Here is a 55,666-nt window from a genome sequence, read left to right on the forward strand (position 1 = left end):
CGGTTGTAGCTCAGTTGGTTAGAGTACCGGCCTGTCACGCCGGGGGTCGCGGGTTCGAGCCCCGTCAACCGCGCCATCGCTGCACTCCTTGGTCCAGGTTAAAGGCCGTGAAAATAGATGCGCGGTTGTAGCTCAGTTGGTTAGAGTACCGGCCTGTCACGCCGGGGGTCGCGGGTTCGAGCCCCGTCAACCGCGCCATTTATTTCTCAAATCTCAGTCAGAACTTTGAACATTCAGCACATTGCGCGCCGACGCACATGTTTTGTCAGGAGTGATCGGCAATAATCTGTAAGTTCACACTTTGTTCTAATTTTTCTGTTGGAGACTCAGTGCTGCTCGCCTATTTCTAGGTCACTTGCGTGTAGGGGGCCAAGAATGGCTGAGCTGAAGAATATCGAGGTGCGCGGCGCGCGCGAACATAACCTCAAAAGCATCGACGTGGATATTCCGCGCGATCAGCTGGTGGTGATCACCGGATTGTCGGGTTCGGGCAAGTCTTCGCTGGCCTTCGATACGATCTATGCCGAGGGGCAGCGCCGTTATGTCGAAAGCCTATCGGCCTATGCGCGGCAGTTTCTGGACATGATGGAAAAGCCCGATGTGGATCACATCAGTGGGCTGTCTCCGGCGATCTCGATTGAACAGAAGACGACGTCGAAAAACCCGCGCTCGACCGTGGGGACCGTGACAGAGATCTACGACTATCTACGCCTTTTGTTTGCCCGCGCAGGTACGCCCTTTAGCCCCGCCACCGGCCAGCCGATTGAGGCGCAACAGGTGCAGGACATGGTCGACCGGATCATGACGATGGAGGAGGGCACGCGCGGCTACTTGCTAGCCCCCATCGTGCGCGACCGGAAGGGGGAATATAAGAAAGAGTTCCTTGAACTGCGCAAACAAGGTTTTCAGCGTGTCAAAGTGGATGGCGAGTTCTATGAGCTCGATACCCCGCCCACTTTGGACAAGAAATTCCGCCATGACATCGACGTGGTCGTAGACCGCCTTGTTGTGCGTGAAGGGATGGAGACTCGGCTGGCCGACAGCCTGCGCACCGCTTTGGATCTGGCGGATGGCATCGCGATTCTGGAAACCGCCCCGAAGGAGGGCGACCCGGAACGTATCACCTTCAGCGAAAACTTTGCCTGTCCGGTCAGTGGTTTCACCATTCCCGAGATCGAACCGCGCCTGTTTTCCTTCAACGCGCCCTTTGGGGCGTGTCCGGATTGCGACGGGTTAGGGGTCGAGCTGTTCTTTGACGAACGCCTCGTGGTGCCGGATCAGACGCTGAAACTCTACGATGGGGCGCTGGCCCCTTGGCGCAAGGGCAAGTCCCCGTATTTCCTGCAAACCATCGAAGCCATTGCGCGGCACTTTGAGTTCGACAAGAACACACCGTGGAAAGACCTTCCTGCCAAGGTGCAACAGGTGTTCCTTCGCGGCTCAGGCGATGAGGAAATCCAGTTCCGTTATGACGAGGGCGGCCGTGTCTATCAGGTGACGCGCAGCTTTGAGGGCGTGATTCCGAATATGGAGCGCCGCTATCGCGAAACTGACAGCGCCTGGATTAGGGAAGAATTCGAGCGTTATCAGAACAACCGTCCATGCGGGGCCTGCGAAGGCTACCGTTTGCGACCCGAAGCTTTGGCCGTCAAGATCGCGGGCCTACATGTGGGGCAGGTGGTTCAGATGTCGATCCGTGAGGCCTTGGCCTGGGTTGAGGACGCCCCGAACCATCTGAGCGTGCAGAAGAATGAGATTGCTCGGGCGATTCTGAAAGAGATTCGCGAGCGCCTCGGATTCCTGAATAATGTGGGTTTGGAATATCTTACGCTGTCTCGTTCTAGCGGCACGTTGTCCGGTGGCGAAAGCCAGCGTATCCGGTTGGCCAGCCAGATTGGGTCGGGCCTGACGGGCGTGTTATATGTGTTGGACGAGCCTTCGATCGGGTTGCATCAGCGGGATAATGACCGGTTGCTGGGGACGCTCAAGAATCTGCGCGATCAGGGCAATACGGTGATCGTGGTCGAACATGACGAAGAAGCGATCCGCGAGGCTGATTACGTGTTCGATATTGGCCCCGGTGCCGGTGTGCATGGCGGGCAGGTGGTCAGCCATGGAACGCCAGAGCATATCGCGGCGGATGCGGCCTCGATGACCGGGCAATACCTGTCGGGCACGCGAGAGATTGCTGTGCCGACTGACCGGCGCAAAGGGAACAAGAAAAAGCTCAAGGTCGTCAAAGCCACTGGGAATAACCTGAAAAACGTCACGGCAGAATTTCCGCTGGGTAAGTTCGTTTGTGTGACCGGTGTATCGGGTGGCGGCAAGTCGACTCTGACGATTGAGACACTGTTCAAAACCGCCTCGATGCGATTGAACGGCGCGCGGCAGACGCCTGCTCCCTGTGAGACGATCAAGGGGCTGGAGCATCTCGACAAGGTCATCGACATCGACCAGCGCCCTATCGGGCGGACTCCGCGCTCGAATCCAGCCACTTACACCGGGGCCTTCACCCCAATCCGCGACTGGTTCGCCGGTCTACCGGAAGCCAAGGCGCGAGGGTACAAGCCGGGACGGTTCAGCTTTAACGTCAAAGGTGGCCGGTGCGAGGCGTGTCAGGGTGACGGCGTTATCAAGATCGAGATGCACTTTCTGCCTGACGTCTATGTTACCTGCGAAACCTGCAAGGGTGCGCGCTACAATCGCGAAACGCTGGAGATCAAGTTCAAGGGCAAGTCCATCGCCGATGTCCTTGATATGACTGTAGAAGACGCGCAGGAGTTCTTTAAGGCCGTGCCTTCGATTCGCGATAAGATGGATGCGCTGGCGCGTGTTGGGCTGGGCTATATCAAAGTGGGCCAGCAGGCGACAACCCTGTCCGGGGGCGAGGCGCAGCGGGTGAAATTGTCCAAGGAATTGTCCAAACGCTCGACTGGGCGGACGCTGTATATTCTGGATGAACCAACGACGGGTCTGCATTTCGAAGACGTGCGCAAGCTGTTGGAAGTGCTCCATGAATTGGTCGATCAGGGCAATACGGTCGTTGTGATCGAGCACAATCTGGATGTGGTAAAAACCGCTGACCATATCATCGACATCGGCCCCGAAGGTGGCGATGGCGGTGGTGAGATCGTCGCCACCGGCACGCCCGAAGACGTGGCCGCCGTCGAGCGCAGCCATACTGGACGTTACCTGAAGCAGATGTTGAACCCTGAACAGGTTGCGGCGGAATAGCCTTAATACTGCGCGTATCGCAGCATATGCCAGTGGCGCAATAATGGTGGGAAGAAAAGAAACACAAAGCCGAAATTCACATAGGCAAACACCATCATCGGCAGCCACATGGCGACGCCAATCAGTCCGACAAATCCGGCAATGCGGGTCGCTGTTACGGGTTTCACCATGCGGTTCAGCATTACGTGGAACAGCCGTCCACCATCCAGCGGCATCAATGGCAGCATGTTGAAAATCGCCAGCCACAGGTTCAATTGTGCGGTCACGACCAAAACCCAACCCAGCGCGGGAGAGGAAACGAAGGGCTCGACCAGTGAACACACCGCCCAAAGGGTCAGGTTCACTATTGGCCCCATGGCCACGATCAACTCATCCTCGTACGACGAGGTCGAGCGGCGATGTTCGCAAAATCCACCACCGCAATACAGGACGACGCGGTTGACGGGGACGCCCTGGATCAAACAACCCCAAGCGTGCCCGAGTTCGTGCAGCAGGATCGAGCCCAGCAAAATACCCACGAATCCAAGCGCATAGGGCAGGGTCCCGGGGTCGAAGCTGAATCCGACGATGATCAGAACCAGTAAAATCAGGCTCTGGTTCAATTGAATGGGTACGTTCCACGGGCCGCGGAACTCAAAAATCGCACCGTCACTATACATATTCAATCCTCGCAATAACGATAATCGTGATGACGTAGAATTGCGTCAAAAATTGGGTGCTATCGTTGAGGTTGTGTGACCTAGTTCAGAATGTCGACGACCGCGCCGATCAGGTTCAGCACTTTGCGCGTTTCGGGGTCGACCCGGTAAACGTAATCGCCAGCTCGGATATACGAACCGCGATCTAGACCATAACGGTAAGGGTCATTGATCCAGCGGTAGTCGTTATTGATGAACTCGCCGTTGCGATACAGTTTTTTGGCCTGGCCAGGAGGAACGCAAGGTACGTTTTTCTTGGCCAGACCCGGTGGGCAATGGCCACCCTTGTTTTTGACCTGAATCACAGGTTGCGAAGGGAGGCGAAAAACGTTGTCCGTAGTCTTGCCGTTGCCTTTACCATTGCCTGCCATCACCGCCGCAGGAGCGGCCACCAGAGTGGAAACTGTTAACAAAACTGCCAAAACGCGTGACATCGTGATCTCCGACACAAAACTGCTCTGACTCGATAGATGGCGGTCCGAAGGTCGGCGGTCAACCCCGCGGGCAGATACCCGCCCACGGGATAATATCATCCGCGTCCGCGTTTTTCGAACCGGGGCAGCATGGCAGAAAAGTCCTTGCCCAGCCCGTTCTCGGCCTCGACAAACTGCTCATAAAGCGCAGTGGCCGCCTGTCCCATCGGAGTATCAGCATCCGAGCTTTCGGCCGCTTGCTGGCTGAGGCGCAGGTCCTTGAGCATCAGTTCCGCCGCAAAGCCCGGTTGGTAATCGTTGTCCGCCGGGCTGGCAGGTCCTACACCGGGCGCGGGGCAATAAGCGTTCATCGTCCAGCTATAGCCCGAGGACGTGCTGACCACGTCGAACATCTTTTGCCGGTCCAGACCCAGCTTGTCAGCCAGCGCAAACGCCTCGCAGGTGGCGATCATAGTGACGCCGAGGATCATGTTGTTGCAGATCTTGGCGGCCTGACCGGCACCAGAGCCACCGCAATGCACGGCCTTTTGCCCCATGATGTCGAACAGTGGGGCGGCCTTGGCGAAGGCCTCCTCAATGCCACCTGCCATAAAGGTCAGGGTTCCGGCGGCGGCACCGCCAATCCCTCCGGACACGGGTGCATCCACGGCCAAGACGCCAACTTGAGCGGCTTGGTCTGCGACTGCGCGGGCACTGTCCACATCTACGGTCGAGCAATCCACCCAGACCGCGCCCGAATCCATTGCGGGCAAGATCTGATCAGCGACAGCACGCAGTATCTGGCCGTTGGGCAGCATGGTGATGACGATCTCGGCACCGACGGCGGCCTCAGCCCCCGAAGCAGCCATCACGACGCCCGGAACGTCTACGTCTGCCATGTCAAAGCCTGTAACTTCGTGCCCGGCTTTGGCCAGATTGGCAGCCATCGGATTGCCCATATTCCCAAGGCCGATAAACCCGATCTTCATTCCTCAATCCTCCTCGAATGTCAGCGAATTGCTGCCCAGTGGTTGTAGCATCCGCGACACTTCGACAATGGGGACAGTCCGGTCTTGGTGCTTCCAGCGGGGTGTGCGGTCCTTGTCGATAATCTGTGCACGGATACCTTCCAGAAAATCTCCGTGCGCGCTCGCGCGGTAGGTAAAGCGGTATTCATGTTCCAGCGCTTTTCGAATGGTCAGGTTAGGCCCGCGCAGCCGGTGCAGCATTTCGATACAGCAGGCCATGGAAAGGGGCGAGCCTCGGTTCACCATTTTCAATGCGCTCGCCGCTAAATCCGTGTCTGACGCGGCTAGGGTGTTGAGTATGTCCTGCAACCCTTCACCATCAAAAAGCATGTTGATCTGGTCCTGTTGTGCGGCCAATTTGCCGTCAGGGGCGTCTTGGGCATGGGCGGCCAGCAGGCTTGCGTTGCCCGAGGCTTCGAGCATGTCGATCAGGTCAGCCCATTGCGCTGTCGGGATGTAGTGATCGGCGAATCCGGCGAAAATCGCGTCGGCGGGGCCCATACGGTGGCCGGTTATGCCCAGATATTCGCCCACCCGACCGGGCACCAGCGCAAGCATCAGCGAACTGCCCACATCCGGCACCAGACCGATGCCGCATTCGGGCAGGGCGATCTGGCTGCTTTCGCCCACGACGCGATGACTGCCGTGACATCCGATCCCAACGCCGCCGCCCATGGTAAATCCTTGCAGGAAACTGACGACCGGTTTGGGGTATTCGAAGATCAGCGCATTCAGGCGGTATTCATCCCGCCAGAACGTCTGACCATATGCGAAATCGCCCTTGGTGCCGGTCTCGTAAAGCTCGGCAATGTCGCCCCCGGCGCAAAAGGCTTTGTCGCCCTCGGCGTCAAAGATGATCAGATCCACCGCATCATCCTCGCGCCAGTTGCGGAGCGCCGCGTCGATGGCCATGCACATGTCATAGCTGAGCGCGTTCAGGGCCTTGGGCCTGGTCAGAGTGATCCGTCCGGCGCGGCCCGCTGTTCGAATGTCGATATCAGCCATAGCGTCCTCAGCGATTGGCCAGCATCTGGCGCGACACGATCACGCGCATAATTTCATTCGTTCCTTCTAGGATTTGATGCACGCGCAAGTCGCGGACCAGTTTCTCGATACCGTAGTCTGCAAGGTAGCCATAGCCGCCATGCAGTTGCAGGCACTGATCCACCACTTTCGATCCGGTCTCGGTCACGAATTTCTTGGCCATGGCGCAGAACTTGGTCGCATCGGGCGCGCCGTGATCCAGTTTCCACGCAGCTTGGCGCAAAAATGTGCGCGCGGCCTGCAACTCGATCTCCATATCGGCCAGACGGAATTGCAGCGCCTGAAACTGGTCGATGGACTGACCGAAGGCTTGCCGCTCGGACATATATTGCAGCGTCATATTCAGCCCCGCTTGCGCGGCCCCTAACGAGCATGAGGCGATGTTAAGCCGTCCGCCATCTAGGCCCATCATCGCGTATTTGAACCCGTCGCCTTCGACACCAACAAGGTTTTCGGCCGGGATTTTGCAATCGTCGAACTGCACCTGCGCCGTGGGTTGGCTTTTCCATCCCATCTTCTGCTCCAAAGCGCCGAAGGACAGGCCGGGGGCGCCGTCCTCGACATAGACCGTTGAAATCCCCTTGGGACCGTCCTGTCCCGTGCGCACCATGCAGACATAGGCGTCGGAATAACCACCTCCTGAGATGAACGCCTTGGTCCCGTTCAGCATGTATCCTTCATTGCTGCGGTCCGCGCGGGTTTTCAGCGCAGCAGCATCCGAGCCCGAGCCCGGTTCGGTCAGGCAATAGCTGAGAACGGTATTCAGGCTGAGAACATCGGGCATGATACGTGCTTTAAGCGCATCCCCGGCGAAACTGTCCAACATCTTCGCGCACATGTTGTGAATCGAAAGAAACGCCGCGACGGACGGGCAGGCCATCGACAACGCCTCGAACACCATTGTGGCATCCAGACGCGACAGGCCCGAACCTCCACTGTCTTCAGAGACGTAGAGGCCGCCGAATCCAAGCTCTCCGACACGTGGCCACAGGTCTTTGGGGATGGTCCCTTCAGCCTCCCACTGTCGAGCATAGGGGGCTATGTTCTTCTGCCCGAACTCATAGGCCATGTCGAAGATCGCAGTCTGCTCTTCGGTCAAAGCGAAATCCATGGCTTCCCTCCCACGCCGACGGATGAATTGAACGAGTGTTTATTTCCCAATCCTTACAGAAATTTTTCACGGCCAGCAATTCCCAGCATCTGTCTATTGGGGATTAAAGGTCGTGGTGAAATTCCTCGATCAGGTGTTGGACAACCGCTTTTCCCGGATCTTCGCCACGGGCGGATGCCTCGGCATAAACGCGTCGCTGACGTGTGGCCGATGTTCCGTTCTGCGCGATTTGTTGCAACCGCGCCAGTTCGGTCATTGTACCAAGTGCCTCGGTGTCTTCGGCCAGTAGTCCCATCAGTTCGCCCATCAGTTCGGGCATGGGCTTGATCGAGCGGTCGCCAAAGTCGATCATGCCCTCGCCGACGCCATAGCGCTGTGCGCGCCAACGGTTTTCTCCGATCAGGAACTGGTCATAGTTGCGCCAACGCAGGTTTCGCGCTTTCAGGCGGCACAGCATTCGGGTCAGGGCCTGTACCATCGCCGCAAGAGACAGCGCGTGTTCAAGCCTCGGTTGCACATCCATGATCCGCGTCTCAAGCGTGGGGAAGCGGTGCGACGGCCTAAGGTCCCACCAGATTTTCGACGTATCCTCGATCACGCCAAGCTCTACCAGAATACCGGTGGTGCGCTCATATTCGTCCCAACTGGCCAAGGCTGGGGGCAACCCGGTGCGTGGAAGGTTGTCAAAGACCGTCAAACGGTACGAGGACAGCCCCGTATCCTCACCGTTCCAATAGGGGGATGAGGTGGACAAGGCCAGCAGATGAGGCAGGAAGTAGGCCAGTTGCGGCATCAGATCAGCACGCAGGGCAGGGTCTTGAACCCCGATATGGACATGCATCCCACAGATCAGCATTCGCCTCGCTACGCCGCCCAAGGCATGTTGTAGCGCGTCATAGCGTTCTTTGCGCGTGTGGTGCTGCTTCTTCCAGTCGGCAAACGGATGGCACGACACCGCAATTGGTGCGAGGTTGTAGTCTGCCGCGCGTTTGGCCACGCAGGACCGTAGGCGTTTCAGGTCCTCTCGTGCGGCGGCGATAGTGGCATGGGGGCGGGTGCCGACCTCGATCTGACATTGCAGGAATTCGGGGCTGACCTGGCCTTGAAAGTCGGTCTGGCAAGCTTCCATCAACGCCTCGGGCGCTTCGGCAAGTTCGCATGTGTCGCGGTTGACCAGAAGATACTCTTCCTCGATACCCAGCGTGTATTCTTGCTGCATGGTCGCCCTCGTCGGTTATTCCAAACAGTGAATACGGAAATGATCGCCTTGCCAAGTGTTTGGCTTGCGAAGCCCCCGGCGCCGGCGATAAGAACCCTTCAGTCAACAGTCCAAACCCCGGAGCGTTCGCGTGAAACCTAGGAAATTCCAAAAAATCAACGACGCCCTTGAGGAACTTGGGGTTAAACTGATCGACAAAGCCCCGGAAAATGACGAACGCGCCCGCCTTCAAGCGTTTGAGCGGGCAGGCGGCCTGACCCGACCCGCCTATGCCTTGTCGCCGGGGATGGAGGAGTTCGATATCGCGCCGCTGGTGGCTGAATATGCCGAACATGCAGATGCGCTAGCCGCGTTGAAAGACCCGGCGCGTAATCAGACCGGCTATCGGATTGGCAATGGCTATTATGATAGCCCCGATGCCGATGCCTTGTACCTGATCATCCGTCGGTTCAAACCCCGGCATGTGATCGAGGTCGGCTGCGGCAACTCAACGCGCGTAACCCGGCAAGCGATCATCGACGGCGGGCTCAAGACGCAGATCACTGCGATTGACCCCTATCCACGTGCAGATATCGCCCATGTGGTGGATCATTTCGAACAGAAACGGCTGGAAGAGGTCGACCCCGCGCTGTTCGATCAGTTAGAGGCGGGCGACATCCTGTTCATCGATTCCAGCCACGTCGTACGCATAAGCAATGACGTCGCACACCTGTTCTGTCGCATCATTCCTGCACTGAAACCCGGTGTCGTGATCCATGTGCACGATGTTTTTTTGCCCTACGAATATCCCAAGCGATTCTTCTATGACTGCCCCGGTTGGGGCGAGCAGTACATGCTGCACGCTTTGCTGCAATCTGGCGCGTTTTCAATGCTTTGGCCGGGGTATTACCTGCAACAGGATCGTCCTGATGCGGTCGAGACTTTGCCGTTCCTGGGCGATGGTCGTGCGCAAAGTATCTGGGTGCAGATCAAAGAAAATTGAACTCAAAGTGATCCGCTGCGGCTGAGGCCCCGTACCCCTTTCCATAACACGCTGGAGAGGAGATACAGCCATGTTCCGCCAAACACTGATGGGTGCCGCAGCCGCACTTGCCCTGACACTGCCGGTCAAGGCGCAAGCCGCCGACATCGTGGACACCGCCGTTTCGGCCGGGTCGTTCGAAACGCTTGTTGCCGCTGTTCAGGCTGCTGGTCTGGTCGACACGTTGAAAGGTGACGGCCCGTTCACCGTATTCGCCCCCACAGATGAGGCATTTGCCGCCTTGCCCGAAGGCACAGTAGAAACGCTTCTGCTGCCCGAGAATAAGGATCAACTGGTCGAAATTCTGACCTATCACGTGGTCCCGGCCAAGGTCATGTCCGGTGACATTGCTGGTAAGCGTGCAAAGGTTCTGACGGTCCAAGGTGATCGACTGAGCGTCAACGCCAAGCGCGGGGTTAAAGTCAACGACGCCGAAGTCATTCAGGCGGACATTGAAACCAGCAACGGTGTGATCCACGTTGTCGACGCAGTCATTCTGCCGGAATAACGCTCTTCAAAGTCATGAAAAAAACCCCGGTCCTTGCGGCCGGGGTTTTGTGTTTTAAACCAGTCGAACTTGGGTTCCAACCTGGACGAGGGGATAGAGCTCCTCGACATGCTGATTGTAGAGCCCGATACAGCCGGACGAGCTTTGACGTCCAATCTTGCGGGTATCATGGGTACCGTGGACCAGATAGGCAGGCCAGCCAAGATACATAGCCCGCGTGCCCAGCGGATTGCCCGGCTCACCGCCTTCCATGCGGATCGGCAGATCAGGATCGCGCTCGCGCATCGACGCGGTCGGTGTCCAGCTTGGGTTCTCGCGCTTGCGCACCACCTCGGTATAGCCGCGCTTTGTCAGCTCTTCACTCATGGGGACTGAGCTGGGATACAGTTTGTAGGTCCCGTCCGGACCCCAGTAATGCACCGCGCGGCTGGTGATGTCGGCCAACAGGGCACCCACACCCAGCTCATCAAAATGGTCCTGCCAGTTCTGCTGCGAGAAGGACGAAACGTTACGGCGCACCGGAAGCTGCGTGCTGATCGCGTCTTCGTTCTGCGGGAATGCGTCAGAGCTTTGGGCGCGCACAAGGGCAGGGGTGGCCAACAGGGACGCTGCCCCCAACAAGGCAGAGCGACGGGTCAAGCGGGAATTGGACAATTTGGCCTCCGGTTCAGGAACTGCTCGGTCTGTATTTTGTCGATAAAATATTGGCGATCGATGCACATTTCCAGACATCTTGGCCTGAATTTATCGTGAAATCGGCGCTTCGGCCTGAATTCGGCAGACCGTTGCCGAAAAAAACCGGCCCCCGAAGGGGCCGATTCAAAAACTACGTGGCATTTAGTCCATGGCTTTGAAGTTAAATTCGCCGCCTTCTTTGATGCCCGATGGCCAGCGCGCCGTGACCGTTTTTGTCCGGGTGTAGAATTTGAAACTGTCCGGGCCGTGCTGGTTCAGATCGCCAAACATGGATTTCTTCCAACCGCCAAAGGTGTGATAGGCCAGCGGAACCGGGATCGGAACGTTAACGCCGACCATACCGATGTTCACACGGCTGGCGAAGTCACGCGCGGTGTCACCGTCACGGGTGAAGATCGCGGTGCCGTTGCCATATTCATGGTCCATCGCCAGTTTCAGCGCTTCTTCATAAGATCCCGCGCGGACAGTCGACAGGACCGGACCAAAGATCTCTTGCTTGTAGATGTCCATATCCGGGGTCACGCGGTCGAACAGGTGTGGGCCGACAAAGAAGCCGTCCTCATAGCCCTGTAGGCTGAAGTCGCGGTTGTCGACGACCAGTTCTGCGCCTTGTTCGATGCCCGAGTTGATCAGGCCAAGGATACGCTCTTTCGCGGCTCCGGTGACGACGGGGCCCATGTCCACGTCATCGCCTGCGGTATAAGGGCCGACCTTCAACTTTTCGATGCGCGGCACCAGCTTTTCGATCAGCGCATCGGCGGTTTCCTCACCCACAGGAACGGCGACCGAAACTGCCATGCAGCGTTCGCCAGCCGCGCCAAACCCGGCACCCACCAGTGCGTCGGCGGCCTGATCCAAATCCGCGTCGGGCATGACGATCATGTGGTTCTTGGCGCCGCCAAAGCACTGTGCACGTTTGCCATTCGCCGTGGCGCGGGAATAGATGTACTGTGCAATCGGGGTCGAACCCACGAAAGAAACGCCCTGAATGATCTCGCTGTCCAGCAAGGTATCCACAGCCTCTTTGTCGCCATTGACCACTTGGAACACGCCCTTGGGCAGACCAGCCTCGACAAACAGTTCCGCCAGCATCAGCGGGACCGAGGGGTCACGTTCGGACGGTTTCAGAACCACGGCATTGCCGCAGGCCAGCGCCGGGCCCACGTGCCACAGCGGCATCATGGCGGGGAAATTGAACGGCATGATCGACGCCACAACACCCAGCGGTTGGCGCATGGAATACATGTCGATGCCGGGGCCTGCGCTGTCGGTGTATTCGCCCTTCAGCATCTGCGGTGCGCCGATGCAATATTCGATCACTTCCAAACCACGCTGAAGGTCGCCTTTGGCGTCAGGGATGGTCTTACCGTGCTCGCGGCTGAGCGCCTCGGCCAGCTTGTCCATGTCGCGGTTCATCAGGCCAACCATGGCCATCATCACCCGCGCGCGTTTCTGCGGGTTGGTGGCTCCCCACGCGGGTTGCGCAGCGGCGGCGCTTTCGATGGCAGCCGTGGTCTCGGCCGCGCTGGCCATCGGGCATATGTATTGAACTTCACCCGTAGCAGGGTTGAAGACGTCGTCAAAGCGACCAGACGTGCCGGACACGTTCTCGCCGTTGATGAAATGGGACAGTTCGGACATTGCGAATTCCTCCGTTATCTTTGCGCGCACAATAGGCTTGCAAAAATCGCGTGAACAGAGGCAATGTCTCAAATATGTTTTGCAAAAATGCAAAGAGTATGCGGTGACGCCGAATTGGGATGATATGCGGGTGTTTCTGGCGGTTGCGCGCGAAGAAAGCCTGTCCGCCGCGGGTCGGCAACTTAAGATCGACCCCGCGACAGTGGGCAGACGGATTGCTCGGCTTGAGGCTTCGCTGAACGCGCCTTTATTCACCAAATCTCAGCAAGGCTATGTTCTGACCTCAGCCGGAGAACGCCTGATGGATCACGGGTTAAAAGCGGAAGAGGCGATGCGCGCTGCAGCCGGGGCTATGGCGGGGTCGTCCAAAACGTTAAGTGGACAGATCAGGATCGGGGCCCCCGATGGTTGCGCCAACTATCTGCTGCCACAGGTTTGCGCGCAAATCTGCGATGCCAATCCCGATCTGGATATCCAGATCCTCGCCTTGCCCCGTGTCATCAACCTGTCCCGACGCGAGGCGGATATGGCTGTGACCGTCAGCGCGCCGACGGCAGGCCGGGTGCTGGTTCAGAAAATCACCGACTACCGGTTGCATCTGGTTGCCAGTGACGAATATCTTTCCGCGCGGCCCGCGATCCCAACGCCCGAAGCACTGAAAGGGCATCGGATGATCGGTTATATCCCGGACATGATCTTCGATCGGGAACTCGACTATCTGGTCGATCTTGGGGTTGACCGTGTCGCACTTGCATCGAATTCCGTATCGGTCCAGTTGCGCCAGGTTGCCTTGGGCTCTGGAGTTTGTGTGGCCCACGATTTCACGCTGCCATTCCATCCAAACCTGCGGAAAATCCTGACGGATCATGTCAGTCTGACCCGGAGTTTTCATCTGGTCCGACATCAAGGGGATCAGCGAAACGAGCGCCTGAACCGGTTTGCAACTGCGCTGACCGCAGGAATTCGTGACGAAGTGGCGCGGCTGGAAGCGGCAGCTTCATCTTGACACATTCAAACATTCCGGCAACGCTTTGGAAAACAGCAAGTTATTTCGGAGGTTTCGCCTATGCTTGTTCAGGCCATTCTGAAATCCAAGGCCACCGAAGGGGTCATGACGGTTGCCCCGGACGTGACCGTGTCCGATGCGTCCAAAATTCTGGCAGAAAAGCGGATCGGTACGGTTGTGGTGTCCGAGGATGGCGGGAAATCCGCCGCAGGCATTCTGTCGGAACGCGATATCGTCCGTGAACTTGCGGCCAGCGGCAGCGGATGCCTCAGCAAGCCGGTCAGCGCCTACATGACCAGCGATCTGGTAACGGCGACGCGTCAGGATTCGGTCCAAGACGTCCTGAGCCGCATGACCGAGGGGCGGTTCCGTCACATGCCTGTTGTCGAAGAAGGCAAATTGATCGGCATCGTTACACTTGGGGATGTGGTCAAAGCGCAATTGTCCGAACTGGCGATGGAGAAAGAGGCGCTGGAAACCATGATAATGGGGCACTAATCGCCTCGATATCCACGCCAACCTATTGCACCTGCGGCAGAGTTGTGTTTGCTTGCGCAGAAATTTTGTTGCGCAGGAGGCGGCGATGAGGGTTGGATTATATCCCGGAACTTTTGATCCGATCACCTTGGGTCATATCGATATCATTCGCCGCGCATCCGCACTTGTGGACAAGCTGGTGATTGGGGTTGCGATCAACCGCGACAAGGGACCTTTGTTCACTTTGGAAGAACGCGTCGCCATGATCGAGGCTGAATGCGCGCATCTGACCGAGCAGACCGGCACGGAAATCGTTGCGCATCCCTTTGAAAACCTGCTGATTGATTGTGCCCGCGATGTTGGGGCTCAGATCATCGTGCGCGGCCTTCGGGCCGTGGCGGATTTCGAGTATGAATTCCAGATGGTCGGGATGAACCGCGCACTGGACAATTCGATTGAGACGGTCTTTCTGATGGCCGAGGCGCGCCATCAGGCGATCGCCTCGAAACTGGTGAAAGAGATTGCCCGTCTGGATGGGGACGTGTCGAAATTCGTCACGCCCCGTGTCGATGCGGCGTTGAAAGAGCGTTTAGGTTAACGCGCCCATAGCCGCTGCTGTATCCAGCATCCGGTTCGAGAAGCCCCATTCGTTATCATACCAGGCGAGCACCCGGACCAGAGTGCCGTCGGTTACCTTCGTCTCGGGCAGGGACACGGTCGAGCTGTGGGAATCGTGGTTAAAATCGACCGAGATCAGTGGGCGCTGTTCCGCCGCAAGTACGCCGGGGATCTTGGCTGCCGCTTCTACGAACAGGGCGTTGACCTCTTCCTCGGTCGTAGGGCGTGAGACTTCGACGACCAGATCGACAACCGACACGTTGGGCGTCGGCACTCGAATGGCCTGTCCGGTCAGTTTGCCTTGCAGTTGCGGCAGTACAAGACCCACGGCAGAGGCCGCTCCGGTTGTTGTCGGAATCATCGACAGAGCCGCGGCGCGGGACAGGTAGGGGTCTTTGCCAGCGGAATCGTGCACCGGTTGGCTGGCCGTATAGGCATGCACCGTCGTCATGTTGCCATGAACAATGCCAAGGCCTGCATCAAGGGCGGCAGCAACGGGTGATAGGCAGTTCGTGGTGCAAGACGCGTTCGACACAATGGTATCCTGAGCGGTCAACTCGTGATCGTTGACGCCGAATACGATCGTTTTCACGCCACCATCCCCACGGGCAGGGGCCGAGATCAGAACCTTCTTAGACCCATTTTCCAGATGACGGGCAGCAGCCTCGCGCGTGCGGAACACGCCGGTGCATTCCAGTACGACGTCCACATCGGACCAGTTCAGGTTTTCCGGGTCACGCTCGCTGGTCAAACGTATGGGACCGGCGCCAACATCCATTCCGGCTTCAGACAGCGTTACTGGCTTGGAGTACCTGCCATGGACACTGTCAAACTCGAACAGATGCGCGTTCATCTCGGGCATGGCCAGGTCGTTGATGGCGACGATTTCAACATCGGTTCGGCCAGTCTCCATAACAGCGCGCAATACGTTGCGTCCGATGCGTCCAAATCCGTTGATTGCCAGTTTGAGTGTCATGGTCTGCTCCGTCCGTCTTTCGGCTTGTGTTCGAGTTAGCGCTAACAAAGCCAGAACGAAGAAAAAGTCAAGCAAAACCTCTGTCAGCGCCAGACGGCGACCCAATCCAGGAAGGTAAAAAGTTTCTTGCCAAGGAACACGAAATGCTCGGGCCCGAACAGGGCATAGTCTAGGCAGGCGGCCCCCAGAATCAAAAGACCCAGCCAGATAGCTATTTGATTGGTCATCGAGGCCCCGAACGAAAATGCCCGCCCAGATAACCTGAGCGGGCAAATATGTTCAAGAATTCAATGGCGTCTTAGTTAAGACGGCCCATCGCAACTGCGACATCCGCCATGCGGACCGAGAAGGCCCATTCATTGTCATACCATGCCAACACGCGCACCATGCGGTCACCGACCACGCGGGTTTGATCCGGTGCGAAGATCGAGCTTTCTTCGGTGTGGTTGAAATCGGTCGAAACCAGCGGCGCGGACTCATAGCCCAGAACGCGCTGCATATGACCCTGCGAAGCTTCACGCACGATAGCGTTGACCTCGTCAACAGTCACTGCGCGGCCAGCGCGGAAGGTCAGGTCCACCGCCGAGACATTCGGGGTCGGAACCCGGATTGCGGAGCCATCCAGACGACCTTTGAGGTTCGGCAGAACCTCACCCAGCGCCTTGGCAGCACCTGTCGAGGTTGGGATCATCGACATAGCGGCAGCGCGAGCGCGGTACAGGTCGCTGTGGCGGCGGTCCAGCGTGGGCTGGTCGCCGGTATAGGCGTGGATCGTGGTCATGATGCCATGCTCAATCCCGATGCCTTCGTCCAGAACCTTGGCAAGCGGAGCAAGGCAGTTTGTGGTGCAGGAGCCGTTTGAGACCATTTTGTCATCAGCAGCCAGGCTGTTGTGGTTCACGCCATAGACGATGGTTTTATCGACATTCTTGCCCGGAGCAGACAGCAGAACCTTTTGCGCGCCACGCTCAAGATGCGTCTTGGCTTTCAGGCCGTCATTGAACTTGCCGGTGCACTCCAGAACAACGTCGCAGCCTTCCCAGTCCAGTTCGTTCATGTCGTAGGTCGAGAACATCTCCATGGGGCCGCGACCCAGATCCATGGTGTTGCCCTCGATTGAGACGTCGCGGGGGAAGCGCCCGTGGACGCTGTCATATTTCAGCAGATGCGCCGTGGTTTCCAGCGGGCCGGTTGCGTTGACCTTGATCACTTCGATGTCGTTGCGGGCCGATGCCGCGATATGCGACAGGGTGCAGCGGCCGATACGGCCAAAACCATTGATGCCGACCTTGATGGTCATATGACGTCTCCAAAATGCGCTTGCGTTGCAGGCGATATAGCGGCCCTAACGCGTTCTCAAAAGAGTAAAAGTGACATATTTTTAACGTGTTAGCGCAAACCTTGGCCGGTATCGCTAACGCTTGCGCTAGCTGAAAGATCAGGTAGGGTCCACCTGCGGCTGGTTACAGGAAGGAACTAGGCATGAGCGGTCTTTTGGCATTGCTGGACGATGTTGCCGGAATTGCAAAAGTTGCGGCATCGTCGGTTGATGATGTTGTTGCAGCGGCTGGCAAGGCGGGGGCCAAAACGGCGGGTGTAATCATTGACGATGCAGCCGTGACGCCAAAATACGTGCAAGGTTTCGCCCCGGCGCGCGAGTTGCCGATCATCTGGCGCATCGCGCGCGGGTCGGTTTTCAACAAGATCGTGCTGCTGCTGCCCGTTGCGCTGTTGCTGGCTAATTTCGCGCCTTGGCTGATCACGCCTTTGCTGATGCTGGGCGGGTCTTATCTATGTTTCGAGGGGGCCGAGAAGATTTTCCATGTCCTCTTCCCCCATGGTAGCCATGCCATCGACGAGGATATGAAAATCCGAGATCCAGGCCATCTGGAAGAGCAGAAAGTCAAAGGTGCAATAAAGACCGATTTCATCTTGTCGGCCGAGATCATGACCATCGCGCTGGCCGCCATTGAGGCGCCGAACATCTGGATGCAGGCGGCGACGCTGGCTGTTGTCGGGATCGGCGTGACGGTTGCGGTCTATGGCTCGGTCGCGTTGATCGTGAAAATGGACGATGTGGGCCTGTTTCTGGCGCAGAACGCACCAACGCCGGTCGGGCGCGGAACCGGGCGAGGCTTGGTCAAAGCCATGCCGATTGTGATGAAGCTGCTTTCAATCGTTGGGACCGCCGCAATGCTGTGGGTCGGCGGGTCGATCATCATCCACGGGCTCGAGGTTTTGGGCTTTGGCTGGCTGGGCCACCACATTCACGACTGGGCCTATGCGGTAGGCCATATGGTTTCAGCGCAATATGAAGGCGCGGCTGAGTGGATCGCCAAGGCAACTATGGACGGTGTGTTCGGATTAGCGTGGGGCTTGGCGTTGATCCCGGTGGCTACAAAGCTGCTCAAATCGCACTGATCTGGCCAATCCGCGCCGCCATAATGAGCGGCGCGGCATCGTGTCAGAAACCGTTGGTATTGCCTTCGACCACAACTCCCGACCCGTCGATCTTGCCGTCTTTGAACAAGGTTACGGCGACCCCGTCAATTTTCAATTCCCAGCAATTCTTGGGGTCTGTGCCGTATTGAAAGCACATGCCACTATCCGTTGCTTCCCACTTGCCCGTGTAGCCCTCGCCCTTGATGGTGCCATCAGCGGCGTAATATTCGGTAAACGCGCCCGACAGCATACCTCCGGCATAGGTGTGGCCCGCCATGGTTTTCTGAATCTCTTCCTTGCTGGCAAATTCAGCCGCAAAGGCTGGGGCTGCGGTGGCCATGACAACGGCGCAGAGGACGGCGTGGAGTTTCATATTTGGTCTTCCCTGTGACTGGTTGGTTTTGCCGCAGGTAATGCGTTTCAGTCGTGAGGATAGGGCAGGCGGGGTCACAATGACTCACCAACCTGTGACAGGAAACAGGTATGAAAAAAGGCGACCACTTTGGTCGCCTTTTTTTTGATTTGATATGCGTTGCGGGTTAGCCCAGCAGGTCCTTGACCTTTGCAACGGTGGCCTCGGCAGTGATGCCGAAATGCTTATACAGCTCACCCGCAGGGGCCGACGCACCAAAACCCGACATGCCGATGAACCCAGCCTTGGCTTCACGGCCACGCTCGCCCAGCAGCCAGCGATCCCAGCCACCGGCGCGGACGGCGGCCTCGATGCCGACGCGGACGGCACCGGCGGGCAGCACGCGCTTGCGATAGGCTTCGTCCTGCTCGGCGAACAGCTCCATACAGGGCATGGAGACGACGCGGGTGCCGATTCCTTCGGCCTCAAGCATCGCTTTGGCTTCCATCGCCAGTGACACTTCCGAGCCGGTGGCAATCAGGATGGCCTGACGTTTGCCTTCGGCCTCGGCCAGAACATAAGCGCCTTGTGCGGTCAGGTTCTTGGTTTTGTGATCCTTGCGCACGGTTGGCACGCCCTGACGGGTCAGCGACAGGACCGAGGGGCTTTCCTTGAAGGTCAGCGCCAGTTCCCATGCCTCAGCCGTTTCAACCGTGTCGGCGGGGCGGAACACATAGGTGTTGGGCGTCGCGCGGCTGATGGCCAGATGTTCGACCGGCTGGTGGGTCGGGCCGTCTTCGCCCAGACCGATCGAATCGTGAGTCATCACGAAGACCGAAGGGATTTTCATCAACGCTGCCAGACGCATCGACGGACGCGCATAGTCGGTGAAGGCCATGAACGTGCCGCCATACGGGCGGATGCCACCATGTAGCGCCATGCCGTTCATCGCAGCGGCCATGCCGTGTTCACGTATACCGTAATGGATGTAACGGCCCTTGCGATTTTCCGGCAGGAACACGCCCATGTCAGCAGATTTGGTGTTGTTCGAGCCCGTCAGGTCGGCCGAACCGCCCACGGTCTCGGTCAGGATCGGGTTGACGACGTTCAGAACTTTCTCCGATGAGGCGCGGGTGGCCAGTTTCGGTTGGTCTTCTGAGGCTTGTTTCTTGAACGCGCGGATCGCGCCGGCCAGTTTCTTGGGCGCTTCAAATGCGTAGGCGCGGTTGAAATCTGCCTGCTTGCGTTCCGAGATTTGTGCGAAACGTTCTTCCCATGCCGCGCGCTCTGCGGCACCGCGTGCACCGATGGCTTCCCATGCGGATTTCACATCGGCTGGGATTTCAAACGCGCCATGCGGCCAGCCATAGCCTTCTTTGGCGGCTTTCAACTGATCCTGATCGGTCAGCGCACCGTGGCCTTTCGAAGTGTCCTGCGCTGCGTGACCCAATGCGATGTGGCTTTCGCAGGCAATCATGGTCGGCTTGTTCGACTTTTTCGCCTGCACGATGGCCGCGTCGATGGCCTGCGGATCGTGTCCGTCAATCTCGATCACATGCCAGCCTGAGGCCGCGAAACGGCGCACCTGATCGGTGCGGTCTGCGATGTCCACGGTGCCGTCGATGGTGATGTTGTTGTTGTCCCAGAAAACAATCAGCTTGCTCAGCTCATGACGTCCGGCAAGGGTGATGGCTTCTTGGCTGACCCCTTCCATCAGGCAGCCGTCGCCCGCGATCACATAGGTATAGTGGTCAACGACCTTCTTACCGTATTGCGCGCGCTGGATTTCCTCGGCCATTGCAAAGCCTACAGCGTTCGAGATGCCCTGACCTAATGGGCCGGTGGTGGTCTCGATGCCATTGACCAAGAAGTTCTCGGGGTGGCCCGCAGTTTTTGCGCCCAGCTGGCGGAAGTTTTTGATCTCGTCCAGAGTGACGTCAGCGTGGCCTGTGAGATAGAGCAAGGAATAGATCAGCATCGAGCCGTGACCTGCAGACAGGATAAACCGGTCGCGATCGGGCCAGTTCGGCGCCGAGGCGTCAAATTTCAGGTGCTTTTCGAACAGCACGGTCGCGACGTCGGCCATGCCCATCGGCATGCCGGAATGGCCGGAATTGGCGGCGGCGACGGCATCAAGGGTCAATGTGCGGATGGCCGCAGCCTTGTCCCAATGTTCGGGGTTTGCATTGCGCAGCGCAGTCAGGTCCACGGGCGTTATTCCTTTGGATTACAGGCAGATTGCGCGCTGAATACCACTCAGTCCTCAAAGTGCAAGCAGAACCGGGGGTTACAAGGGCGAACTGCTTCAAGAACGCGGCTCAAGTATTTGAAAGCAAACAGTGGGTATTTTCCGCGCCATTCGGTTAGACTAGGCCAAGACGAAGACAATGTTGATTCGCACAAATCACATTTCAAGGAACCTTGGTAAACAGGTGGCACAGGTATGAGCCAGATCGAAGAACTACAACGTCGCATTGTCGCCGCGATGGAACGAATTGGAGCCGGCGTCGATGCCTTGGGCACCAAACCAGCAGATCCCTCCGGACAAGACGATGTACTGAAAGCTGCATTGGATGACGAGAAAGTTGCCAACGCGCAGCTTGAAGAGCGTTTGAAATCGCTGAAACAGCGCCACGAGCAAGAGGTCGACGCAATGCGCGCCGACATGGAAAACTTGCGTGCAGCCCCGGTCGAAGACCATGAGGCGCCTCAATTGCGTCAGCAATTAGCAGAGGCGACCGCGAAACTGGCTTCTGTCGAAGCGGCGCGGGCCGAGTTGGCCGAAGCCAAGGCGGCTTTGGAAAATCAGGATGAACTGGACGCGCTGAAATCCGAAAACGAAGAGTTGAAGGCCGCGATCAACGGGGCTCTGGCTCTGGAAGAAGAAAACGCGCGTCTGCGGTCCGAATTGGCTGATAGCGAGCGGGTTGCTGAACTTTCGGCCGAGTTGGAGATGCTGCGCGCCGAACGCAGTAGCCACGGGGCCGCGATGTCGCGTCTGGATGATGACCTGCAACGGATGCGCAAGGCAAATGAACAGCTGCGCGAGACGGTAGATGAGCTGCGGTCTGCCTCGCAAAACGGAATGCCGGATGCCGAATTGTTGAACCGCGCCACGGTGGCCGAGCTTGAGGCGACCCGCGCCGCACAAGCCACAGACGCGGCCGAAGCCCACGCAGTTCTGGCCCGGCTAGAGCCGTTGTTGTCGCGCGCGAAACTGGCGGAAGGTGAGGTGGAGTAATGCCCGAGGTGACCATTCAAATCGGCGGTCGTGGCTTTGAAGTCTCGTGCCAGCAGGGGGAAGAGGTCTTCTTGCAGGCCGCTGCCAAGATGTTGGACGACGAGGCTCAAGTGCTGTCGGATCAGATTGGCCGGATGCCGGAATCGCGGATGTTGCTGATGGCTGGGCTGATGCTGGCCGATAAGGCCGCCGCTACGGACGATCGTATCAAGATGCTGGAAGGCAAGCTGACTGAGGTCGAGGCCGAGGTGCAGACCCTGCGCAACGCCCCGCAGCCTGAACCAGAGCGTGTCGAAGTGGCGGTCGTGCCGCCCTCGGTCACGGATACGCTGGCGGAACTGGCCGCACGGGCCGAGGCATTGGCGTCGGTGGTGGAAGAGAAAGCGGGATGAAATTTTTCCCTGCTACTGCGCTGGCTTCCATGCTGGGCATGTGGGGCAGCGTCGCGTCGGCCCAGATAGACGTCCTGCCTGTGACCTTCACATGCGAGAACGGCACGCCGCTGGAGGTGATCTTTTTCAACGCCACGGACGGGGCTAGTGCTGCGGCAATGTTGGTGGATAACCGGTTGATTGCATTGGAACAGACCATCAGCGGGTCGGGTATCCAATACCGCTCAAGCGGACCGGGCGGCAGCTATGTCCTGCGCTCGAAAGGCTGGGACGCAACTGTCAGCTATCTGGCGGCAGGGGATGCCGCCAGCGAGCAGGTTGTTCTAAGCGATTGTAGTAGCCGCTAATCAGGCGTTAGCTTCGCGGATCTTGTCGGCGGCATCTTTGTTGTAGCCGACGCCATTGTCGTCAAACAGCGTGTCCAGTTCGCCGGACAGGGTCATCTCGGTGATGATGTCGCAACCGCCGACGAATTCACCTTTGACGTAAAGCTGCGGCACGGTCGGCCAGTCGGAATAATCCTTGATGCCCTGACGGACCTCTTCATCAGCTAGAACGTTCACGTCGGCATAGTCGACGCCCATATAGTTCAGCACACCAGCCACGCGGGACGAGAATCCGCATTGCGGCATTTCCTTGGTGCCTTTCATATACAGCACCACATCGTTGGCTTTGACGGTTTCGTCAATCTGGGTTTTCACGTCAGTCATTTCGCGTTTCCTTTGCTCTTCGGCATCATCGCTTTGGCATAGTCTTGAGGATCTTTCGGGACACGATATTGGGTGGAATGTCCACCTCCGGACCCGCCGGAATCATAGATGGTGAAAATCGTGCGGTATCCTAATCCGGGAAGAGTTCCTCTTTTTGATTGAGCGTCATTTTTGGATCTGCTTCGCGCCAACAGAGTCGTCAAGATTATGACGGCTGCAATGCCAACTATAACGCCAAATCCAAGATCCATTTTACTCCGGCACTTTCGTCGTCAACGCCAGCGCGTGCAACTCTCCATCTGGGCCGTCCATCTTGCCTTTCAAGGCCGCATAGACCGCGCGCTGTTGTTGAACCCGGTTTTTGCCGCGAAAGCTCTCGTCCACGACCATGGCGGACATATGCACGCCATCACTGCCGCCGACTTGAATTTCCGCATCGGGAAAGGCTTCGCGCAGCAGGTGTTCGATTTCGTGGGCGCTCATCGGCATGTAGGTTACTCCTGAAGGTCTTTCCCAAGATGTAGAGCGCCAAAGCGGGGCGCGCAAGTGGTCCTGAGATGACAAAACCCGCGCCGGTTCAAGCGCGGGTTTCGGTATCGTTTACTTAGGCTATATTAGGCGACAGCTTCGGCAAAGCTGCTGCGGAAGGTGGCGGTCAGTTCATCCAGCGCAGCCTCAGAGCCTCCGATCTTCACCGTCTCACCGGTAAAGCGGCCGACCGACTCCAGCGGCACTCCGGCCTGACCGGCGGCGATCATCAGAGCCTCGGCCTGATCAAAGTTGCAGGCGATCAGATAGCGCGCCTGATCCTCACCGAACAGGAACTCGGTTGGGGCGTCGTCCAGATGCACACCGACGCCAGCCGCCTCGGCCAGTTCGAACGCCGCCAGCGCAAGGCCGCCGTCGCCCAGGTCGGTACAGGCTTTGATCATCTCGCGGTTGGCGCGGATGAATTCGCCGTTGCGCTTTTCGGCCTCCAGATCGACATGGGGCGCGTCGCCATCTTCGCGGTTGAACACCTCGGCCAGCAGGGCGGATTGCCCCAGATGGCCGTTGGTTTCGCCGATGACAAGAGCGACATGGCCTTCGCGGACCTCGTCGCCGATGATGTCGTCGGTATGGGCCAGTAGACCAACCGCGCCGATGGTCGGGGTGGGCAGGATCGCCTGACCGTCGGTCTCGTTGTACAGCGAGACGTTGCCCGATACGATCGGCATATCCAGTGCGGCGACAGCCTCGCCAATGCCTTTGATCGCGCCGACGAACTGGCCCATGATCGCGGGCTTTTCGGGGTTACCGAAGTTCAGGTTGTCGGTGGTGGCCAGCGGAGTGGCCCCGACGGAGGTCAGGTTGCGATAGGCTTCGGCCACCGCCTGTTTGCCGCCCTCAATCGGGTTGGCGCGCACATAGCGCGGGGTCACGTCGCTGGTGAAGGCCAGCGCTTTGTCGGTCCCATGCACGCGAACCATGCCAGCGCCCAGACCCGGCGTGCGGGCGGTGTCGGCCATGACCATGGTGTCGTATTGTTCGTAGACCCATTGCTTGCCCGCATAGTTGGGCGATGCGAGCAGGGCGCGCAGACCGTCAATCGGGTCGATCTGGGGCACTTCGGCGAGGTCTTCAGCCGCAGGTGTTTCGACCCAGGGGCGGTCGTACTCGGGCGCGGTCGAAGACAGTTTCGACAGAACCAGATCGGCTTTGACCTCGCCGTTGTGGACGATCAGGAAACGGTCCTCGGCAATGGTTTCGCCAACGATGGCGAAATCCAGATCCCATTTCTCGAACACGGCGCGGGCCTCGGCCTCAAGCTCGGGCTTTAGGACCATCAGCATCCGTTCCTGAGATTCCGACAGCATCATCTCGTATGCGGTCATGTTCTCTTCGCGCTGGGGGACGTTTTCAAGATCCAGACGCACGCCAAGGCCGCCTTTGTCGCCCATCTCAACCGCGGAACAGGTCAGGCCCGCAGCACCCATGTCTTGGATTGAGATCACAGCGCCGGTTTGCATCAGCTCCAGCGTCGCCTCCATCAGGCGCTTTTCGGTGAAGGGGTCACCGACCTGAACGGTGGGGCGTTTCTCTTCGATTGTGTCGTCAAATTCGGCCGAGGCCATGGTTGCACCACCAACGCCATCACGGCCGGTTTTGGCACCAAGATAGACGACAGGCATGCCGACGCCCGAGGCGGCCGAGTAGAAAATCTTGTCGCTATCCGCCAGACCAGCTGCAAAGGCGTTCACAAGGCAGTTGCCATTATAGGCCGGGTGGAACCGCACCTCGCCACCCACGCAGGGCACACCGAAGCAGTTGCCGTACCCGCCGATGCCTTCGACCACACCATTCACAAGCTGGCGGGTTTTGTGGTGGCCGGGTTCGCCAAAGGACAGCGCATTCATCGACGCAATGGGACGCGCCCCCATGGTAAAGACGTCGCGCAGGATGCCGCCCACGCCGGTCGCCGCGCCTTGGTAGGGTTCGATATACGAGGGGTGGTTGTGGCTTTCCATTTTGAACACCACGGCCTGACCGTCGCCAATATCGACCACGCCAGCGTTCTCACCGGGTCCGCAAATCACTTGCGGGCCAGAGGTGGGCAGGGTGCGTAGCCATTTCTTGGAGGACTTGTAGGAACAATGCTCGTTCCACATGGCCGAGAAAATACCCAGCTCGGTAAAGGTCGGCTCGCGCCCGATGATTTCGAGGATCATGTCATATTCGTCGGGCTTAAGCCCGTGTGCGGCAATCAGATCCGGGGTGATGGCGGGCTCTTGCATCTTATGTCCTGTGTCCAAAGGGGCCGAGATTGCGCGCCTTTTAGGGCAAGGGCGCGCCCGTGGGAAGGGTCAAGTCACCGCAGGGTGGTCTGGATGAAGAAAAACGGTCCCCGCAAAGGTGCAGGGCCCGCGTATTGGTTCAAAAAGCGTGGGCTCAGGCCGGGGCTTCGCCCTTGTTGACTGCATCGGCGGCGGCGGCACCGACGGCTGCTTTTTGCTCTTCGGAGAGGTTCTCGTTCTCTTCCAATCCCGGAATGGCAACCCGAACTTCCCGGCGCGCAAAATCGATGCCGTTGGCATTGAATTCCGCCTTCACGCGATTGAAAATCTCTTTGCGGAGCGTGAACTGTTTGCCCGGTTTGGCCATGAACTTGCCCCGGATAATCATGCCGACATCGTCGAAGTCGAATACACCTTGAGATTTGAACGGTTGCAGGAAGCCGTCCTTGTGGGTCTCGTCCTGCATCATCTCGGCCCCGATCTTCTTGAAGATTTTCTTGACCTTGTTGGGATCGGTATCAAACGGCACGGTAAATTTCAGCTTCATGATGACCCAGTCGCGGCTGAAATTGGTCAGCTTTTGTATCTCACCATAAGGGATCGTGTGAACGGGTCCGCGGTGGTGGCGCAACTGCATGGAGCGGATCGAGATTTTTTCGACAGTACCCATGGTGCCGCCCACATCGACATATTCACCAACGCGGAAGGCATCGTCGATCAGGAAGAAGATACCGCCGACGATATCAGCCACCAGTTTCTGTGCGCCAAAGCCGATGGCCAGACCCAGAACACCGGCACCAGCCAGCAAGGGCGTGATGTTGATGCCCAGCGCCCCAAGGGCAAGCAGGCCGAAGATTACCGCGATGGTGATCTGCGCTGTGATGCGCAGCAGCGGCAGGACAGTCGCAAGACGCGAACCACCCGCGCCGCCGCCTTCGCCACCGGCTTCTTCGTCTAGCGCCTCGGCTGCGGTCTGTTCCTTAGCCAAGCGACGGTTGATCCAAAGAGAAACGACCTCGTTCAAGATATAGCCAATGGCGATGATCAGCAGGAACTCGATCACGGCACCGCCCACTTCGGCACTGACGCCGGCCGAGGCCACATCGCGCAGGTCCAGATGCCAGGCGTTCGCGATCATGAAGACAACGAAAAGGCCCGCAATAACGCGACCGATGCGAATATAGCTGCGCTTGGCCGAGCGATGCGCCCGTTCGGCCAGCGGCCCTTCACCCGACATCGGCGGTTGAAGATGCCGTACCAAGCCCCGAATCAATGTATCAAGTGCGGGCGCGATCAGCAGCCAGAACATAGTGGTGAAATGCGCCCCGTTGACCAGAACACGCATGACAGCGGGGTCACGCTGCGCCACAAGGAATTCGACCAGCAACCAGATCGCTACCGAGACCCCAATTGCGAAATAGGGGTAATAGTGCGAAACTTCTTCGTCGAATTTGGTGTGATCGGGGTCTGTACCCAACATCATCTGGGACAGGCCCTCGCGCGCAGTCCAAGCGATCAGGCCGATATAGATGTGGATCGCGGCGTTCAGCCAGAATCCGATGCGCGTATCGTCTGATGTTATGTCATTCAAGCCATTGAAGCGCAGGATGAACAGGGTAAAGCCGATCAAGATGAGCAGGCCAATCAGATTGCGATGCAGGTATTTTGCCCAGTGATCATCAATGTTGACGAGCCGGAACTGCGGTTTTTGCGGTGCCAGAACAAAGCGCGAGACAGCGGCCCCAAGACGCGGCACCCAGATCAGGTAGAACACAAAGGGTCCGGCATAGATGATCTGCTCGGGCGTCAACACGCCGCGACCGAATGCACGGACGACCACATAAAATACGATTAGTCCCGCTATTTCCCTGCAGAACCTTCGAAACAGGTAGCGGGCAGCGCCCCATAGATCGGCCTCGTCCGCGACCTCTGTCGCCTCGTGCCAATGACGGGTCAGGAAGATAAACAGTTTTTCAGCGACATAGCCAACCAGAAGGACGGACAAGACGAGCCCTAAAAGAGTGAAAACCCCGGTCGTGCCGAACGTATCAGCGAAATTGCCGAACGCTGTGATCTGCGCCGTTACAATCCTAGGAAGTGTTGTAAGAACATGAGTCCAGGACGAAACCATCTCGGCCCAGATTTCGTTGATTTCGGTCAGTGGGTCTTCGACATTGGCTTTTTCAGCGGCTTTTTGTTCGGCCACGGCATCCAGCCGCTCCAGAAGAATCGCGCGCACCTGATCGTCAGACATACGCGCAACAAGATCGTCGACCTGTTCAGGTGTCAGATCCTCGGGAATTGTGACCGATGACGCGCTGGTATCCTGCGCAAAAACGGGAACCGCCAGAGAAAGCGCGGCGACCATCGCCAGCGCCAGGCGAAGTGGGTGAAGCATGAATGAGCCCTCGAACACGAATTATTTAGCTTTTTCGGGATCATATGCGGTTGGAGGAATTTTTCCCAGTAGTTTTGCGGGGGCGACAAGGGTGGAAGCCAAAAAAAAGGCCGAGCACTAAGCTCGGCCATAGTCCAACAGGGAGGTATGAAGATGATGAGCGTTGCAGCATCATCGCCTTCATGTGCTCATTTAGGGATCACTTTATGAACGATCAAGATGTTTCAGACTGATCAAAGGTCATGTCCGCTATGACCTTGGTGCATAGCTAGAGTTTTCCCATCTGCTTCAACTGTTTGCGCTGCGCGATGATTTCGTCCTGCACGAAGTCGCGGAAAGCGGCGACACGCTTGGAATGGCGCAGTTCTTCGGGGTAGGCCAGATAAACGGGGACATCTGCAGTTTCGATATCGGTGAGCAGGGGTACCAGATGCGGAAAATCCTGGGTTACGTAGTCCGGCAAGACGCCGATGCCAAGGTTGTGAAGCACGCCTTGCAGCACGCCGAAATAGTTGTTCACTGACAACAGGGACCTGGGGTTATAGGTCATCAGGTGCCGTACCATGGCAGCACTTGCCCCAACTTGTGGCGCAGATGGCGTCTGGCTGATCAGCCGGTGGTCCGCGATTTCCTCCAACTCCTCAGGGGCGCCGTTTTCCTCTAGATATTCTTGCGTGGCGTAAAGTTGCATCTGAACGGTCATCAGGCGTTTGCGTACTAGATCAGCCTGGCTGGGCTCTTTCATGCGGATGGCGACGTCTGCTTCACGCATGGGCAAGTCCAGAACCCGCTCCTCTAGCATCAAGTCAATGTTAAGGTCCGGGTATTGTTCGTAAAGCTTCGGTAGGCGCGGTGCGAGCCAGAGCGTGCCAAAGCCGAACGTTGTGGTGACGCGCAGAACGCCGAACACTTCTTCTTCACTGTCACGGATACGCGCGGCGGCGGCATCCAGACGTTTAGACATGGCCGAGGTGGCGTCGAACAGCAACTCGCCCTGTTCGGTCAGGATCAGTCCGCGTGCGTGGCGGTGGAAAAGAGTCGAATCAAGCGATTCCTCCAGCGCCCGAATTTGGCGGCTGACGGCGGATTGCGACAAATTCAGCTTGTCGCCCGCATGAGTCAGGCTGCCTGCATCGGCCACCGCGTGAAATATCCTAAGCTTGTCCCAATCCATCGCCGCAACTTTCGTTATCTTTTGGAAGCCCTATATGAAATAGGTAACAAGTTCTACATTCAAACTGTGATTTTGGCAGGATTACAGAGGGTAAACCCTATACAGGTCAGAAATTGTGACCTAAAATGCGAGGGAAATACGCACACTGATCTGACGAGGGGAGACGTCTGATGAGCCAGCCACAGATATCGCTGAACGACCGGTTTGATATTGAGAAGAACCCCGTCCTTTTGAACGGCACACAGGCGCTTGTGCGGTTGATGCTGTTGCAGAAGGAACGTGACCGCCAGGCAGGTTTGAATACTGCAGGTCTGGTCACAGGGTATCGGGGCTCTCCGTTGGGTGCGGTCGATCAGCAGATGATGCGGGCGCAAAAGCATCTGGCTGAAAGCGATGTCACCTTCCAATTCGGCCTGAACGAAGATCTTGCTGCCACCGCGCTCTGGGGCAGTCAGCAGGCAGGTCTGCGGGGTGATGGCAAGTTCGATGGCGTGTTCGGCCTGTGGTACGGCAAAGGCCCCGGCGTTGATCGTTCGGGCGACGTGATGCGCCATGCCAACATGGCGGGAACGGCGGAACATGGCGGTGTCCTTGTTGCGATGGGCGACGATCACACCGGCGAAAGCTCGACCGTGCTGCACCAGTCCGAGTGGGCGTTGGTGGATATGTATATGCCTATTGTCAGCCCGGCGGGTGTTCAGGAAATCCTCGATTACGGCATCTACGGATATGCGCTCAGCCGGTTTGCGGGCGTGTGGGTCGGGTTGAAGACGATGAAGGACACGATCGAAGTGACCTCGGTCGTCGATGGCAGCCCGGATCGGATCAAAGTGGTCACGCCGCAATTCGACATGCCCCAAGGCGGCTTGAACATCCGTCTTGGCGACACGCCGCACCTGCAAGAGGCGCGGATCATCGACGCCAAAAGGTTCGCGGCTGAGACGTTCTCGCACGCCAACAAGATGGACAAGCGCGTCTGGGGCAAACCCGGTGCCAAGATCGGTTTCGTCGCGGCGGGCAAGAACTGGCTGGATCTGGTCCATGCTCTGTCGCTGCTCAATATCGACGAGGCTGAGGCCGAACGGCTGGGGATCACAACCTACAAAGTGGGCCAGACCTTCCCGCTGGATATGGCGGGTTTTCATGACTGGGCCGAAGGGCTGGACCTGATCGTCATCGTCGAAGAAAAACGCAAGCTGATAGAGGTTCAGGTCAAGGAAGCCATCTTCGACGACCGTCGCGGGCGGCGCGTGTATGGGTGGTACAAAGGTGGTGCAGGGACCCTACACCGGGAAGAGCTGTTCCCGACCCGCGGTGCCCTTGATCCGATTATGATCGCGGAAAAGCTGGGCGATATCCTGATCGAAGAGGGGCGCGAAACCGACGGTGTGCGTGCAGGGCTTGCCAAACTGGCCGAGTCGCGCCGGGCCGACAATGCCGAAGAGATCGCGACGCGTTTGCCCTATTTCTGCTCGGGATGTCCGCATAACAGCTCGACCAAGGTGCCCGACGGCAGCCGTGCTTATGCAGGCATAGGGTGTCACTACATGGTTCAATGGATGGACCGAAATACCTCGGGCTTTACCCAGATGGGGGGTGAAGGCGCGAACTGGATTGGCGAGGCTCCATTCTCGACCACACCGCACGTCTTTCAGAACCTCGGCGACGGGACCTATAACCACTCGGGCGTGCAGGCCATCCGGGCGGCGCTTTCGGCGGGGACGAACATTACCTTCAAGATCCTGTTCAATGATGCCGTTGCCATGACAGGTGGACAGGGCAATGAGGGCGATTTGACCGCCGAACGCATCGTGGCCGAGGTCAAGGCGATGGGCGTACAGCACGTGGCTTTGGTCTATGACGAAAAGGAAGATGTGAATTTCAAGGCGCTGCCATCGGGGGTAGATACGTTCGAACGCGCCGAACTAATGCAGGTTCAGGAAAAATTCCGCGAGATCGAGGGCGTCTCGGTCATTGTCTACGTGCAGACCTGCGCTGCTGAAAAACGTCGCCGTCGCAAGCGCGGAACGTTCCCGGACCCGGATAAACGTGTCTTCATCAACACTGACATCTGTGAAGGCTGCGGCGATTGTGGGGTTCAATCCAACTGCGTCTCGATCGTTCCGAAAGAGACCGAGCTGGGCCGGAAGCGCGCGATTGATCAATCCAGTTGCAACAAGGATTTTTCCTGTGTGAACGGGTTCTGCCCGTCTTTCATCACGTTGGAAGGTGCGAAGATCCGTAAGGAGGCCACCACCGAAATCGACTTGCCGGATTTGCCAATGCCCGATCTGCCAGAGATCAATGGCACGCACAACGTGGTGATTACCGGAATTGGCGGGACCGGCGTGGTGACGCTGGGCGCGGTATTGGCGCAGGCGGCGCAGATCGACGGCAAAGGTGCGGGCATGATGGAAATGGCTGGCCTGGCGCAAAAAGGCGGCGCGGTGCATATCCACTGTCGTCTGGCCAATCGCCCCGAAGATATCAGCGCCATCCGCGTGGCCACCGGCGAGGCACATGCGCTGATTGGTGGCGATCTTGTCGTGTCCGCAGGGGCAAAGACCCTGGGCCTGACCCGTGCAGGCCAGACCGGTGCCGTGGTCAACAACCATGAAACGGTGACAGGTGATTTTACGCGTGACACCGCCTTCCGTATCCCTGGCGAACGTTTGGAACTGGCACTGGAAGCGCGGCTGAAAGAGGATGTCTCCCTTTTCGACGCGACCGCATTGGCGCGCGCCGTGATGGGGGATTCGATCTATTCCAACATGATGGTCTTTGGGGCCGCGTGGCAGCGTGGATTACTCCCGGTCAGCCATTCGGCCATAGAACAGGCTATCGAATTGAATGGCACTGCAGTGGAACGCAATAAGCGCGCCTTTGATATCGGCCGCTGGGCGGTTCTGCACCCGCAGCAGGTCGCCGATATCCTGAAACCGAACGTCGCTGAACTGCCCAAAACGCTGGATCAGATCATTGATTTCCGTGCTAACCACCTGACCGATTACCAAAGCGCGCGTCTGGCCAAAAAGTATCGCAAAATGGTCGATGCCTTCGAGGATACCGATATCCGCGAGGCCGTGGCGCGGGGCTATCACAAACTTATGTCCTACAAGGATGAATACGAGGTCGCGCGTCTGCTGCTGACCAGTCGCGAAAAAGCCACAGCCGAGTTTGATGGCGATTTTCAAATGACCCTGCATCTGGCCCCGCCCATTCTTGGCAGCAAGGGGCCGAATGGTCGCCCGAAAAAACGAACCTATGGCGAATGGATGCTGGGTCCGCTCAAGCTTTTGTCCAAGTTGAAAGTCTTGCGAGCGACGCCTCTGGACATTTTTAGCTACAGCTCCGAACGTCGGATGGAGCGCGCCCTGATCAAACAATATGAGCGTGATCTCAAAGAGATCACTCCGCTGATCAACGCTCAGACACGGGACGCGGTGATCGCACTGGCGCGTCTGCCGCTGGACATTCGTGGCTTTGGTCCGGTCTTGAAGGAAAGCGAAGCCAAGGCCGCCAAGCGGCGCGAAGAACTGTTGTCTGTCATTCGCAGCGGTGGGCCCGATTTGCGCGCGGCGGCGGAATAGATCGTCACATCCCTGTCACGATCTCTAGGCAAACCTGTGGGCTGCACCTAAGTTGCAGGCCACAGAACCTCGGAGACCGCAATGCCTTCGCCCCGCCATGTCGCTCGTGACATTTCCTATGCTTATTCCGCCGAAACCAAAGGCGGTCGCATGGTCATCAAGTTGATGGAAAACACGACGGGTCGGATGCGCCTGATCAAACGCGCGGACGGCTATGAACAAGAGGTCGCGCAGGGCCGCGATTTTTGGACGGTCATGGTGGACCGTTATGGCCTTTCTCTGGATGTGGTGGGCGGATCGCTCGCGAATATCCCCAATACCGGCCCACTGATCCTGATTGCCAACCACCCCTATGGCATACTTGATGGGATGATGATGGGACATATTCTGTCGCAAACGCGCGGCGATTTTCGCATTCTGGCCAACAGCGTGTTCCGCAAGGCCGAAGACTTGAACCGGGTCGTGTTGCCTGTGTCATTTGACGAGACCAAAGAAGCGATGAAGCTGAACTTGCAAACTCGCAAAACGGCCCTGAACTATCTGGGTGACGGTGGCGCGATTGGGATTTTCCCCGGCGGTACGGTCAGCACCGGGGTTAAGCCGTTCTCATACCCGATGGATCCGGGCTGGCGCGGCTTTACTGCACGAATGGTCGCTAAATCGAACGCAACAGTGGTGCCGGTCTTCTTTGACGGTCACACCTCGCGTCTGTTTCAGATCGCCAGCCATCTGCACAGCACTTTGCGCATGGGTTTGCTGATCAAAGAGTTCAAAAAACGTGTCGACACTCCGGTCAAAGTGGCGATCGGGGAGCCGATCAGCCGCGACGTTCTGGACCCTCTGGCCGGGGACACACGCAAGATGATGGATTTCCTGCGCAAAGCCACGTATGAGCTGTCCCCGAAGCCGTTGAAGTCTTATGACTACGGCTATGAGTTTGAGGAACGGCATCGCGCCTGAAGGGGCAAATGGCAGTAGGTATTTTTGATTCTGGTTTGGGCGGGTTGACCGTTCTGGACGCCGCGCAGAAACGTCTGCCGGAAGTGGATTTCCTGTATTACGCAGACAGTGCGCACGCGCCTTATGGCGTGCGAGATGCGGAAAACATTTATGACCTGACCCGCGGGGCGGTGAACGCGTTGTGGGACCGCGGCTGTGATCTGGTGATCCTGGCCTGCAACACCGCCAGCGCCGCTGCGCTGCGCCGAATGCAAGAAGAAGGCGTGCCCGAGGGCAAGCGCGTGCTGGGTGTCTTTGTACCGCTGATCGAGGCTTTGACCGAGCGGCAATGGGGCGACAACAGCCCTCCGCGTGAGGTTGCCGTAAAACATGTGGCGCTGTTTGCGACGCCCGCGACTGTCTCTAGCCGTGCATTTCAGCGCGAACTGGCCTTTCGCGCCATTGGCGTGGATGTTGAGGCCCAGGCCTGTGGCGGCGTGGTCGATGCCATCGAGGACGGCGACATGATTCTGGCCGAAGCCCTGGTACGCAGCCATGTCGATGCTCTCAAACGCAAGATGCCTGATCCGCAGGCCGCGATTTTGGGCTGCACCCACTACCCGCTTATGGCCGAGACCTTCCAGGCGGCTCTTGGTCCGAATGTGCAGGTGTTTAGCCAAGGTGATCTGGTGGCCGAAAGCCTAGCGGATTACCTAGCCCGGCATCCAAACATGCTGGGCAAGGGCGAGGCTGGGTTTCTGACCACCGGCAAGCCCGCCTTCGTCAGTGACCGGGCAACGCAGTTCCTGCGACGACAAATCTCCTTCGAGGCTGTCTGACTTAGGTCAAGGACGCCAAGCGGACGAATCCGTAAACCAAGGCCGGCGCATCGGCGGTCGTGATATGTGACATATGAATAGAAGAGGTCTGACATGACCCATAAAATCGCAATTCTGGGCGCTTCCGGCTACACCGGTGCCGAACTCGTGCGCCTGATCGCCGAGCATCCGAATATGGAGATCACTGCGCTGGCCGCCGAGCGTAAGGCGGGCCAGTCCATGGCGCAGGTCTTTCCGCATCTGCGCCATATGGATCTGCCGGACCTGTGCAAGATAGCCGAGATTGACTTTTCGCAGATCGACCTGTGTTTCTGCGCCTTGCCGCACAAAACCAGCCAAGAGGTCATCCGCGATCTGCCCAAAGATCTCAAAATCATTGACCTTTCCGCCGATTTCCGCCTGCGCGACCCGGAAGAGTATGAGAAATGGTACGGCAACCCGCATGCCGCTTTGGCGCAGCAGGACGAAGCCGTCTATGGCCTGACCGAGTTTTATCGCGATGATATCCGCGATGCGCGTCTGGTGGCGGGTACCGGCTGCAACGCGGCTACAGGGCAATATGTGCTGCGCCCGCTGATCTCGGCCGGGGTGATTGATCTGGATGACATCATTCTGGACCTCAAATGCGCGGTGTCCGGCGCGGGGCGGTCGCTCAAGGAAAATCTGCTGCATGCCGAACTCAGCGAAGGGTACAACGCCTATGCCGTGGGTGGCACGCACCGGCATCTGGGTGAGTTCGATCAGGAATTCTCGGCCCTGGCAGGACGTCTGGTCCATGTGCAGTTCACACCGCATCTGGTCCCGGCCAACCGGGGCATTCTGGCGACCACTTACGTGAAAGGTGATCCGGCCAGCGTGTATGAAACGCTGGCCAAAACCTACGAACAGGAACCTTTCATCCAGATGCTGCCCTTTGGCGAGACCCCGTCGACCCATCATGTGCGGGGCTCGAACTTTTGCCATATCGGCGTGGTGGGCGACCGGATCGAACGTCGCGCCATTGTGATCGGCGCGCTGGATAACCTGACAAAAGGTAGCAGTGGCCAAGCCTTGCAGAATGCGAACCTGATGTTAGGTGAAACTGAAACCCTTGGCCTGATGATGGCCCCTCTATTCCCGTGAGGATATCATGAAGTCTCTCAAGAAACGTCGTCGCGTACAAATCATTCTGCTGGCTGTGGTGGCCTTGGTGTCATCGACGGCGTTGATTGGGTGGGCTTTGCAGGATGGAATCAACTTTTTCCGGTCCCCCAGCGAAGTAATCGCCGAGCCACCCAAACCGACGGAGGTGTTTCGCATCGGCGGGTTGGTCGAAGAAGGCTCAATCGTGCGGGGGCAGGGTGAGACTGTGACCTTTGTCGTCACAGATGGCGGCGAAAGTGTACCGGTGGCCTTTACCGGTGTCCTGCCTGATCTGTTTACCGAAAATCAGGGAATGGTGGGCACAGGCAGCTACGTGAATGGCGTGTTCGAAGCCACTGAAATACTTGCAAAGCATGATGAGACATACATGCCAAAAGAGGTGGTGGATGCGCTCAAGGAACAAGGCGTCTACAAAGAAGGCAGCGATAGCTGAACTCTGCTCAGAACTGAGTAAACGGGCGTTGCGGGGATGAACCCTGCAGCGCCCTTTGTCATTGTCTTGAATTAATTGTTCTCTGCCAGCGTTCTCGGCAATCAGATGCGGAGGATGCCATGCAAACGGTTCGGGATATCGCCACGCAGATCGTGGCGCGCGAGGGTGGGTTCGTGAACGACCCGGACGACCCCGGCAGCGCGACCAAATACGGCGTCACAATCCATACGATGCGGCGTTTGGGGCTGGATCTGAACGCGGACGGTCAAGTGACGACAGAGGATGTCAGGCTGCTCAGCCTATCGCGAGCCGTCGAGATTTTCGTCACGCATTATTTCGACCGTCCCCGTCTGGCCTTGCTGCCAGAGGGTCTTCAGGCGTCAGTTTTCGACATGTATGTGAATACCGGCGCGCAGGCCGTGAAACTCCTGCAACACTTGCTGCGCGATATGGGGTTTGCGGTGGCGGTTGATGGGGTCATCGGGCCGCAAACCGCGCAGGCCAGCCTCAAGGCGGCCGAAAGGAGCCCAACGGCCTTGGCCGATGCATACGGGATTGCGCGCCGGAACTATTACTTTCGACTGGCCGACCGTCGCCCTGCGTCCCGAAAATACGCGCGAACGCGGGCCGGGGGGAAGGGCGGGTGGATACGCCGGGCGGAAGAGTTCATTTCGGCCCGCTATCACCTGAACGAACGCGAATTTCAGCAAAGGGTTGCGCAATGGGATTGATCTCGGATGTCTTGACGTTTCTGTTCGGAGGAGGGCGCAACGTGGTGCGTGAAACCGCTGAGGTATTCCGCGAGAATGCCGAAAACCGCGCTGTCCGGGATGCGACGGTTCAAAGCCAAACGCTTGCGCAGTTTGGGGCCGAGTTTCAGATGCCGCAGAAAGGCGCCTATGACCGGTTCATCGACGGGTTAAACCGCCTGCCGCGCCCCGCGCTGGCGCTGGGAACGATGGGGTTGTTTGTGGCTGCCATGATCGACCCGCTGTGGTTTGCCGCCCGAATGCAGGGAATCGCCTTGGTGCCCGAGCCGCTTTGGTGGCTTTTGGGGGTCATCGTGTCGTTTTATTTCGGTGCACGACATCAGGCCAAGGCACAGGATTTGCAGCGGGAAATCTCAGCCACAGTCCTGCGCGCACCCCAGGTTGCCGAAAACATCGAGACCCTGAATGCGCTACGTCACACCAGCATGGGTCGGGCGGATCCTGGCCCTGACGCAGAACTGTCCGAGACGATCTTGACCCCGGACCAGAACCCGGCACTTGAAGAGTGGCGCCGCGCGAAAACAGCCTGACCCGCGACACTATGTGCGTGCTGTTTAAGCGAAAGTTATTGGTGCTTGCGGCGCAACAGGACTATATCCGGGGCCATGATTACAGAACTCGGTCACTATGCGCTCATCCTCGCGTTCCTCGTTGCAATTGTGCAGACAATCGTTCCCTTGATCGGCGCGGCCAAAAGGTGGACCGGGTGGATGACATTCGGCGAGACGGCGGCCATCGCTCAGTTCGTTTTGGTTGGGTTCGCTTTCTGTGCATTGGTCTGGGCCTTCACGACTTCGGACTTCTCGCTGCGCATCGTGGTTGAGAACAGCCATTCCGCAAAGCCGATGCTTTATAAGATCAGCGGCACATGGGGAAATCACGAAGGGTCTATGTTGCTGTGGGTCTTCATCGTGGCGATTTTCGGCGGTATGGCAGCGATATTCGGTGCGGGGCTGCCGCCAACGCTGAAAGCACGCGTCTTGGCGGTGCAGGCGGCAATTGGTGTCGCGTTCTATGCCTTTATCCTGTTTACATCGAACCCGTTTGATCGCCTGATCGTCGCTCCGTTTGATGGGCGGGACTTGAATCCTCTGCTGCAAGACCCCGGATTGGCCTTCCATCCGCCCTTCCTGTATCTGGGCTATGTGGGTCTGAGCATGGCCTTCAGCTTTGCCGTCGCCGCCCTGATCGAGGGCCGCGTGGACGCGGCCTGGGGACGGTGGGTACGCCCCTGGACATTGGCCGCATGGGTGTTTCTGACCATCGGCATCGCGCTGGGATCGTGGTGGGCTTACTACGAGCTCGGCTGGGGTGGATTCTGGTTCTGGGATCCGGTTGAGAATGCCTCGTTCATGCCATGGCTTTTGGCGGCGGCGCTGCTGCACTCGGCCATTGTGGTCGAGAAACGCGAGGCGCTGAAAAGCTGGACCATCCTGCTAGCGATCATCGCATTTGGGTTCTCGCTGATCGGCACGTTCATCGTGCGCTCTGGGTTGCTGACCTCGGTCCATGCCTTCGCAAACGACCCGGAACGCGGCTTGTTCATACTGTTCATTCTTGTGATCTTCATTGGCGGCGCGCTGACGTTGTTTGCCGCACGCGCGCAGGCGATGGAGGCCAAGGGTGTCTTTGGAATGGTCAGCCGAGAAAGCGCGCTGGTGCTAAACAATATCTTGCTGGCCGTTAGCTGTTTCGTGGTCTTTTTCGGAACCATGTGGCCCATGGTGGCCGAGATGGCGTTTGATCGGAAACTGTCCGTTGGGCCTCCGTTCTTCAATGCCGCCTTCACACCCTTCATGATTGCTTTAGGCCTTGTGCTGCCCATTGGGGCGATCCTGCCGTGGAAGCGGGGTAAGATCGGCAAAGCGGCATATTCGCTACGCTATGCGTTTGTGCTGGCTGTTGCATTGGCCATTCTGGTTTGGGCGATGCAGACCGGCCGCAGCGCCATGGGCCCGGTTGGGTTGTTTCTTGGCGCATGGATCACCTTCGGGGCCGCGGTGGACCTGTGGAGTCGCACGGGCCGTAAAGGCAGTATCCAACGTCTGTTCCGACTGCCTGGTGCGGATTGGGGCAAAGCAGTCGCTCATACTGGGCTTGGCGTCACTATCTTTGCCATTGCGGGTTTGACCGCTTGGGAAGTCGAGGATATCCGCGTCGCACAACCTGGCCAACCTTTCGAGGTTGGGCAATTTACGCTTACACTGGAAGATGTCAGACGGGTTGAAGGGCCCAACTATTTCTCGACAACTGCTGATGTTCGGGTCGAAAAGAATGGTCGTCCGATGGGCAGCCTGCATCCCGAAAAGCGCGACTATCCAGTTGCGCGCATGCCCACAACAGAGGCCGCGATCGACTATCGCTTTTTAGGCGATCTTTATGTTGTGATCGGCGATCAGCAGGCCGATGGCGGCTGGGTCATGCGGACCTATATCAAACCGCTGGCCAACTGGATTTGGGGCGGGTGTATCCTGATGGCGCTGGGTGGTTTCCTCAGCCTGTCGGACCGGCGGTTCCGGGTCGCAGCGGGCGCGCGCAAGGCCCCAAGTGGCGGAGTACCTGCGGAATGAAGCGCCTTTTCCTGATCTTCGCCCTAATCGCCTCACCCCTGTTTGCGGTGCAGCCTGATGAAGTGCTGGACGATCCGGTTCTTGAACAACGCGCCCGCGATCTAAGCACCGGGCTGCGGTGCCTTGTTTGCCGCAACGAAAGTATCGACGAAAGCAACGCTGATCTGGCCCGTGACCTGCGCCTATTGTTGCGCGAGCGTCTGGTTGCCGGGGACACGGATGATGAGGCGATCCGGTTCATTGTAGATCGTTACGGCGAGTATGTCTTGCTGAAGCCAACCGTTACAGGGTCGAACCTGATGTTGTGGCTGGCCGGTCCGATCATGCTATTGATCGCCGCTGCGATGGGGTGGAATTTCCTGAGAAAACGTTCGGACGTTCAGGCCGCGGGCTCGGATACGCTCAGCGAGGCGGAAAAGAAGCGGCTGGAACAAATTCTCAAGGACTGACCCTTGGTCGGTCTTTCCCTTGTGATGGAATTGCGTCAGGGTTTGCCCAAGACTGTTGTTTGGGGGGATCCTGATGAATTACGAAACCGTGTTGCTGGACATCTCGGACAATCTGGCGGTGCTGACATTGAACCGGCCCGACAAGATGAACGCGATGACAGCGCAGATGCGGGCCGAGATCGCTCATGCGATGAAACAGGCAGCGACTGATGCGCGTGCGGTGGTGCTGACTGGCGCGGGCGCTGCCTTTTGTTCCGGGCAGGATCTGGGGGATGCGTCCAGCACCGGCAAGATCGACCTTGAGCGAACCTTGCGCGATGAATACGAACCGATGCTGGAAACGATCTACAACTGCCCCGTGCCGACCATCGCGGCGGTGAACGGTGCAGCGGCGGGGGCAGGGTGCAATATGGCGCTATGTGCCGATGTAGTGATTGCCACGGAAAGCGCCTATTTCCTGCAAGCCTTCGCGCGGATCGGGCTGTTGCCGGATGCGGGCGGCACTTGGTTCACGCCGCGCCAGATGGGGTTTGCCAAGGCGATGGGCGCCGCACTTTTCGCTGACAAGATCAGCGCCCGGCAAGCAGATGAGTGGGGCATGATTTGGGAGGCCGTCCCAGACGCGGAATTCGACGCACATTGGCGCAAACGGGCGACTTATCTGGCAAATGGTCCGACCGCAGGGTTCAGCGCGATCAAGAAAGCGATCCGTGGTACTTACGAAAAAACGCTGGACGAACAACTGACAATCGAGGCCCATTTGCAGGGCGAATGCGGACGTTCGCGTGATTTTGCCGAAGGTGTCGTGGCCTTCATGGAAAAACGCCCCCCGAAATTCGAGGGGCGCTGACCGTCAGGCGCGGCGGCGGCGGCGTGTCCGTCGCTCGGGCGCGGCATCCTCACCCGTGCCGTCCGAGGCCGATGAGAACGGCCCCAGCGCATCCGTGATCTGATCCAGAGTAGGGCGCACACCACGCGGCGCGCTGTCCAGCGCTTCGCGCATCTTGCGCAGGTGATCGGGCATCGTGCCGCAGCAGCCACCGATGATTGTTGCGCCTGCATCGCGGGCCATGGCCGCATACTGTCCCATCAACTCGGGCGTGCCGTCATAGTGGATATGGCCGTTCACATATTTGGGGATACCCGCATTGCCTTTCGAGATCACAGGACGTTCGGTGCCCTGTGCCGCAAAGCCCAGAACTGTACGCAAAATGTCCGATGCTCCGGTGCCGCAATTTGCGCCAAAGGCCACGGGCGGGTTCGGTAGCGTTTCAACCAATTGCGCCAGGTCAGCCGAAGTCACGCCCATCATTGTGCGCCCGGCCGTGTCAAAACTCATGGTGCCGCACCACGGCATGTCCGCCAGTGCAAAGGCCTCTGCGGCGGCACGGAATTCCTCAGGTGCGCTGATGGTTTCAAGCCACAGCACATCAGCACCGCCTGATTTCAACGCTTCGGCCTGCTCGTGGAACATCTCGACGGCACCTTCATGAGAAAGGCTGCCCACGGGCTCCATAATCTCTCCGGTCGGCCCGACCGAGCCCGCGACGATCACGGTGCGGCCGGCCTTGTCGGCCACCTCACGGCCCAGCTCCGCCCCGATGCGGTTCAACTCAGCCACGCGGTTCTGCGCGTCGTGGAGTTTCAAACGGGCGGATGTACCGCCAAAGGTGTTGGTCAGGAACAGATCGCTGCCCGCATCGACCGAGCCTTGATACAAAGCCTTGATCTTGTCAGGCGCGTCTACATTCCACAGCTCAGGCGCGTCACCGGATTGCAAGCCCATGTTGAACAGGTTTGTTCCGGTGGCCCCATCGGCCAGAATCGCGTCTTTGGTTTCCAGAAGTTTCGTCAGTGCGTTTGTCATTGGGCTATCCCAAAAAGTCGGCGAAGCCGATAAAACTAAGAAGTCCCGTGTCTCATGACCGGGACTTCAAAGCAAATTCATAAATCTCATGAAGATCATGAGGCGGGGCGAATTCCCTCAGTCGGTTTCGCTGAGAACCTGCGCCTTGGCTTGGGGCAGCAGCTCGGCCATCTTGGCACGAATTTCGTCATCCGACGACAGCGAGCCCAGATCGCCAGAGACCTTGCGCACGACATCTTCGTGTCCGGCCTCCTCGAAATCGGCGATCACAACAGTTTTGGCGTATTCCTCAGCGTCGGCACCGGACTTGCCCAGCTTTTCCGCGGCCCACAGGCCCAGCAGCTTGTTGCAACGCGCCTGCGCCTTGAACTGCATTTCCTCATCATGGGCGAATTTGGCTTCAAATGCGTTTTCGCGTTCGTCAAACGTGGTCATGGGTTGGGGACCTCTTCGGTTATATCTTCTTGATTGATGATATGACGATAGCCGCGCCCGGACGCAAGGGATTTGCGCTGCGTCAAAGCCTCTCGGTTTACTGCGCTTGCGGGAAAAGGGGGGTTGGACTATGAGAGCGCCAAGAAGCGGGAATATTCCCGCTCGTCAGTCTGGAAGGGTCGCTTATGGCGCGTCGCAAGAAAATCTACGAAGGCAAGGCAAAAATTCTGTATGAAGGCCCCGAGCCGGGTACGATCGTCCAGTACTTCAAGGATGATGCCACTGCCTTTAACGCGGAAAAGAAAGACGTGATCGACGGCAAGGGCGTTCTGAACAACCGCCTGAGCGAGTTTTTCATGACCGGTCTGAACCAGATTGGCGTTCCGACGCACTTCATCCGCCGCCTAAACATGCGTGAACAACTGGTGCGTAGCTGCGAGATTGTGCCGTTGGAAGTGATCGTGCGCAACTATGCTGCCGGGTCGATGTCCAAACGTCTGGGCATTGCCGAAGGCACGCAATTGCCGCGTCCGATCGTCGAGTATTGCTACAAGGATGACGCTCTGGGTGATCCACTGGTGACCGAGGAACATATCGCCGCCTTTGGCTGGGCCAGCCAGCAGGACATGGATGATATTCTCAGCCTTGCGCTGCGGGTGAATGATTTCCTCAGCGGCATGATGCTGGCGGTAGGCATTCGTCTGGTCGATTTCAAGATCGAGATCGGGCGCGTGTACGAAGGCGATTTCCAGCGCTTGATTATCGCCGATGAAATCAGCCCCGACAGTTGCCGTCTGTGGGACATCGAAAGCGGTCAGAAGCTGGACAAGGACGTATTTCGTCGCGATCTGGGCAGCCTGACGGATGCCTATTCCGAGGTCGCGCGCCGTCTGGGCGTTCTGCCCAAAAGCAATGTGACCAAGCCTACGCTGATCAACTGATCTGCCTCGCTTGCGTGGAATACTGGAAACGCCGTGCCCTTGCGCGGCGTTTTTGCTTTTGCGCCGGTTCCTGCGGCAAACTGCGTGCGGACAAGGGTTGTCGAATGGCAAAAGGCGCGCTATCCCCCGCGCAACGGAACGGGCCGCGACTTTTGGCCCTTAGCTGGAGTTGCAGGAATGAAAGCACGTGTGCATGTGATGCTCAAGAATGGGGTTCTCGACCCGCAGGGCGAGGCCGTGCGCCACGCATTGGGTGCCATGGGCTTTGATCAGGTCGAAGGCGTGCGTCAGGGCAAGGTGATCGACCTTGAGCTGGCCGACGGCGCGACCGAAGCCGACGTGACCCAGATGTGCGAAAAACTGTTGGCAAACACGGTCATCGAACGCTACGAGATCGAACTGGTCTAAGCGGATGCGGGCGGCGCGTCTAATCACCTATCGCCAGCCGCTCGAGCTGGCCTCGGTTTCCGATCCGGAACCGGGAGAGGACGGTGTGGTTCTGCGCGTGCTGGCCTGCGGCGTGTGCCGTTCCGACTGGCACGCATGGTCCGGTGCGGACCCCGATGTTGTCCTTCCCATGATTCCCGGACACGAATTCTGCGGCGAGGTGGTTGCGGTTGGAAAGCGTGTTGGCCGTTGGAAGGTCGGAGACAGGGTGATCGCGCCCTTCATTCTGGCTTGCGGCCATTGTCCGGATTGCGCGCAAGGCCATCAAACAATCTGCGCCGATCAGGTGGTGCCTGGCTTTACCTGCGATGGCGCGTTTGCTGAATATGTCTCGGTGGCGCATGCAGATGCCAATCTTTCGGTGTTGCCTGACACAATGGCTCCTGAAATTGCTGCTGCCTTGGGCTGTCGTGTCACGACGGTCTGGCAGGCCCTGGTGGGGCGTGCGCAGTTGCAAGGCGGTGAATGGCTAGCGGTTTTCGGCGGCGGTGGAGTAGGGATATCGACCCTGTTGCTGGGCAAGGCGCTGGGTGCGCGCGTGATCGTTGTGGATATCGCCGACGACAAGTTGAACTACGCCAAAACTTTGGGTGCAGATGTGGTGGTCAACGCGGCGACCAGCAATGCGCCAGAGGCTATTAAGGATATCACCTGCGGTGGTGCCCATGTCGCGATCGAGGCTCTTGGGATCGAAACTACTACAATCGCCGCTATGAAATCCCTGCGTAAGCTGGGTCGCATGGTGCAAATAGGAATGCCCGCCGGACCGCATAGCAACATGACCTTGCCGATGGATGCGCTTTATTCCGGTCAGCTTGCCGTATTCGGAACCCGCGGTATGCCCAGCTGGCGCTACCCCTCGCTTTTGTCGTTGATCGCAGGGGGCAGTGTTGACCTGAGCCCACTGGTGACGCGGCATATTTCTTTGTCCCAGGTAAGTGAGGAACTTGCCGCCTTTGACCACCCGACACCCCCCGGCGTCGCGGTTGTCACCGATTTCACGCATTAGGAGGCCCCGCCATGCGCGCAGCAGTCATCGTATTTCCCGGCTCCAACTGTGACCGGGACCTGGCCGTGGCCTTTGAACAGGCCGGTTTTCAGGTCGACATGGTTTGGCACAAGGATGCCGCTCTGCCCGAGGGCGTGGATATCGTGGGCGTGCCCGGCGGGTTCTCGTACGGTGACTACCTGCGTTGCGGTGCGATTGCCGCGCAGTCACCCATCTGCAAGGCGGTTGTCGACCATACCGAGCGTGGTGGCTATGCCGTAGGGATTTGCAACGGTTTTCAGATATTGACCGAGACCGGGATCTTGCCGGGGGCGCTGCTGCGCAATGCGGGCCTGAAGTACATCTGCAAGACCGTCGGCCTGAAAGTTCAAACCAGCGACAGCGCCTTTACGCAGGGCTACAACGCAGGTGACGAGATCGGCGTGCCGATTGCCCATCATGATGGAAACTATTTTGCTGACGACGCAACATTGTCCACGCTTCGTGATCAAGATCGCATCGCATTCACCTATACCGAGAATCCGAATGGCTCGGTCGGGGACATCGCAGGCATCTTGTCGGAAAACCGCAGGGTTCTCGGGATGATGCCGCACCCTGAACGGGCGGCGGATCAGGGCCATGGCGGCACGGACGGAACGGCATTGTTCCGCGCATTATCAGGCGTTCTTGCTCCGGCGTGACTTGAGGAACCGATTCAGCCCGCGTAGTTTCCGGGGCATGAGTTCCGACAATCGTTCAGGCTGGTCTTCTTTCAAGACCCCGTTTCAAGGCGCCCCTTTGGGGTGGCGATTGCGCGTTGCGGTCACGGTTCTTCTTCTGGCAACCGTGGCAACGATTTGGGTCACGAACCGGTTGCTGACCGACCGCTTTACTGAATCCACACGCAACCGCGCTGAACTGCGGCTGGCTTTGTACTCCGGAAATTTGCTGAGCGAACTACGCCGCAATGCTATTGTTCCGCAGCTTTTGGCGCGCGATCCCAGCCTGATCTCGGCCTTGCAGTCCAGTGACTATACGCTCTCCAGCCAACGCTTGATTTCATTTGTCGAGGAAATCGGTGCAGCCTCACTGATGCTATTGGACGGTGATGGTCTGACACGGGCGGCGACGGACAGGAACCGTCTTGGCGAAGGGCACAGAAACTCGCCTTATTTCATTGATGCGGTTCGCTCCAACGCGACGATCTTCACAGTGATACAGACAGAGTCCGGTGGATACAGCTTTGTCTATTCGCGCCGGATTGAGGCAAATGCCGAAGTCCTCGGTGTCATCGTGGTCGAGGTCGATTTGCAAAAGTTCGAACGCGCTTGGGCCGGAATCTCGGATGCCGTTATGGTGGCGGACAGCACCGGGACCGTGATCCTTTCGACCGAACCCAAATGGCGCGGACTGGACGAAAACACTGCCATTCAACGCCAATCGCCGGATTCTGCCATCGAACGCGCCATACGTGCCACCGCAGATTGGACAGCCCTGCCTGCCGACGCCTATGTGCAGGGTGAGGCCGTGATGCGCATGGAAACCCGCATTCCGTTTCGTGGATGGAAGATGACATCATTCACGACCTATTCCTCTATCCGCGAAAAAGTGAACAGCGTCATCGCGTTGGAGATCATGGGCTTTGCGATTCTTCTGGCGCTGGCCTTCTATGCGCTCAGCCGCCGAGCCACGTTCCGCATGACGCTGTTTCAACGCGAGTCGGCAGAGCTTCGCGCATTGAACGCCCGCTTGCAGCGGGAAATTGCTGAACGTGAACGGGTAGAAAAGACGCTGGAAGTGGCTGAGCAGACGCTGGCACAAAGCTCGAAACTTGCGGCGTTGGGTGAGATGTCGGCAGCCGTCAGTCATGAGCTTAATCAACCTCTGGCTGCAATGAAAACCTATCTGGCCGGGGCACGCCTTTTGCTGCGCCGCAACCGTCCCGAAGAGGCATTGGCCAGCTTTGGTCGCATAGACGGGCTGATTGAGCGGATGGGGGCGATCACCCGCCAGCTCAAGTCTTACGCAAGAAAGGGGGCGGACGCGTTTTCCCCTGTAAATCTTGGCGAAGCGCTGGCCTCGGCCTTGTCAATGATGGAACCGCAGTTGCGGCAACGCCATGTTAAGATCACTCAGATTCTGCCCGAAGAACCGGTATTGGCCATGGGCGACCGGATGCGGATCGAGCAGGTTATGGTAAACCTCTTGCGCAACGCGCTGGACGCCACCAAGTCAGTATCTGAGCCCGACGTTGAAATCATTTTGGCAGCAGGCGATATGGCGGTGTTGACGGTGCGCGACAATGGGCATGGTATCGAAGATATCGAGAACCTGTTCGAGCCGTTCTATACAACCAAGCAGCCGGGCGACGGGGTTGGGCTGGGGCTTGCCATCTCCTCTGGGATCGTGAACGACCATGGAGGACGGCTGACCGCCCGCAATAGTCCCAACGGGGGCGCGGTGTTCGAGATGCAGTTGCCAATACTTGGAAGCGATGGCCTAGAGGCCGCGGAATAACGGGGTAAGAAAATGGCACAAGCCATGAAGATCGCCATTGTGGACGACGAACAGGATATGCGCCGGTCGATCAGTCAATGGCTGGCACTGTCGGGATATGACACCGAAACCTTTGCCAGTGCCGAGGATGCGCTCAAGGTATTAGGGCCGGACTACCCCGGCATCGTGATCTCGGACATCAAGATGCCCGGTATGGACGGCATTCAGTTGCTGAAGAAACTCATGGGCGCGGACAGTACACTGCCGGTCATCATGATCACCGGGCATGGGGACGTGCCTATGGCGGTTGAGGCGATGCGCGTGGGCGCGTTCGACTTTCTGGAAAAGCCCTTCAACCCCGACCGGATGTCCGAACTGGCCAAACGCGCCAGCAACGCCCGTCGTCTGACGCTCGACAACCGGGCTTTGCGGCGTGAGTTGTCCGATGGCACCCAGATCATGAGCAAACTGATCGGGGCCAGTCCGGTCATGGAGCGCCTGCGCGAAGATATTCTGGATCTGGGACAAGCCGATGGGCATGTTCTTATCGACGGTGAAACCGGAACTGGCAAGACATTGGTGGCGCACGCTCTGCACGCCGTTGGCAGTCGGGCAGGCAAGAAATTCGTCCTGATCTCATGCGCAGCCTTGGAGGAAGAGGCGCTGTCCAAACGGTTGTTCGGGCCTATGATGCCCGAGGATGCGCAATTGCCTGCCATTGAAGAGGCGCGTGGCGGCACGCTGGTGCTGGAAGATGTCGAAGCGTTGAGCGACACGTTGCAGGCGCGATTGCTGAGCGTGATGAATGATCAGGGCACACCTGCCGAGACCCGCATTATCGCAATTTCGAATTTGCAGGAAGCGGGAAAGACCTCGGAAGATGTTCTGCGACCGGACTTGTTCTATCGGTTGGCTGCGCTGCGCATCACCATGCCGCCGCTGCGCCAGCGCGGCGAAGATATCCTGACGCTATTCACGCGCCTTAGCGAGCAATTTGCCGAGGAATATGGCTGTGATGCACCGCAGGTCAGTGCGCAGGAGGCCGCGCAGCTGTTGCAGGCACCGTGGCCGGGTAATGTGCGGCAGCTTATTAACATTGCGGAACGTGCGGTTCTGCAATCACGGCGCGGGTCTGGAACGATCGCATCGTTGTTGATGTCGGATCATGAAGAGATGCAACCGGTTATGACCACAGAGGGCAAGCCGCTGAAAGAATATGTTGAGGCGTTCGAGCGGATGCTAATCGACAATACCATGCGCCGACACAAAGGCTCGATCGCTTCGGTGATGGATGAGCTGTGTCTGCCGCGTCGGACGTTGAACGAAAAGATGGCGAAATACGGGTTGCAACGCTCGGACTATTTGTGACGGTTGGGAGGGGGCCAGCCCCCTCTTGAGCCTGTGGCTCAATTCACCCCCGAGGTATTTTTTAAACAGAAGAAGGTTTGGGAGCGTGCTGGATTGAGGCGGCATGCAGTTTGCCCATTGTCTTTTCCACAGGACTGCTTTTATTGTACCCGAACGGGCCGGGCCATTTTTGTGCCCTGAAGTCCCGAATCTTTGAGTTTCGCTGCGAGGTCGCAGGTGGTGACATCTTCCCACACTGGCTGAGCAGGCCGATTGTGCCCCGATCAAGGGGCAGTTGAACGCCTGAACCCGTGGATGCGGGTGAAAGGAATATAATGGGCAGACAGCGTCAAGGCGCGTCTGTCGGAGAAGAACCGCGATGACGCGCGCGCAACGATTGACTATACGGGCAGGGGGCCACAGCGCCAGACCCTGCCGCGCGCCGTCCGAAATCGCCCGTACAAGACACCTCCCCAAAAGTGCCTGTCCGCCTGGACGGGTCAGGACAACGCGTTTGGCGCGGTGCACCAAGGACAAATGGCTAAGAAAATGCTTATCGATGCCACCCACGCCGAGGAAACTCGGGTTGTGGTGGTCGATGGAAACAAGGTCGAGGAATTCGATTTTGAATCCGAAAACAAACGCCAGCTCGCTGGTAACATCTATCTTGCAAAAGTAACACGGGTCGAGCCGTCGCTGCAGGCGGCTTTTGTGGACTATGGCGGGAACCGGCATGGGTTCCTTGCGTTTTCCGAGATTCATCCGGACTATTACCAGATCCCCGTCGCCGACCGCGAGGCGCTGATGGAGGAAGAGCGCGCCTATGCCGAGGCGATGAAAGCGCGCGACGAGGCTGAGGAAGCGAAGCCCAAGAAGCGCCGGTCGCGGTCGCGGAGCAAGGCAGCGGATGTGAAAACCGATGATGCAGTGGAAACGCTGGAGGTGTCGTCGGAACCGTCGGGCATGGAAACCATTGACCTGGATGACGGGGATGAGAACGCCGATATGGCCGTTCCCGAAGGTTCGTCTCCGGTCGATCGCGTTGCGGAAACGCCGGTTGAGGAACCCGAAGAGGATGCGGCTTCCGAGGATACTCCGGCTGAGACTGAAGAAGCGGATACTGAGGTTGCATCGGAAGATGACCAGCCGGATGTATCGGTGGAGCCAGAGCTCGCAGAGGAATCTGAGCCTGATGCTGCCATTACGGATGACGCGGTGGCAGAAGAAGCTGCGGAGACCGAAGAGGCAGAAGGAAAACCTGAGGACGAGGGCGAGGCGCGTGCAGATGCGACGGCCAAGGATGACACGATTGAATCAGTGGCGGATGAGGATGACAGCGAAGACATTCGTCCTCCGCGCAAACCGCGCCCGCGTCGGTACAAGATTCAAGAGGTCATCAAGGTCCGCCAGGTTCTGCTGGTGCAGGTCGTCAAGGAAGAGCGGGGCAATAAAGGTGCCGCACTGACCACCTATCTCTCGCTTGCAGGGCGTTATTGCGTGTTGATGCCGAATACCGCGCGTGGCGGTGGGATCAGTCGCAAGATCACCAACGCTCCGGATCGTAAGAAGCTGAAGGAAATCGCTGCCGAGATTGACGTTCCCACGGGCGCAGGTCTGATCATTCGGACCGCTGGCGCCAAGCGTACCAAGTCCGAGATCAAGCGCGACTACGAATACCTGCAGCGCATGTGGGAACAGATCCGCGAACTGACGCTGAAATCCATCGCGCCAGCTAAGATCTATGAGGAAGGCGACCTCATCAAACGGTCGATCCGCGACCTTTACAATCGCGAGATCGACGAGGTTCTGGTCGAAGGCGAGGGCGGCTATCGCATCGCCAAGGACTTCATGAAAATGATCATGCCGTCACACGCCAAGAACGTGAAGCGGTATGAGGATTCGTTGCCTCTATTTGCGCGTTATCAGGTGGAAAGCTATCTGGCTGGGATGTTCAACCCTACCGTACAGCTGAAATCCGGCGGCTATATCGTGATCGGCGTGACTGAGGCGCTTGTGGCGATCGACGTGAACTCGGGGCGGGCGACCAAGGAAGGCTCGATCGAGGAAACCGCGCTCAAGACCAACCTTGAGGCGGCCGAGGAAGTCGCGCGCCAGCTGCGCCTGCGCGATCTGGCCGGTCTGATCGTCATCGACTTTATCGATATGGACGAGCGTAAGAACAACTCGGCTGTCGAAAAGCGCCTGAAGGACAAGTTGAAAACCGACCGTGCCCGCATTCAGGTGGGTCGGATTTCCGGCTTTGGACTGCTTGAGATGAGCCGTCAGCGCCTGCGCCCCGGTATGCTTGAGGCGACGACACAGCCTTGTCCGTCGTGCCATGGCACAGGGCTGATCCGCTCGGATGATAATATGGCGCTGACCATTCTGCGCCAGATCGAAGAAGAGGGCACGCGTCGTCGTTCGCGCGAGGTATTGGTACGCTGCCCTGTCAGCATTGCGAACTTCCTGATGAACCAGAAGCGCGAGCATATCGCGCAGATCGAGGCACGCTATGGCCTGTCGGTTCGGATCGAAGGCGATATTCATCTGGTCAGCCCCGATTTCTCGATGGAGAAGTTCAAGACTGCCAGCCGAATTGTGCCCGAAGCCACCGCGCCTGTTGTGTCGGTGGACGCATCCTTGATGGATCTCGTGGATGCAGATGAAGAGGAAAAGGTCGAGGAAGAAACGCCTGTAACCGATGAAGAGGCGAAACCCAAACGCAAACGTCGTCGTCGGCGGCGCAAGAAAAGCAACGGGAATGGCGATCAGGCCGAGGGCACTGCGGACGAGGCTGAAAGCCTGGACGAACCCTCTACGGAAGATGCACCTGCCGAAGCGGATGCGGCCGAGAAAAGCGACGAGGAAGCAGAGGTCAAACCAAAGCGCCGTCGCGCACCGCGCCGCAAAAAGAAAGAAGAAGCACCGGTTGAAGATGAAGTCAGCGCCGAGGCGTCTGATGAGGCCGAGACACCTTCGGAACCCCTTGAAGCGGCAGCGGTTGAAGAACCGCGTGTCGAAGCTGCCGAAGAACCTGCGGCCGAGGCGTCAGAGGATTCCCAAGAAGCGGAGCCTGCAGTCGCAGCGGATGAACCTGTGGCAGAACCCGAAACCGAAGAAGTTTCCGAAGAAGGAGCTGCAGCAGAACCTGTTGAAGAGCTTAGCGCCGAGCCAACCGCCGAACCCGTTGCCGAAGCCACGGAAGAACCTGCAGCGGAACCCGTCGCTGAAGCTCCGCAAGAGCCTGTGGTCGAAGAACCGGTTCTTGAGGTTGTGTCGGACGAACCTGAAAAGCCCGCTAAGCCGAAAAGGCGTGGGTGGTGGTCATTGGGACAGTGACCAAAGGGCGGGCCAATGGCCCGCCTTTTTTGTTCAGTATTGAAACAATTCTAGCCGATTTTCTGGATGATGTAGATCTGATGCCCGTCTGCTTCGTCCTGAGAAACGAGGCGATGACCGCTTTCCGCGCAAAAATGCGGAACGTCGACAACGGCTGCAGGATCGTCGGCTAAGACGCGCAACAACGCGCCTTCTGGCATAGATTTCAGCCGCTTACGTGCCTTGAGGACGGGTAGGGGGCATAGCAGCCCCAAAGCATCAAGTGTATCAGATGGGTTTGACATAGGCCTGAAATATTTCCAACTTGGCTGGGTGTCCAGCGTGCAACCACGAGGATGTGACCGAATGGCCCCGTGACGTTCACGGCCTCATACCATATGTGCTGAAACATGTTCGGAATTGATATCATAGACGCGGGCCTGCTGCCTGCTATGTTCATCGCGATGCTGGGCGGGCTGATCAGTTTTCTGTCGCCTTGCGTTTTGCCCATCGTTCCGCCTTATCTGGCGTATATGAGCGGCGTGTCGATCAACGAAATGCAGGATCAGGCGGCCGCTAGACGCAAGGCAACTCTGACGGCGTTGTTCTTTGTGCTTGGCCTGTCGACTGTCTTCCTGTTGCTGGGCTTTACCGCATCGGCCTTCGGGGCCTTTGTGCTGCAAAATCAAGTGCTGTTCGCAAAGCTGTCGGGCGCGGTTGTTATCGTGTTCGGCCTGCACTTTCTGAACGTGTTCCGCATTCCTTTCCTGGACCGGGAAGCGCGGATTGAAACGGGCGACTCGGGTGGTTCCGTGTTTGGAGCCTATATTCTGGGCCTTGCATTCGCCTTCGGCTGGACGCCCTGCATCGGGCCGCAACTGGGGGCGATTCTGTCTCTGGCCGCGTCCGAGGCCTCGGTCGCTCGGGGAACTTTGTTGCTGGGCGTTTATGCGGCCGGGCTGGGTATTCCGTTCCTGCTGGCAGCGATGTTCCTGAACCGCTCGATGACTGTGATGAACAAGATCAAACCGCACATGGCGACGATCGAGAAAGTCATGGGTGGCCTGCTGCTGTTCGTAGGTATCATGCTGATCACCGGCCTGTTCACTCAGTTCAGCTGGTGGCTGCTGGAAACCTTCCCTGCGTTGGCAAATTTCGGTTAAAAACCGGACCCCTCTTACCTTGCCGGTAACGCTGCGCTAACCTGCGCCGCAGAAGGTAAGTGCATGCGCAGTCACGACAATCACAGGCAGGTCAAACGACGTCGGGTGTTCTATATTCCCGGCTATGACCCCATTCATCCCCGCCGGTACCGAGAGCTTTACCGGACCGAAAGCGCGGCTCAGGCGGCCCTATCAGGGTATGAAATCACACTATCGCCGAGAACTGGCGATGGGCCTTATGGTTGGCACGTGCGATCCGTGCAGGACGGGACGGCGGTAGAGGCCGAGTTTCAGGTGCTCGTGTGGTCGGATATCGTGCGCGACAGCATGTCGAACTCGATACCGGCGACCTATGGGCAACTGATCAGAACTGCGTGGGTCTATATCTCGACTGGGGCTTTGTGGCGATTGATGAAGCTCCGCAAAGGGCCTGTAATCGCGGCGCTTTATCCGGTTGCGATGTTGCTGATCCAGTTGGGTGTCGCTGTCGGTGCCGCGTTGGGGGTATGGGCGCTTCTGTCGTCGATACTGGGCTGGGTGGCCTGCCTTCCTGCCACCGCATTGGGCTATGCTTTGCTGCGATGGTTCCGCAAAATCGACAACCGCCTGTTCGCCTATTACCTGATGCATGACTACGCCTATTCCGCTGCATTACGGGGGCGAACACCAAATGCTTTGCAGCAACGCCTTTGTGAATTCGCGTCGTTGGTCGACGCCGCGCTGAAGGACGATTTGGATGAAGTTCTGGTCGTAGGTCACAGTTCGGGCGCGCATCTTGGTGTCGCCGTCCTGGCCGAGCATATCCGGTCTGCACTCCCTGACAGAGACGGTCCAACACTGTCTTTTCTGTCGCTTGGTCAAGTGGTTCCGATGGTCTCTTTTCTGCCGGACGCGACCGACTTACGCGCTGATCTGCAATTCCTCTCGCAGCAAGAGGGGGTGACGTGGGTCGATGTCTCGGCCCCAGGCGACGGATGCGCCTTTGCGCTTTGTGATCCCGTGTCTGTGACAGGCGTTGGAACCGATGCGAAGAAGTGGCCTTTGGTGCTATCGGCCGCCTTTACGCAGACACTTTCACCAGAGCGGTGGAGGCAGTTGCGTTGGCGGTTCTTTCGGCTGCATTTTCAGTATCTTTGCGCTTTCGACCGGGCGGGAGCCTATGATTATTTCCGTGTGACCGCTGGACCTTTGACGTTGGGTGCACGTTTTGGGGATCGCGCACCGTCCAAATCGCGCATTGATACGCCTGTATCGAAATACCGCTCGGTGGTCGGATGAATCCGCCCAAGCCGACCCCGCGGCCAGACAAGGTCTCGCTTTGGCGGTATCTCAAATTGTTTCGGCAGGATCTTTTGTCGGCCCAGCCACAACGGCTCTACCGGGCATGGATGGCTGAGTTTCGGACTGTTTTCTTACGCTCCTACATGATCAACCAGCCGGAGCTGGTTGAAACTGTATTGAAAAAGAGGCCCGACGACTTCCCCAAGTCCAATCGCATTGCCGAAGGCCTGCGCCCTTTGCTGGGCAACTCGGTGTTTCTGACCAATGGTGACACGTGGAAGCGCCAGCGGCGGATCATTGATCCTGCCTTCGAAGGCGGCCGCCTGAAAGATACCTTTCCGGCGATGCAGGATGCCGCGCAAGCCGCCAGCGATCGGTTGCAGCAAAGCCTGAACCAGATCCTCGAATGCGAGGAGTTCACCAGCCACGCGGCGGCGGATGTGATCTTTCGCACCCTGTTTTCCGTGCCAATCGAGCATGAAGTTGCCGCGCAGGTGTTCACTAAATTCCGCGCCTATCAACGCAGACAGCCCTTGTTGAACCTCGCCGCGTTCCTACCGCTGCCTAGCTGGATGCCTCGGTTGCATTCGCGCCAAACAAAACAAAATGCCCGAGAAATCAGAGAGCTGATCGAACATCTTGTTTCAGCGCGCGCCGCGCTGATCGCCCAAGGTAAGGCGCCAAACGATCTGGCAACCAAGATCATGACGACCCCGGACCCCCAGACTGGCAAGTGTTTCGACACAGACGAGATGGTGGATCAGGTGGCCATCTTCTTTCTGGCTGGCCACGAGACCAGCGCATCCGCATTAGCGTGGGCCCTGTACCTACTGGCACTGTATCCGGACTGGCAGGACAAGGTGGCTGAAGAGGCCGCAGCGCTGGACACCCCCGGCATGACCGCCGTTGCTGGCTTGAAGATCAGCCGCGATGTGTTCCGCGAAACCCTGCGCCTATACCCGCCGGTCCCGATGATGGTGCGGCAGGCCACATGCCCCGAAGTCTTTCGGAACCGGCAGATACAACCCGGTGCTCAGATGGTTATCAGCCCCTGGCACCTGCATCGTCATGAACGCCTGTGGGACAATCCCGACGGGTTCGACCCCGGCAGATGGCACACTGAGAATGGCAAAACCTGCCAGCGCACCGCGTTTATTCCGTTTTCGGCAGGCGCACGGGTCTGTAGCGGGGCAGGGTTTGCGATGGTAGAAGGGCCTTTGATCCTGTCTACGCTGCTGCGCCGCTATAGCTTCGAACTGGTCGAAGGCCAAACACCGGTTCCCGTGGCTCATCTGACCGTTCGCTCAAAAGATGGCATTCGGTTGCGTGTGGTTGAGCGCTAACAAACTACCATCACCAATCACGTTGCTGTATGCGGTTGAAAACAGCGGAATCATTTCGAACGGGAAAACCTTATGTCCAAATCAGAACAGCGCGCGCAAATGGCCAATGGGGCGGGGTTTATCGCCGCTCTGGA

52 protein-coding genes and 1 tRNA gene (1 of these 53 cut by a window edge) are annotated in these 55,666 nt (G+C 58.2%); 32 read left to right on the forward strand and 21 right to left on the reverse strand.

From position 1 onward, the window contains the following. Positions 1 to 121: 121 nt before the first annotated feature. Positions 122 to 198, forward strand: a tRNA-Asp gene (locus AC2FJ6_RS00005). Between the two features lie 177 nt (positions 199 to 375). Next, positions 376 to 3,234, forward strand: coding sequence for an excinuclease ABC subunit UvrA (uvrA, locus tag AC2FJ6_RS00010; RefSeq protein ID WP_170769633.1), 2,859 nt, complete (start codon positions 376 to 378; stop codon positions 3,232 to 3,234). A gap of 2 nt (positions 3,235 to 3,236) precedes the next feature. Here the strand turns inward: uvrA and AC2FJ6_RS00015 are convergent, their stop codons facing one another. The 6 genes from AC2FJ6_RS00015 to AC2FJ6_RS00040 form a co-directional block, all read right to left on the reverse strand. Continuing rightward, on the reverse strand, positions 3,237 to 3,893 hold the full coding sequence (locus AC2FJ6_RS00015) for a site-2 protease family protein (RefSeq protein WP_170769634.1): 657 nt from the start codon (positions 3,891 to 3,893) through the stop codon (positions 3,237 to 3,239). An 80-nt stretch (positions 3,894 to 3,973) separates the two neighbouring features. Continuing rightward, positions 3,974 to 4,366 (reverse strand): hypothetical protein, encoded by a 393-nt coding sequence (locus AC2FJ6_RS00020; RefSeq protein ID WP_170769635.1) that lies wholly within the window; start codon positions 4,364 to 4,366, stop codon positions 3,974 to 3,976. Between the two features lie 95 nt (positions 4,367 to 4,461). After that, positions 4,462 to 5,334: a 3-hydroxyisobutyrate dehydrogenase gene (mmsB, locus tag AC2FJ6_RS00025; protein ID WP_170769636.1), complete on the reverse strand. Its 873-nt coding sequence runs from the start codon at positions 5,332 to 5,334 to the stop codon at positions 4,462 to 4,464. Positions 5,335 to 5,337: 3 nt separating this feature from the next. After that, positions 5,338 to 6,378, reverse strand: a complete 1,041-nt coding sequence (locus AC2FJ6_RS00030; RefSeq protein ID WP_170769637.1) for an enoyl-CoA hydratase/isomerase family protein — start codon at positions 6,376 to 6,378, stop codon at positions 5,338 to 5,340. A gap of 7 nt (positions 6,379 to 6,385) precedes the next feature. Beyond that, complete coding sequence (locus AC2FJ6_RS00035) at positions 6,386 to 7,528, reverse strand: acyl-CoA dehydrogenase family protein (protein WP_170769638.1); 1,143 nt, start codon at positions 7,526 to 7,528, stop codon at positions 6,386 to 6,388. Positions 7,529 to 7,631: 103 nt separating this feature from the next. Continuing rightward, the gene (locus AC2FJ6_RS00040) at positions 7,632 to 8,747 is read right to left on the reverse strand and encodes a carboxylate-amine ligase (protein WP_480552069.1); all 1,116 of its coding nucleotides are present in this window, start codon (positions 8,745 to 8,747) and stop codon (positions 7,632 to 7,634) included. A gap of 130 nt (positions 8,748 to 8,877) precedes the next feature. On the opposite strand from AC2FJ6_RS00040, the gene AC2FJ6_RS00045 reads away from it, so the two are divergent. Both AC2FJ6_RS00045 and AC2FJ6_RS00050 read left to right on the forward strand, forming a co-directional pair. Then, the gene (locus AC2FJ6_RS00045) at positions 8,878 to 9,729 is read left to right on the forward strand and encodes a class I SAM-dependent methyltransferase (RefSeq protein ID WP_170769640.1); all 852 of its coding nucleotides are present in this window, start codon (positions 8,878 to 8,880) and stop codon (positions 9,727 to 9,729) included. Between the two features lie 70 nt (positions 9,730 to 9,799). Then, entirely contained in the window at positions 9,800 to 10,276 is a 477-nt protein-coding gene (locus tag AC2FJ6_RS00050; RefSeq protein WP_170786627.1) for a fasciclin domain-containing protein, read from the forward strand. Positions 10,277 to 10,330: 54 nt separating this feature from the next. Here AC2FJ6_RS00050 and AC2FJ6_RS00055 read toward each other — a convergent pair whose 3' ends face one another. Together AC2FJ6_RS00055 and AC2FJ6_RS00060 are read right to left on the reverse strand one after the other, a co-directional pair. Further along, a complete protein-coding gene (locus AC2FJ6_RS00055; protein WP_170769642.1) occupies positions 10,331 to 10,930 on the reverse strand; it encodes a L,D-transpeptidase in 600 nt (199 codons plus the stop codon). Between the two features lie 183 nt (positions 10,931 to 11,113). Beyond that, positions 11,114 to 12,613: a CoA-acylating methylmalonate-semialdehyde dehydrogenase gene (locus AC2FJ6_RS00060; RefSeq protein ID WP_170769643.1), complete on the reverse strand. Its 1,500-nt coding sequence runs from the start codon at positions 12,611 to 12,613 to the stop codon at positions 11,114 to 11,116. A gap of 103 nt (positions 12,614 to 12,716) precedes the next feature. Between AC2FJ6_RS00060 and AC2FJ6_RS00065 the strand changes: the two genes are divergently transcribed. The 3 genes from AC2FJ6_RS00065 (at position 12,717) to coaD (ending at position 14,694) form a co-directional block, all read left to right on the forward strand. Continuing rightward, positions 12,717 to 13,619, forward strand: coding sequence for a LysR family transcriptional regulator (locus tag AC2FJ6_RS00065; protein WP_170769644.1), 903 nt, complete (start codon positions 12,717 to 12,719; stop codon positions 13,617 to 13,619). Positions 13,620 to 13,679: 60 nt separating this feature from the next. Continuing rightward, positions 13,680 to 14,117: a CBS domain-containing protein gene (locus AC2FJ6_RS00070; RefSeq protein WP_170769645.1), complete on the forward strand. Its 438-nt coding sequence runs from the start codon at positions 13,680 to 13,682 to the stop codon at positions 14,115 to 14,117. Positions 14,118 to 14,202: 85 nt separating this feature from the next. Further along, entirely contained in the window at positions 14,203 to 14,694 is a 492-nt protein-coding gene (coaD, locus tag AC2FJ6_RS00075) for a pantetheine-phosphate adenylyltransferase (RefSeq protein ID WP_170769646.1), read from the forward strand. On the opposite strand, the gene gap (AC2FJ6_RS00080) is transcribed toward coaD, so the two are convergent. The 3 genes from gap (AC2FJ6_RS00080) to gap (AC2FJ6_RS00090) form a co-directional block, all read right to left on the reverse strand. Further along, on the reverse strand, positions 14,686 to 15,690 hold the full coding sequence (gene gap / locus AC2FJ6_RS00080; protein ID WP_170769647.1) for a type I glyceraldehyde-3-phosphate dehydrogenase: 1,005 nt from the start codon (positions 15,688 to 15,690) through the stop codon (positions 14,686 to 14,688). The two genes, coaD and gap (AC2FJ6_RS00080), sit on opposite strands and share 9 nt — an antisense overlap. A gap of 83 nt (positions 15,691 to 15,773) precedes the next feature. After that, the gene (locus AC2FJ6_RS00085; protein WP_170769648.1) at positions 15,774 to 15,917 is read right to left on the reverse strand and encodes a hypothetical protein; all 144 of its coding nucleotides are present in this window, start codon (positions 15,915 to 15,917) and stop codon (positions 15,774 to 15,776) included. Positions 15,918 to 15,988: 71 nt separating this feature from the next. Next, positions 15,989 to 16,990 carry a type I glyceraldehyde-3-phosphate dehydrogenase gene (gap, locus tag AC2FJ6_RS00090; RefSeq protein ID WP_170769649.1) on the reverse strand — a complete coding sequence of 334 codons (1,002 nt, stop codon included), beginning with the start codon at positions 16,988 to 16,990 and terminating at the stop codon, positions 15,989 to 15,991. 182 nt (positions 16,991 to 17,172) lie between these two features. Here gap (AC2FJ6_RS00090) and AC2FJ6_RS00095 point away from each other — a divergent pair, with 182 nt between their 5' ends. Next, complete coding sequence (locus AC2FJ6_RS00095; RefSeq protein WP_170769650.1) at positions 17,173 to 18,111, forward strand: DUF808 domain-containing protein; 939 nt, start codon at positions 17,173 to 17,175, stop codon at positions 18,109 to 18,111. Positions 18,112 to 18,154: 43 nt separating this feature from the next. Here the strand turns inward: AC2FJ6_RS00095 and AC2FJ6_RS00100 are convergent, their stop codons facing one another. Together AC2FJ6_RS00100 and tkt are read right to left on the reverse strand one after the other, a co-directional pair. Continuing rightward, complete coding sequence (locus AC2FJ6_RS00100) at positions 18,155 to 18,505, reverse strand: hypothetical protein (RefSeq protein WP_170769651.1); 351 nt, start codon at positions 18,503 to 18,505, stop codon at positions 18,155 to 18,157. A 166-nt stretch (positions 18,506 to 18,671) separates the two neighbouring features. After that, the gene (gene tkt, locus AC2FJ6_RS00105; protein ID WP_496668098.1) at positions 18,672 to 20,693 is read right to left on the reverse strand and encodes a transketolase; all 2,022 of its coding nucleotides are present in this window, start codon (positions 20,691 to 20,693) and stop codon (positions 18,672 to 18,674) included. Positions 20,694 to 20,927: 234 nt separating this feature from the next. On the opposite strand from tkt, the gene AC2FJ6_RS00110 reads away from it, so the two are divergent. From AC2FJ6_RS00110 to AC2FJ6_RS00120, 3 genes are read left to right on the forward strand one after another with little or no spacing between them, the layout of a single operon-like run. Continuing rightward, a complete protein-coding gene (locus AC2FJ6_RS00110) occupies positions 20,928 to 21,725 on the forward strand; it encodes a hypothetical protein (protein WP_170769653.1) in 798 nt (265 codons plus the stop codon). Further along, positions 21,725 to 22,117: a cell division protein ZapA gene (locus tag AC2FJ6_RS00115; protein ID WP_170769654.1), complete on the forward strand. Its 393-nt coding sequence runs from the start codon at positions 21,725 to 21,727 to the stop codon at positions 22,115 to 22,117. The genes AC2FJ6_RS00110 and AC2FJ6_RS00115 overlap by 1 nt, the downstream gene beginning before the upstream one ends. After that, positions 22,114 to 22,464, forward strand: coding sequence for an MliC family protein (locus AC2FJ6_RS00120; RefSeq protein WP_170769655.1), 351 nt, complete (start codon positions 22,114 to 22,116; stop codon positions 22,462 to 22,464). The genes AC2FJ6_RS00115 and AC2FJ6_RS00120 overlap by 4 nt, the downstream gene beginning before the upstream one ends. On the opposite strand, the gene grxD is transcribed toward AC2FJ6_RS00120, so the two are convergent. From grxD to AC2FJ6_RS00145, 5 genes are all read right to left on the reverse strand, one after another. After that, positions 22,465 to 22,827 (reverse strand): Grx4 family monothiol glutaredoxin, encoded by a 363-nt coding sequence (grxD, locus tag AC2FJ6_RS00125; protein ID WP_170769656.1) that lies wholly within the window; start codon positions 22,825 to 22,827, stop codon positions 22,465 to 22,467. It abuts the gene before it with no gap. Between the two features lie 252 nt (positions 22,828 to 23,079). Then, positions 23,080 to 23,316 (reverse strand): BolA/IbaG family iron-sulfur metabolism protein, encoded by a 237-nt coding sequence (locus AC2FJ6_RS00130; RefSeq protein WP_170354080.1) that lies wholly within the window; start codon positions 23,314 to 23,316, stop codon positions 23,080 to 23,082. 125 nt (positions 23,317 to 23,441) lie between these two features. Then, complete coding sequence (gene purL, locus AC2FJ6_RS00135; RefSeq protein ID WP_170769657.1) at positions 23,442 to 25,601, reverse strand: phosphoribosylformylglycinamidine synthase subunit PurL; 2,160 nt, start codon at positions 25,599 to 25,601, stop codon at positions 23,442 to 23,444. A 154-nt stretch (positions 25,602 to 25,755) separates the two neighbouring features. Beyond that, a complete protein-coding gene (locus tag AC2FJ6_RS00140; protein WP_170769658.1) occupies positions 25,756 to 27,999 on the reverse strand; it encodes a mechanosensitive ion channel family protein in 2,244 nt (747 codons plus the stop codon). A gap of 268 nt (positions 28,000 to 28,267) precedes the next feature. Then, a complete protein-coding gene (locus AC2FJ6_RS00145) occupies positions 28,268 to 29,173 on the reverse strand; it encodes a LysR family transcriptional regulator (protein ID WP_170769659.1) in 906 nt (301 codons plus the stop codon). Positions 29,174 to 29,343: 170 nt separating this feature from the next. On the opposite strand from AC2FJ6_RS00145, the gene AC2FJ6_RS00150 reads away from it, so the two are divergent. From AC2FJ6_RS00150 to AC2FJ6_RS00195, 10 genes are all read left to right on the forward strand, one after another. Further along, positions 29,344 to 32,763 carry an indolepyruvate ferredoxin oxidoreductase family protein gene (locus tag AC2FJ6_RS00150; protein ID WP_170769660.1) on the forward strand — a complete coding sequence of 1,140 codons (3,420 nt, stop codon included), beginning with the start codon at positions 29,344 to 29,346 and terminating at the stop codon, positions 32,761 to 32,763. Positions 32,764 to 32,844: 81 nt separating this feature from the next. Next, complete coding sequence (locus AC2FJ6_RS00155; protein ID WP_170769661.1) at positions 32,845 to 33,723, forward strand: lysophospholipid acyltransferase family protein; 879 nt, start codon at positions 32,845 to 32,847, stop codon at positions 33,721 to 33,723. 8 nt (positions 33,724 to 33,731) lie between these two features. Continuing rightward, complete coding sequence (gene murI, locus AC2FJ6_RS00160; RefSeq protein WP_170769662.1) at positions 33,732 to 34,541, forward strand: glutamate racemase; 810 nt, start codon at positions 33,732 to 33,734, stop codon at positions 34,539 to 34,541. A gap of 93 nt (positions 34,542 to 34,634) precedes the next feature. Further along, on the forward strand, positions 34,635 to 35,663 hold the full coding sequence (gene argC, locus AC2FJ6_RS00165) for an N-acetyl-gamma-glutamyl-phosphate reductase (protein ID WP_170769663.1): 1,029 nt from the start codon (positions 34,635 to 34,637) through the stop codon (positions 35,661 to 35,663). A gap of 7 nt (positions 35,664 to 35,670) precedes the next feature. After that, positions 35,671 to 36,117: a cytochrome c maturation protein CcmE gene (ccmE, locus tag AC2FJ6_RS00170; RefSeq protein ID WP_170769664.1), complete on the forward strand. Its 447-nt coding sequence runs from the start codon at positions 35,671 to 35,673 to the stop codon at positions 36,115 to 36,117. A gap of 119 nt (positions 36,118 to 36,236) precedes the next feature. Further along, complete coding sequence (locus tag AC2FJ6_RS00175) at positions 36,237 to 36,848, forward strand: holin-associated N-acetylmuramidase (protein ID WP_170769665.1); 612 nt, start codon at positions 36,237 to 36,239, stop codon at positions 36,846 to 36,848. Further along, positions 36,839 to 37,417 carry a holin family protein gene (locus AC2FJ6_RS00180; RefSeq protein ID WP_170786664.1) on the forward strand — a complete coding sequence of 193 codons (579 nt, stop codon included), beginning with the start codon at positions 36,839 to 36,841 and terminating at the stop codon, positions 37,415 to 37,417. The genes AC2FJ6_RS00175 and AC2FJ6_RS00180 overlap by 10 nt, the downstream gene beginning before the upstream one ends. 75 nt (positions 37,418 to 37,492) lie before the next feature. After that, on the forward strand, positions 37,493 to 39,457 hold the full coding sequence (locus AC2FJ6_RS00185; RefSeq protein WP_170769667.1) for a heme lyase CcmF/NrfE family subunit: 1,965 nt from the start codon (positions 37,493 to 37,495) through the stop codon (positions 39,455 to 39,457). Then, positions 39,454 to 39,906: a cytochrome c-type biogenesis protein gene (locus AC2FJ6_RS00190; RefSeq protein ID WP_170769668.1), complete on the forward strand. Its 453-nt coding sequence runs from the start codon at positions 39,454 to 39,456 to the stop codon at positions 39,904 to 39,906. The genes AC2FJ6_RS00185 and AC2FJ6_RS00190 overlap by 4 nt, the downstream gene beginning before the upstream one ends. A gap of 73 nt (positions 39,907 to 39,979) precedes the next feature. Continuing rightward, complete coding sequence (locus tag AC2FJ6_RS00195; protein WP_170769669.1) at positions 39,980 to 40,756, forward strand: enoyl-CoA hydratase-related protein; 777 nt, start codon at positions 39,980 to 39,982, stop codon at positions 40,754 to 40,756. 3 nt (positions 40,757 to 40,759) lie between these two features. Here the strand turns inward: AC2FJ6_RS00195 and bmt are convergent, their stop codons facing one another. Together bmt and AC2FJ6_RS00205 are read right to left on the reverse strand one after the other, a co-directional pair. Further along, positions 40,760 to 41,773 (reverse strand): betaine--homocysteine S-methyltransferase, encoded by a 1,014-nt coding sequence (gene bmt / locus AC2FJ6_RS00200; protein ID WP_170769670.1) that lies wholly within the window; start codon positions 41,771 to 41,773, stop codon positions 40,760 to 40,762. Positions 41,774 to 41,890: 117 nt separating this feature from the next. After that, the gene (locus AC2FJ6_RS00205) at positions 41,891 to 42,208 is read right to left on the reverse strand and encodes a DUF1476 domain-containing protein (protein WP_170769671.1); all 318 of its coding nucleotides are present in this window, start codon (positions 42,206 to 42,208) and stop codon (positions 41,891 to 41,893) included. 185 nt (positions 42,209 to 42,393) lie between these two features. Between AC2FJ6_RS00205 and purC the strand changes: the two genes are divergently transcribed. The 7 genes from purC to AC2FJ6_RS00240 all read left to right on the forward strand — a co-directional run bounded on the left by purC (position 42,394) and on the right by AC2FJ6_RS00240 (position 51,766). After that, positions 42,394 to 43,149, forward strand: a complete 756-nt coding sequence (purC, locus tag AC2FJ6_RS00210; protein ID WP_170769672.1) for a phosphoribosylaminoimidazolesuccinocarboxamide synthase — start codon at positions 42,394 to 42,396, stop codon at positions 43,147 to 43,149. Between the two features lie 177 nt (positions 43,150 to 43,326). Beyond that, entirely contained in the window at positions 43,327 to 43,557 is a 231-nt protein-coding gene (gene purS, locus AC2FJ6_RS00215; protein ID WP_170769673.1) for a phosphoribosylformylglycinamidine synthase subunit PurS, read from the forward strand. A gap of 4 nt (positions 43,558 to 43,561) precedes the next feature. Beyond that, a complete protein-coding gene (locus AC2FJ6_RS00220) occupies positions 43,562 to 44,605 on the forward strand; it encodes a zinc-dependent alcohol dehydrogenase family protein (RefSeq protein WP_170769674.1) in 1,044 nt (347 codons plus the stop codon). An 11-nt stretch (positions 44,606 to 44,616) separates the two neighbouring features. Further along, on the forward strand, positions 44,617 to 45,285 hold the full coding sequence (gene purQ, locus AC2FJ6_RS00225; protein ID WP_170769675.1) for a phosphoribosylformylglycinamidine synthase subunit PurQ: 669 nt from the start codon (positions 44,617 to 44,619) through the stop codon (positions 45,283 to 45,285). 37 nt (positions 45,286 to 45,322) lie between these two features. Next, complete coding sequence (locus AC2FJ6_RS00230) at positions 45,323 to 47,101, forward strand: sensor histidine kinase (protein WP_170769676.1); 1,779 nt, start codon at positions 45,323 to 45,325, stop codon at positions 47,099 to 47,101. A 12-nt stretch (positions 47,102 to 47,113) separates the two neighbouring features. After that, positions 47,114 to 48,448 carry a sigma-54-dependent transcriptional regulator gene (locus AC2FJ6_RS00235; RefSeq protein ID WP_496668100.1) on the forward strand — a complete coding sequence of 445 codons (1,335 nt, stop codon included), beginning with the start codon at positions 47,114 to 47,116 and terminating at the stop codon, positions 48,446 to 48,448. A 516-nt stretch (positions 48,449 to 48,964) separates the two neighbouring features. Beyond that, positions 48,965 to 51,766, forward strand: a complete 2,802-nt coding sequence (locus AC2FJ6_RS00240; protein WP_496668102.1) for an Rne/Rng family ribonuclease — start codon at positions 48,965 to 48,967, stop codon at positions 51,764 to 51,766. Between the two features lie 50 nt (positions 51,767 to 51,816). On the opposite strand, the gene AC2FJ6_RS00245 is transcribed toward AC2FJ6_RS00240, so the two are convergent. Further along, complete coding sequence (locus AC2FJ6_RS00245; protein WP_170769679.1) at positions 51,817 to 52,050, reverse strand: sulfurtransferase TusA family protein; 234 nt, start codon at positions 52,048 to 52,050, stop codon at positions 51,817 to 51,819. 105 nt (positions 52,051 to 52,155) lie between these two features. On the opposite strand from AC2FJ6_RS00245, the gene AC2FJ6_RS00250 reads away from it, so the two are divergent. The 4 genes from AC2FJ6_RS00250 to AC2FJ6_RS00265 all read left to right on the forward strand — a co-directional run. Continuing rightward, positions 52,156 to 52,908, forward strand: a complete 753-nt coding sequence (locus AC2FJ6_RS00250; protein ID WP_170769680.1) for a cytochrome c biogenesis CcdA family protein — start codon at positions 52,156 to 52,158, stop codon at positions 52,906 to 52,908. A gap of 63 nt (positions 52,909 to 52,971) precedes the next feature. Continuing rightward, complete coding sequence (locus AC2FJ6_RS00255; RefSeq protein ID WP_170769681.1) at positions 52,972 to 54,186, forward strand: SoxR reducing system RseC family protein; 1,215 nt, start codon at positions 52,972 to 52,974, stop codon at positions 54,184 to 54,186. Further along, the gene (locus AC2FJ6_RS00260; protein ID WP_170769682.1) at positions 54,183 to 55,532 is read left to right on the forward strand and encodes a cytochrome P450; all 1,350 of its coding nucleotides are present in this window, start codon (positions 54,183 to 54,185) and stop codon (positions 55,530 to 55,532) included. The genes AC2FJ6_RS00255 and AC2FJ6_RS00260 overlap by 4 nt, the downstream gene beginning before the upstream one ends. 72 nt (positions 55,533 to 55,604) lie before the next feature. Continuing rightward, on the forward strand, positions 55,605 to 55,666 hold the beginning of the coding sequence (locus AC2FJ6_RS00265) for a fructose bisphosphate aldolase (RefSeq protein WP_170769683.1). 820 nt of this gene lie beyond the right edge of the window; 62 of the gene's 882 nt are visible here — the first part of the coding sequence; it begins with the start codon at positions 55,605 to 55,607; its stop codon lies beyond the right edge, outside the window.

The sequence above is a fragment of the Ruegeria sp. CDSA089 genome (genome assembly GCF_059612205.1).

What these genes read in the sequence shown, in the direction of transcription:
- uvrA (WP_170769633.1), top strand. Translation starts at nt 376, where the DNA reads ATGGCTGAGCTGAAGAATATCGAGGTGCGCGGCGCGCGCGAACATAAC.
- AC2FJ6_RS00015 (WP_170769634.1), bottom strand. Translation starts at nt 3,893, where the DNA reads ATGTATAGTGACGGTGCGATTTTTGAGTTCCGCGGCCCGTGGAACGTA.
- AC2FJ6_RS00020 (WP_170769635.1), bottom strand. Translation starts at nt 4,366, where the DNA reads ATGTCACGCGTTTTGGCAGTTTTGTTAACAGTTTCCACTCTGGTGGCC.
- mmsB (WP_170769636.1), bottom strand. Translation starts at nt 5,334, where the DNA reads ATGAAGATCGGGTTTATCGGCCTTGGGAATATGGGCAATCCGATGGCT.
- AC2FJ6_RS00030 (WP_170769637.1), bottom strand. Translation starts at nt 6,378, where the DNA reads ATGGCTGATATCGACATTCGAACAGCGGGCCGCGCCGGACGGATCACT.
- AC2FJ6_RS00035 (WP_170769638.1), bottom strand. Translation starts at nt 7,528, where the DNA reads ATGGATTTCGCTTTGACCGAAGAGCAGACTGCGATCTTCGACATGGCC.
- AC2FJ6_RS00040 (WP_480552069.1), bottom strand. Translation starts at nt 8,747, where the DNA reads ATGCAGCAAGAATACACGCTGGGTATCGAGGAAGAGTATCTTCTGGTC.
- AC2FJ6_RS00050 (WP_170786627.1), top strand. Translation starts at nt 9,800, where the DNA reads ATGTTCCGCCAAACACTGATGGGTGCCGCAGCCGCACTTGCCCTGACA.
- AC2FJ6_RS00060 (WP_170769643.1), bottom strand. Translation starts at nt 12,613, where the DNA reads ATGTCCGAACTGTCCCATTTCATCAACGGCGAGAACGTGTCCGGCACG.
- AC2FJ6_RS00070 (WP_170769645.1), top strand. Translation starts at nt 13,680, where the DNA reads ATGCTTGTTCAGGCCATTCTGAAATCCAAGGCCACCGAAGGGGTCATG.
- coaD (WP_170769646.1), top strand. Translation starts at nt 14,203, where the DNA reads ATGAGGGTTGGATTATATCCCGGAACTTTTGATCCGATCACCTTGGGT.
- gap (WP_170769647.1), bottom strand. Translation starts at nt 15,690, where the DNA reads ATGACACTCAAACTGGCAATCAACGGATTTGGACGCATCGGACGCAAC.
- AC2FJ6_RS00085 (WP_170769648.1), bottom strand. Translation starts at nt 15,917, where the DNA reads ATGACCAATCAAATAGCTATCTGGCTGGGTCTTTTGATTCTGGGGGCC.
- gap (WP_170769649.1), bottom strand. Translation starts at nt 16,990, where the DNA reads ATGACCATCAAGGTCGGCATCAATGGTTTTGGCCGTATCGGCCGCTGC.
- AC2FJ6_RS00095 (WP_170769650.1), top strand. Translation starts at nt 17,173, where the DNA reads ATGAGCGGTCTTTTGGCATTGCTGGACGATGTTGCCGGAATTGCAAAA.
- AC2FJ6_RS00100 (WP_170769651.1), bottom strand. Translation starts at nt 18,505, where the DNA reads ATGAAACTCCACGCCGTCCTCTGCGCCGTTGTCATGGCCACCGCAGCC.
- AC2FJ6_RS00110 (WP_170769653.1), top strand. Translation starts at nt 20,928, where the DNA reads ATGAGCCAGATCGAAGAACTACAACGTCGCATTGTCGCCGCGATGGAA.
- AC2FJ6_RS00115 (WP_170769654.1), top strand. Translation starts at nt 21,725, where the DNA reads ATGCCCGAGGTGACCATTCAAATCGGCGGTCGTGGCTTTGAAGTCTCG.
- AC2FJ6_RS00120 (WP_170769655.1), top strand. Translation starts at nt 22,114, where the DNA reads ATGAAATTTTTCCCTGCTACTGCGCTGGCTTCCATGCTGGGCATGTGG.
- grxD (WP_170769656.1), bottom strand. Translation starts at nt 22,827, where the DNA reads ATGACTGACGTGAAAACCCAGATTGACGAAACCGTCAAAGCCAACGAT.
- AC2FJ6_RS00130 (WP_170354080.1), bottom strand. Translation starts at nt 23,316, where the DNA reads ATGCCGATGAGCGCCCACGAAATCGAACACCTGCTGCGCGAAGCCTTT.
- purL (WP_170769657.1), bottom strand. Translation starts at nt 25,601, where the DNA reads ATGCAAGAGCCCGCCATCACCCCGGATCTGATTGCCGCACACGGGCTT.
- AC2FJ6_RS00140 (WP_170769658.1), bottom strand. Translation starts at nt 27,999, where the DNA reads ATGCTTCACCCACTTCGCCTGGCGCTGGCGATGGTCGCCGCGCTTTCT.
- AC2FJ6_RS00145 (WP_170769659.1), bottom strand. Translation starts at nt 29,173, where the DNA reads ATGGATTGGGACAAGCTTAGGATATTTCACGCGGTGGCCGATGCAGGC.
- AC2FJ6_RS00150 (WP_170769660.1), top strand. Translation starts at nt 29,344, where the DNA reads ATGAGCCAGCCACAGATATCGCTGAACGACCGGTTTGATATTGAGAAG.
- AC2FJ6_RS00155 (WP_170769661.1), top strand. Translation starts at nt 32,845, where the DNA reads ATGCCTTCGCCCCGCCATGTCGCTCGTGACATTTCCTATGCTTATTCC.
- murI (WP_170769662.1), top strand. Translation starts at nt 33,732, where the DNA reads ATGGCAGTAGGTATTTTTGATTCTGGTTTGGGCGGGTTGACCGTTCTG.
- argC (WP_170769663.1), top strand. Translation starts at nt 34,635, where the DNA reads ATGACCCATAAAATCGCAATTCTGGGCGCTTCCGGCTACACCGGTGCC.
- ccmE (WP_170769664.1), top strand. Translation starts at nt 35,671, where the DNA reads ATGAAGTCTCTCAAGAAACGTCGTCGCGTACAAATCATTCTGCTGGCT.
- AC2FJ6_RS00175 (WP_170769665.1), top strand. Translation starts at nt 36,237, where the DNA reads ATGCAAACGGTTCGGGATATCGCCACGCAGATCGTGGCGCGCGAGGGT.
- AC2FJ6_RS00180 (WP_170786664.1), top strand. Translation starts at nt 36,839, where the DNA reads ATGGGATTGATCTCGGATGTCTTGACGTTTCTGTTCGGAGGAGGGCGC.
- AC2FJ6_RS00185 (WP_170769667.1), top strand. Translation starts at nt 37,493, where the DNA reads ATGATTACAGAACTCGGTCACTATGCGCTCATCCTCGCGTTCCTCGTT.
- AC2FJ6_RS00190 (WP_170769668.1), top strand. Translation starts at nt 39,454, where the DNA reads ATGAAGCGCCTTTTCCTGATCTTCGCCCTAATCGCCTCACCCCTGTTT.
- AC2FJ6_RS00195 (WP_170769669.1), top strand. Translation starts at nt 39,980, where the DNA reads ATGAATTACGAAACCGTGTTGCTGGACATCTCGGACAATCTGGCGGTG.
- bmt (WP_170769670.1), bottom strand. Translation starts at nt 41,773, where the DNA reads ATGACAAACGCACTGACGAAACTTCTGGAAACCAAAGACGCGATTCTG.
- AC2FJ6_RS00205 (WP_170769671.1), bottom strand. Translation starts at nt 42,208, where the DNA reads ATGACCACGTTTGACGAACGCGAAAACGCATTTGAAGCCAAATTCGCC.
- purC (WP_170769672.1), top strand. Translation starts at nt 42,394, where the DNA reads ATGGCGCGTCGCAAGAAAATCTACGAAGGCAAGGCAAAAATTCTGTAT.
- purS (WP_170769673.1), top strand. Translation starts at nt 43,327, where the DNA reads ATGAAAGCACGTGTGCATGTGATGCTCAAGAATGGGGTTCTCGACCCG.
- AC2FJ6_RS00220 (WP_170769674.1), top strand. Translation starts at nt 43,562, where the DNA reads ATGCGGGCGGCGCGTCTAATCACCTATCGCCAGCCGCTCGAGCTGGCC.
- purQ (WP_170769675.1), top strand. Translation starts at nt 44,617, where the DNA reads ATGCGCGCAGCAGTCATCGTATTTCCCGGCTCCAACTGTGACCGGGAC.
- AC2FJ6_RS00230 (WP_170769676.1), top strand. Translation starts at nt 45,323, where the DNA reads ATGAGTTCCGACAATCGTTCAGGCTGGTCTTCTTTCAAGACCCCGTTT.
- AC2FJ6_RS00235 (WP_496668100.1), top strand. Translation starts at nt 47,114, where the DNA reads ATGGCACAAGCCATGAAGATCGCCATTGTGGACGACGAACAGGATATG.
- AC2FJ6_RS00240 (WP_496668102.1), top strand. Translation starts at nt 48,965, where the DNA reads ATGGCTAAGAAAATGCTTATCGATGCCACCCACGCCGAGGAAACTCGG.
- AC2FJ6_RS00245 (WP_170769679.1), bottom strand. Translation starts at nt 52,050, where the DNA reads ATGTCAAACCCATCTGATACACTTGATGCTTTGGGGCTGCTATGCCCC.
- AC2FJ6_RS00250 (WP_170769680.1), top strand. Translation starts at nt 52,156, where the DNA reads ATGTTCGGAATTGATATCATAGACGCGGGCCTGCTGCCTGCTATGTTC.
- AC2FJ6_RS00255 (WP_170769681.1), top strand. Translation starts at nt 52,972, where the DNA reads ATGCGCAGTCACGACAATCACAGGCAGGTCAAACGACGTCGGGTGTTC.
- AC2FJ6_RS00260 (WP_170769682.1), top strand. Translation starts at nt 54,183, where the DNA reads ATGAATCCGCCCAAGCCGACCCCGCGGCCAGACAAGGTCTCGCTTTGG.